This is a genomic window from Burkholderia sp. Bp9012, assembly GCF_003853825.1.
In the GTDB taxonomy this organism is placed as follows: domain Bacteria; phylum Pseudomonadota; class Gammaproteobacteria; order Burkholderiales; family Burkholderiaceae; genus Burkholderia; species Burkholderia diffusa.
The window spans coordinates 56,388-111,721 of sequence record NZ_QTQA01000021.1; the positions used below are offsets into that span (position 1 = coordinate 56,388).

Here is a 55,334-nt window from a genome sequence, read left to right on the forward strand (position 1 = left end):
ATGATCACGAACGAATAGTTGCCGAGAAAGTGGATCTGCTTGGTGACCAGCCGCGGCCGGCGCAGCAACGGGAAGAATTCCAGCACGAGGCGCACGAACAGCCGCGTGCCGTAGCCCGCGCGCTCGAGGCCGCCGATGACGTAACGTCCGATCGCGCTGATCATGCGCGCCCTCCGCCGAGCCCGAAATCCGCAGCCAGCGGCGGGCTCGTGTAATGAAATTTAAACGGGCCGTCCGGCGCGCCGTCGATGAACTGGCGCACGCTCGGGTCGGTCGACGCACGCAGCTCGTCGGGCGTCCCCTGCGCGAGCACGCCACCATTGGCCAGAAAATACACGTAGTCGGCGATCGCGAACGATTCCGGCACGTCGTGCGTGACGAGGATCGACGTCGCGCCGAGTGCCTCGTTCAGCGTGCGGATCAGGTTCGCCGTGATGCCGAGCGAGATCGGATCGAGGCCCGCGAACGGTTCGTCGTACATGATGAGCTGCGGGTCGAGCGCGATCGCGCGCGCGAGCGCGATGCGACGCGCCATCCCGCCGGACACCTCGGACGGCATCAGGTCACGCGCGCCGCGCAGACCGACCGCGTTGAGCTTCATCAGCACCAGGTCGCGGATCAGGTCTTCGGGCAGGTCGGTGTGTTCGCGCAACGCGAACGCGACGTTCTCGAACACCGACATGTCGGTGAACAGCGCGCCGAACTGGAACAGCATGCCCATCTTGCGGCGCAGCGCGTACAGGCCGTCGCGCGTCTGCGCGCCGACGTCGGCGCCGTCGAACAGCACCTGGCCGCGGCGTGCGCGCACCAGTCCGCCGATCAGGCGCAGCACGGTCGTCTTGCCGCAACCCGACCCGCCCATGACGGCGACGACCTGGCCGCGCCCGAAGCGCATGTTCAGGTTCGACAGGACGAGGCGGTCGCCATAGCCAAAGTCGACGTCGCGAAGTTCCAGCAGTGTCTCGGTAGGAGTGGGGCTCACGGAGCTGACAGTCCTTTTACGCAGAACGCCGAATTATAGGGCCTGCATTGGAATGATGTCGTGACGCCGTTCCGGGCCCTGCGGTCAATGATTGTCAAATTGTCGGGCAAAACATTGCTGCAACGCAACAATCGCCGCCCGATAATCGTCTGCGCCCGTGACCGCACTGACCACCGCGACGCTGCCGACGCCCGTCGCCAGCACGTCCGGCAACGCGTCGAGCCCCACGCCGCCGATCGCGACGAGCGGCGAGCGCGCGCCCGCGAAGCGCGCATAGCGGGCAATCCGCGCGAGGCCCTGTGGCGGCGCCGCGACGGCCTTGGTCGCGGTCGTGTACACGGGGCCGAGCGCCAGATAGCTCGGGCGCACGTGCAACGCGCGCAACATCTCGTAATAACCATGGCTCGACAGTCCGAGCCGCAGGCCCGCGCGCGCGATCGCGGCCAGATCGGCCGTTTCGAGGTCCTCCTGACCCAGATGTACGCCGTACGCGCCCTCTTCTATCGCGATCTGCCAGTGATCGTTGATGAACACGCGTGCATCGGGATAGCGGCGCCCTGCCGCGACCGCACGTGCGACTTCCCGGCGCAACGCGTCCGGGTTCGCGCCTTTCACGCGCAGCTGCACGGTTCGCGCGCCGCACTCGAGCACGCGTTCGACCCATTCGGCGTCGGGGACGACCGGATAGAGGCCGAGTTGCTTGGGGCACGGCGGGAATGCGGGCTCGGGTGCCGCGGCCAGGCCGGCGACGCGCGGGAACCGCGCGGCATCGATCGGCCACGCATCGGTCCCGCGCGTTTCGTCGCCGTCGCCCCACGCCAGCGCGAGCACGAGCGCGTCGATCGGCGCGAAACCGCAATCGAGGAACGCCGCGAGCGCCGCGATCCAGTCGTCGGCGAGCGGATGCGCGGCTTCCAGCGCGTAGCGCACACCTGCGGCGTGCAGCACCGCGCCGTGCTCGCCGAACTCGATCGCGACCGCGTCCGACGACGCGGGGCGCGATGCGGCCGATGCGCGCGCCTGCGCAGCACGATCGCCGGCCGACACGATCAGCACGTCGCCTTGGGCCGGCACGTCGGGCGCCGCGACGCACAGCCGCCACGCCGTCGTGCCGGTCGGCCAGTCGCCCAGGCGGGCGCGAATCCGCTCGGCCGCTTCGGCCAGCTCGTCGGCCGGCGGCCAGAAGGCATCGGCGAAGCGCGCACTCATGCGCCGCCCCCGTCCTGGTGCCAGAACGGCATGCCGACGACCGGCGTGCTCGCGTGCGCGGTCTCGCGCGCATCCATCGGCCCGGCGAGATAGGCCGCACGGCCGGCCTCGACGCCTTGCGCGAACGCACGCGCCATGATTTCCGGATGCGTGGCCTGCGACACGGCCGTGTTCAGCAGCACGCCGTCGAAACCCCACTCCATCACCTGGCACGCGTGCGACGGCACGCCGAGCCCGGCGTCGACGATCAGCGGCACGTCCGGCAGCCGCTCGCGCAGCACGCGCAGCCCGTACGGATTCACGACGCCCTTGCCGGTGCCGATCGGCGCGCCCCACGGCATCAGGGCCTCGCAGCCGACGTCAAGCAGACGCCGGCCGATCACGAGATCCTCGGTGCAGTACGGCAACACCTTGAAGCCGTCCTTGACCAGTTGCGCGGCCGCCTCGATCAGCCCGATCGGGTCGGGCTGCAGCGTGTAGTCGTCGCCGATCAGCTCGAGCTTGATCCAGTCGGTATCGAAAACCTCGCGCGCCATGTGCGCGGTCGTCACCGCCTCGGCGACGGTCTGGCAGCCGGCCGTGTTCGGCAGCAGCGGCACCGAGTGACGCTTGAGCAGATCGAAAAAGCCGGCCTCTGCGGTGCCGCCGGTCATCTGGCGGCGCAGCGCGACCGTCACCATCCCGGGGCGCGACGCGGCGATCGAATCGGACAGCGACTGCAGCGACGGGTAGCGCGACGTGCCGAGCAACACGCGGCTTGCGAAGGTTTCACCGTACAGCGTCAGCGCGTCGGCGGAAGTGAGGGACGTCATGTCGTTTTCCTGGAAGAGCAGAGGGCGAACCGGCGGCGCTCAGCCGCCCGCGACGGGGTGCACGACGTCGAGCTTGTCGCCCGTCGCGAGCGCGCGCGCCGCATGCTGCGTGCGCGCGACGAAATTGCCGTTCAGCGCAACCGCGTACGGCGGACGCGCGCCGTACGCGGCGAGCGCGTCGGCCACCGTTGCGCCGTCGGGCAGGGTCAGCGTCTGTTGGTTGATCTGGATATCCATGAGTCTTGGTCGAATTCGGTCGGCGGCGCGCATCAGGCCGGCTGGCGCGCGTCGTCGCGGTGATGGAGGAGCGTCGGCCAGCGCGCGGCATCGCGCCACGCGGCGAACGCGTCGGCATCGGCGAACGCGCCGCCGAGCGCGGCTTGCGCGAACGCGACCGCCGCATGCGCGACTTCCGGCGCGATCATGAAGCCGTGCCGGTACAGGCCGTTGACGGCCAGCGTCGTCGCGCAGTCCCAGATCACCGCCGGACGGTGATCGGGCAGCGTCGGGCGGCATTGCGCGTTCAGTTCGAGGATGCGCGCCTCGCCGAACGCCGGGTGCACGGAAAACGCCGCGCTCAGCAGTTCGAGCGCCGAACGCACGCTGACGGGCGACATGTCCTCGCCCTCCACTTCGGTCGCGCCGATCACGTACAGGTCGTCCTGTTTCGGCGCGATGTACAGCGGATAGCGCGGATGCAGCAGCCGCACGGGCCGCGTGAGCCCGATGCCTGGTGCGCACACGCGCGCGACTTCGCCGCGGATGCCCCGCAGCGCGGGAAGCGCGGATTTCGCGCCGAGCCCGCGGCAATCGATCGTGAAATGCGCGTCGGGCCGGTTCGCGTCGTCGATCGTCGCGTGCCAGTGCAACTCGACGCCGCGTTGCGCGAGGCCCGCCGCGAGTGCGCGCAGCGCCTGCCGGTTGTCGAGCTGCCCTTCGCGCGGCAGCATCAGGCCGCGCGCGAAGCGCCCCGCGAGCGCGGGCTCGGCCGCGTCGACCTGCGCGCCGGCCAGCGCGACGAAGCCACCGTCGAACAGTTCGGCCGGCGCGTTCGCGCGCACGCGCCGCTCGAACAGCGGCGCCTCGGCGCGATCCGCTTGATGCCAGACGACGAGCGTGCCGTGCTGCTGGAAGAACACCGGTTCGGGCAGTTCCGCGAGCCATTGCGGCCAGCGCGCGAGCGATGCCGCGCCGAGCTCGGTGATCAGCAGCTCGGCGCTGGCCGCCTCGGCGAGCGGCGCGAGCATCGCGGCCGCGATCCACGCGGCCGACTGCTCGCCGTCCGGGCCGCCGCGCTCGTACAGCGCGACGCGATGCCCGTCGCCCGCAAGCCGCCACGCGATCAGACGGCCGACAAGGCCGCCGCCGAGTACCGCGAAATCGGGCCGGGAAGCGTGGAGGTTCATCGCGCGCCCTCCCCGCGAACAGCGCTATCGCGTGCGACGAACGTCGACGCGCATGCACCGTCCCGTGCGGACGCACGCGACAGCGGATCGGGAACAGCACAAAAGACTGAAGATTGAGCGGTCATCATTCCTTCCGTAACGCGCGACGCGCGTACCCAAAAGGACGAAACCGGCAGCAAAGGCCGGCCGGGCGGGACTCGGGCGCTGACCATGTGGGATGGCAGCCAGCGCGGCCCGGCGGGATCAGAAACTTCCCTCGCCGGTATTACCCGGATCGGGTGCGAAGGGTCTTTCTCAGCCTCGCCGCGTCGCCCGGAACTGTCCGTCGGCCGCGCTCGAAGCACCCCTGTTTCGTCGTCGGCCATTAGACCATAAAAGCGGAAAGCGCCGCAAACTGTCCCCTTGCGGCAAATTCGCCGTCGCGCCGCGCCGCTCTGGCACAATGCCCGCAGGCCGGCCGCGCGAGCGGCCGGTTGCCGCGTCACCGCCGGCCTTAAGTGCCGTTTAAGACGCGCGGGCCACCATCCGGACGCCCGCCGTCAGTCGGCACCTCGTCCCGGCATGCCGTATCGCGGCGCGCGTCCGGCTCCGCCCGGCCCGCGCGCCGGCTACTCATCAGGAAGCACATGACCCAATCGATCGATCCCGTCCGCTCCGTCTCCGACGCGCCGCAGGACGAGCGCCCGGTATCCGCGTGGAGCCTCATCAAGCCCTACTGGGTGTCGTCCGAATGGAAAATCGCGTGGGGGCTGCTGGTCACGATCATCGTGATCAATCTTTGCAACGTGTGGATCACCGTGCAGTTGAACAAGTGGAACGCGCAGTTCTACAACGCACTGCAGACGAAGGACGTGCATCATTTCCCGCATCTGATGATGCAGTTCTCAATGCTCGCGTTCGGCTTCATCATCCTCGCCGTGTACGGACTGTACCTGCGCCAGATGCTCGGCTTCCGCTGGCGGCAATGGCTGACTGAGCGCTTCCTCGGCGAATGGCTCGGCGACCGCGCGTTCTACCGAATCGAGCGCGACCGCCTCGCCGACAACCCCGACCAGCGCGTCGCCGACGACTTGCAGTCGTTCGCGACAACCACGCTGTCGCTATCGCTCGACTTGCTGTCGACTGTCGTCACACTCGCATCGTTCATCACGATCCTCTGGACGCTCGGCGGTGCGCTGACGCTCTCGCTCGGCGCCACGCCAATCTCGATTCCCGGCTACATGGTGTGGGCGGCCGCGCTGTATGCGGTGGTCGGCTCGGTCGTGATCCAGAAGGTCGGTCATCCGCTCGTGTCGATCAACTACCAGCAGCAGCGCGTCGAGGCGGACTTTCGCTTCGGACTGATCCGCTTGCGTGAAAATGCAGAGCAGATCGCTTTCTACGACGGAGAGGACACAGAGAACCGCAACGTGCAGGGCCTCTTCCTGCGAATCCGCGGCAATTGGTGGCGCGTGATGAAATACACGAAGCGTCTGACGTTCGTGAACGCCTTCTATGGACAGATCGCGATCATCTTCCCGTTCGTCGTCGCGGCGCCACGCTACTTCGCGGGTGCATTCACGCTCGGCGTACTGATGCAGATCTCGTCGGCGTTCGGAACGGTCAGCGACTCCTTCTCTTGGTTTCTCAATAGCTATCGAACCCTGGTCGACTGGCGCGCCACCGTCAACCGTCTGCGTGAGTTCAAGCGCGTGATGGGCACGTCGCACCTGAAGGAAAGCATGTCGCCCGCGACCGAGCACGGCGGCATCAACCTGCACTACGTCGATGCCGCGAAGCTGTCGACGTCGTCGCTGAAGCTCGCGCTGCCGAACGGCAACGCGCTCGCGAACATCGGCAACGTGACGATCGAACCCGGCTCGCGCTGGCTCGTGGTCGGCAAGTCGGGTTCCGGCAAGAGCACGTTCATGCGCGCGCTCGCGGGCCTGTGGCCGTTCGGCGACGGTGCGATCGATGCGCCGGTCGGCGCGCGGATGATGTTCGTGCCGCAAACCAGCTACTTGCCGATCGGCACGCTGAAGGCCGCGCTCACCTATCCGGCCGCGCCCGACGCGTTCACCGACGACGCGTGCCGCGACGCGCTGCGTGCGTGCCACCTGGAAGACTACGTCGGGCGCCTCGACGAGACCGCCCACTGGACGCGCGTGCTGTCGCCGGGCGAACAGCAGCGTCTGGCCGGCGCGCGCGTGCTGCTGCACAAGCCGGACTTCCTGTTCCTCGACGAAGCGACGAGCGCGCTCGACGCCGACAATGAAGCGCGGCTCTATCACCTGTTCGCCGAACGGCTGCCGAAGGCCGCGATCGTCAGCATCGCGCACCGCGAGGCGCTGGCCGCGTTCCACGTCGGCACGATCAACGTCGAACGCGTGAACGAGAGCGACAAGGTCGCCGCTTAACCGCAAAAAAGGCCGGCGCATACCGCGCCGGCCTTCACTTCCTCGTTCTCCCCGCCTTCCAGCTTTCCCGCTACGCCGGCGCGACCGGCGCCGACACGATCGGCACATGCGACACGCCGTCGTGCGACAGCCTGCTTTCAAACAGCGTCAGCGCGACGAAACGCAGCGCGACCGGCCGCCCGGTCGCACCGCCGTGCGCAGGCTGCCCGTCCGCGTCGCGCGGCAACCGCGCGAGTGTGACGTGCGGCCTGAACGGCCGGCCGTCGGCCGGCACGCCCAGTTCGTGCAGCAGCGCGGACAGGTCGGCATTCAGCGCCGCACAGGCGGGATCGGGCGCCAGCTCCGCGACGATCAGCCTCGCGCGCGGCAGGCTCGGCCACCACGCGATCCGCTCGACCAGCTGTAACGGCAGCGCATGCCCGGCCGCGAGTGCCGGCAGGCGCGCAGCCAGCGCAATGCACCGCTCCCGTTCGATTGCACCGATGAACGCGAGCGTCACGTGCAATTGAGCCGGCATCGTGCGCCGCGCGCCGCGGGTGACCGGCAACGCGTGCAGTGCATCGCGCGATGCCGCATCGGGCACCAGCGCGACGAATGCACGGAGCCGGTCGCCGTTCATGACTCGCGCACCGCCACGCGCGCTTCGACCACCGCGCCCTCCGAAGCCGGACGCTGCGGCAGCGGACCGTGCTCGCCCCACACGTCGGCGGGCAGCACGCTTGCAAGCTCGGGAATCGTGTTGCGCGTGAACACCGGATCGGCGACGCCTTCCGCGCGCTGGCGGCGATAGTCGCGCCACGCGGCATGCGCATACTTGCCGAGCGCGAGGATCGCGACCAGGTTGATGATCGCCATCAGCCCCATGCTCGTATCGGCCATCGCCCACACGAGCGGCAGTTGCCCGACGCTGCCGAACATCACCATCCCGAGCACCGCGACGCGGAACAGCGGCAGCACGCCGCGCCGCTTCGTGATGAAGTCGACGTTGCCTTCCGCGTATGCGTAATTGCCGATCACCGACGAGTACGCGAAGAAGAAGATCGCGACGGCCATGTAGATGCCGCCCCAGTCGCCGACGTGGCTCGCGATCGCGCGCTGCGTGAGCGCCGCGCCCTCCATGCCGGTGCCGAGTTCGTACTGGCCCGACAGCAGGATCACGAACGCGGTCGCGCTGCAGATCACGATCGTGTCGACGAACACGCCGAGCATCTGGATCAACCCCTGCACGACCGGATGCCGCACGCTCGCGGTTGCGGCCGCGTTCGGTGCGCTGCCCATGCCGGCCTCATTCGAGAACAATCCGCGCTTCACACCCATCGCGACCGCCTGGCTGACTGCATAGCCGGTCAGGCCGCCCGCTGCCTGCTCGAGCCCGAACGCGCTCTTCACGATCAGCGCGATCACGCCCGGCACCAGCGCGACGTGCGTCGCGACCGCGTAGACCGCCAGAGCGAGGTAGCCGATCGCCATCACCGGCACGATCACCTGCGCGACCGACGCGATGCGGCGAATCCCGCCGAAGATGAGCGGCGCGGTGAGCAGCACGAGGCCGAGGCCGACCGTTTCGCGGCTCAAGCCGAACGACGTATGGAACGCGTCGGCGATCGCATTGGCCTGCACCGCGTTGAACACGAAGCCGAACGCGAGGATCAGCGACAGCGAGAACAGCACGCCGAAGCCGCGCGAGCGCAGGCCCGTCTGGATGTAGTACGCGGGGCCGCCGCGATAGCTGCCGTCCGCGTGCGACACCTTGAAGATCTGCGCGAGCGTCGCCTCGACGAACGCCGACGACATCCCGACGAGCGCCGTCATCCACATCCAGAAGATCGCGCCCGGCCCGCCGACCGTCAGCGCGACCGCCACACCGGCGATGTTGCCGGTGCCCACGCGGCTCGCGAGGCCGGTCGCGAACGCCTGGAATGACGAGATGCTGCCCGGCTCGCCCTTGCTGCCGACCAGTTTGATGCTGAGGAACAGCGCCTTCAGCTGGATCATCCGGAACCGCAGCGTGAACCACGCGCCCACGCCGAGCAGCAGCGCGATCAGCACGTAGTTCCACAGCACACCGTTGACGGCGTCGATCAGCCCTTGTACGAATGCTTCCATTCAGAGTCCTTGTAAATGGGGTCAGTCAAATGCGGCGGCCACGCGAACGCGGCCAGCGGGCGATGATATGACAGTTTCCAAGGAACATTACAAAATGAAAGTATTCGGGATCGCGGAAAATCAACGTCCGATGTGATCAGGTTAGGCGACGCTTCGGGGAGGTGCGGGGGGATGCGACGGGGCGGGCGGCGCGGTGAGTGCATGCCCGGGGCTTGCGTGATGCCCCGGATCCTTGCTCTTTGTCACACGGTGCGCCAGGCTCGGCGAGCTGCGATCCCGAGCGGAAATACCGTAGCGGGCGAGTCGCGATCTTTGACAACCGAAAACAGTCGCAATAGTGAATCGCCAAACAGAAATGGCGTTAAAAAACGAAACTATGCTTTAAGCAGTTTTCCCTACCCATTAATCACGACTACCCCTCTAGAAACGCCCAATCCCGAAAAATAGAAATAACCCGGGTGAATCCGATGCAGTTTATTGCGATACCGGTTGATTGCCGTTAAAGAATTCACCCATCGACGACGCGCATGCGTCTGAGTCGGTCGGCGCGGGTCGCCGCGGGGATCCTCTGCCCGCGGCGCCCGCAAACAATTCTTATGCTCGTAGCGATTGCGGCGCTCTTTCGGCGACTGCCTGGAAGGCATGAACCGGCGTCCATTGTTGTGCTTGGGTGCCGTTGTACGGGAATGCCCAGACGAGGTTGTTGGCCTGTCGACTATCGTAATGATCGTCGATCACGAGGCCGGTGTTGGCGAGTGATGTGATGTAACCAGGGCGAACGGAGATGCTCCACCGCTGCGAAGGCGCTCCCGTGAACGGGCGCAGGACCAGCGGCGTTTCGGCGGCGACCTTGCCATCCGCGAAATCGACCGCCAGCTTGCCTCCGCCGTTCAAATCGCTGAAATCCAGAATGATGAAACCAACGGTGGGATCATAGTCCCACAGGGTCTGCACATTCGGGTCGGTGAAGTAGCGAAGTTGCAACGGGGCATTAGGGCCGATCACGCTGCCGTCGGTATTGTTCTGGGCAACACCGAGGGCGCGCGTCGGATCATGCGTAAACTGAAACGACATCGATATATACGCCATGATTTTCTCCAAAGGGTGTGAAAACCAGACCGTTCAACATGCCCGAATTAATCGGACAAAAATCACTATAGGTGGCAGCAGACCCCGATTCAACGTCTATTTCGAGATAAATATCGATATTTTTGTTTTTATGAATGGTCGATTTAATTGATGCCGAATAAATTGATGGGTGCTCACGGAAAATCCCCGCCAACCCAGTCGTCTCAGGCTCGCGCCCCATAAAAAAACCGGGCGTCCTTTCGGACGCCCGGTTTTCTTCGAAACCCGCTCGCGCGCTTCAGCTTAGCGCGGCAGTTCCGAATGCCCCATCAGGTACGCGTCGACCGAGCGCGCGCACTGGCGGCCTTCGCGGATCGCCCAGACGACGAGCGACTGGCCGCGGCGCATGTCGCCAGCTGCGAACACCTTGTCGACCGACGTGTAGTACGAGCGATCGCCTTCGGTCGCCGCACGCGCGTTGCCGCGTGCGTCCTTCGCAACGCCGAACGCGTCGAGCACGGGCGCTGCCGGCTGCGTGAAGCCCATCGCGAGCAGCACCAGGTCGGCCTTCATCTCGAACTCGGAGCCCGGCACTTCCTGCATCTTGCCGTCCTTCCATTCGACGCGCACCGCGATCAGCTTCTCGACCTTGCCGTTCTTGCCTTCGAGACGCTTCGTCGCGACCGCCCAGTCACGCTCACAGCCTTCCTCGTGCGACGACGACGTGCGCAGCTTGATCGGCCAGTACGGCCACACGAGCGGCTTGTTTTCCTCTTCCGGCGGCTGCGGCAGCAGCTCGAACTGCGTGACCTGCTTCGCGCCGTGACGGTTCGACGTGCCGACGCAGTCCGAACCGGTATCGCCGCCGCCGATCACGATCACGTGCTTGCCCTTCGCGAGCAGCTGGTCGGTGAGCTTGTCGCCCGCGTTCACACGGTTCTGCTGCGGCAGGAAGTCCATCGCGAAATGCACGCCGGCCAGCTCGCGGCCCGGCACCGGCAGGTCACGCGGCGTTTCCGAACCGCCCGCGATCACGACCGCGTCGAACTCTTCCTTCAGCGTGTCCGGCGAGATGGTTTCCTTCGCGAGGCTGCCGATCGATTCGGGCAGCGGATCCTTGCCGATGAACACGCTGGTGCGGAACGTCACGCCTTCCGCTTCCATCTGGCGCATGCGGCGGTCGATCAGCCACTTCTCGAGCTTGAAGTCGGGAATCCCGTAACGCAGCAGGCCGCCGATCCGGTCGTTCTTCTCGAACACCGTCACGTCGTGGCCGGCGCGCGCGAGCTGCTGCGCGGCCGCGAGGCCCGCGGGGCCGGAACCGACGACCGCGACCTTCTTGCCCGTCTTGTGCTCGGCCGGCAGCGGCTTCACCCAACCTTCCGCCCAGGCCTTGTCGATGATCGCGTGCTCGATCGACTTGATGCCGACCGGGTCGTTGTTGATCCCGAGCGTGCACGCTGCCTCGCACGGCGCCGGGCAGATGCGGCCCGTGAATTCCGGGAAGTTGTTGGTCGAGTGCAGGACTTCGATCGCCTGCTGCCAGTCCTGGCGGTAAACGAGATCGTTGAAGTCCGGAATGATGTTGTTGACCGGGCAGCCGTTGTTGCAGAACGGGATGCCGCAATCCATGCAGCGCGCGCCCTGGACCTTCGCGTCCGCGTCGGTCAGTGCCGCGACGAATTCCTTGTAGTGCTTCACGCGCGTGAGCGGTGCTTCGTACGCCTCGTGGCGGCGTTCGAACTCCAGAAAACCGGTTGCCTTGCCCATAAGGTGCTCTTCTGTTCGGTGTATCGGGTGGGGGAGCCGCGCGCGGCAATCATGCGCGCGCGGCATTCGCTATGTCGTTCGTCGCTCAGGCGGCCAGCACTTCCTTCGCCGCCTTCTTCGCACCGATCTCGCCCAGCGCGCGCTTGTATTCGTGCGGGAACACCTTCACGAACTGGCGGCGCGCCGCGTCCCAGTTTTCCAGCAGCGACTTCGCGCGCGGCGAACCCGTGAACTGGAAATGACGCTCGACGAGCCCCTTGAGCAGCGCTTCGTCCGTCGTGCCCGCATGCCAGAGTGCGCGATCGACCGTGCGCTCCTGCTCGGCCTGCTGCAGCACCGGCTCGAGCGCGACCATCGACTTGTTGCACTTCGCCGCGAACGTGCCTTCCGGATCGTAGATGTACGCGAGGCCGCCCGACATGCCGGCCGCGAAGTTGCGCCCCGTCTCGCCGAGCACGACGACCGTGCCGCCCGTCATGTATTCGCAGCCGTGGTCGCCCGTGCCTTCGACGACCGCCGTCGCGCCCGAGTTGCGCACGCAGAAGCGCTCGCCCGCCACGCCGCGGAAGAAGGCTTCGCCTTCGATCGCGCCGTACATCACCGTATTGCCGCAGATGATGTTTTCCTCGGACTTGCCGCGGAAGTCGTTGGTCGGTCGGATGATGATCCGGCCGCCCGACAGGCCCTTGCCGACGTAGTCGTTGCCGTCGCCGACGAGGTCGAGCGTCACGCCCTTCGCGAGGAACGCGCCGAAGCTCTGGCCGGCCGTGCCCTTCAGCTGGATGTGCACCGCGTCGTCGGCCAGGCCGTCATGGCCGTGCTTCTTCGCGATCACGCCCGACAGCATCGCGCCGACCGTGCGGTTCACGTTGCGCACCGGCTGGATGAACGACACATGCTCGCCGTTCTCGATCGCGGCCTTCGCCTTCTCGATCAGCACGTGGTCGAGCGCGCGCTCGAGGCCGTGGTCCTGCACGTCGACGTGACGCGGCGCGACGTCCTCGCACTCTTCCGGCTGGTAGAACACGCGCGAGAAGTCGAGGCCCTTCGCCTTCCAGTGCTCGATGCCCTTGCGCGTATCGAGCAGGTCGGCGCGGCCGATCAGGTCGTCGAACTTCGCGATGCCGAGCTGCGCCATGATCTCGCGCACTTCCTCGGCGACGAAGAAGAAGTAGTTCACGACGTGCTCGGGCTGGCCCTTGAACTTCGCACGCAGCACCGGATCCTGCGTCGCGACGCCGACCGGGCACGTGTTCAGGTGGCACTTGCGCATCATGATGCAGCCTTCGACGACGAGCGGCGCCGTCGCGAAACCGAATTCGTCCGCGCCGAGCAGCGCGCCGATCACGACGTCGCGACCCGTCTTCATCTGGCCGTCGGCCTGCACGCGGATGCGGCCGCGCAGGCGGTTCAGCACCAGCGTCTGCTGCGTTTCGGCGAGGCCGAGTTCCCACGGCGTGCCCGCATGCTTGACCGACGACAGCGGCGATGCGCCCGTGCCGCCGTCATGGCCGGCGATCACGACGTGATCGGCCTTCGCCTTCGCGACACCGGCCGCGACCGTGCCGACGCCCACTTCCGACACCAGCTTCACCGAGATGCTCGAGCTCGGGTTCACGTTCTTCAGGTCGTGGATCAGCTGCGCCAGATCCTCGATCGAGTAGATGTCGTGGTGCGGCGGCGGCGAGATCAGGCCGACACCCGGCACCGAGTAACGCAGCTTGCCGATGTATTCGGACACCTTGTGGCCCGGCAACTGGCCGCCTTCGCCCGGCTTCGCGCCCTGCGCCATCTTGATCTGGATCTGGTCGGCCGACGCGAGGTACTCGGCGGTGACGCCGAAGCGGCCCGACGCGACCTGCTTGATCTTCGAGCGCAGCGAATCGCCGTCCTTCAGCGGAATGTCGCTGACGATCTCGTCGCCGATCACCGACTTCAGCGTCTCGCCCGACTTGATCGGAATGCCGCGCAGTTCGTTGCGGTAGCGCTTCTCGTCCTCGCCGCCTTCGCCGGTGTTCGACTTGCCGCCGATCCGGTTCATCGCGATCGCGAGCGTCGCGTGCGCTTCGGTGCTGATCGAACCGAGCGACATCGCGCCGGTCGCGAAGCGCTTGACGATGTCCTTCGCCGGCTCGACGTTTTCGATCGGGATCGCCTTGGTCGGCTCGACCTTGAACTCGAACAGGCCGCGGAACGTCATGTGCCGCTTGGTCTGGTCGTTGATCAGGTGCGCGTATTCCTTGTACGTCTGGTACGAGTTGCTGCGCGTCGCGTGCTGGAGCTTCGCGATCGAATCCGGCGTCCACATGTGGTCTTCGCCGCGCACGCGGTATGCGTACTCGCCGCCCGCGTCGAGCATGTCGCGCAGGACCGGGCTGTCGCCGAACGCGTCGCGGTGCAGGCGGATCGCTTCTTCCGCGACTTCGAACAGGCCGATGCCGCCGACCTTCGATGCCGTGCCCTTGAAGTACTTCTCGACGAGGTCGCTCGACAGGCCGAGCGCTTCGAAGATCTGCGCACCCGTGTACGACATGTACGTCGAGATGCCCATCTTCGACATCACCTTCTGCAGGCCCTTGCCGACCGCCTTCGTGAAGTTGTAGACGGCCTTCTCCGGCGACAGGTCGCCCGGGAGGCCTTCGGCCATCTTCGCGAGCGTTTCCATCGCGAGGTACGGGTGCACGGCTTCCGCGCCGTAGCCCGCGAGCAGCGCGAAGTGGTGCGTCTCACGTGCCGAGCCCGTCTCGACGACGAGGCCCGTGCTCGTGCGCAGCCCTTGCTGGACGAGGTGCGTGTGGATCGCCGACGTGGCGAGCAGCGCCGGAATCGCAACATGCTCGGCGTCCGTCTTGCGGTCCGACACGATCAGCATGTTGTAGCCCGACTTCACCGCGTCGACGGCTTCCGCGCACAGCGACGCGAGGCGCGCCTCGATGCCTTCCTTGCCCCAGGCCACCGGATAGCAGATGTTCAGCTCGTATGCGCTGAACTTGCCGCCCGTGTACTGGTCGATCGCGCGGATCTTCGCGATGTCCTTGAAGTCGAGCACCGGCTGCGACACTTCGAGACGCATCGGCGGGTTGATGTTGTTCGTGTCGAGCAGGTTCGGCTTCGGGCCGATGAACGACACGAGCGACATGACCATGTTCTCGCGGATCGGGTCGATCGGCGGGTTCGTGACCTGTGCGAAGAGCTGCTTGAAGTAGTGATAGAGCGTCTTGTTCTTGTTCGACATCACCGCGAGCGGCGAGTCGTTGCCCATCGAGCCGACGGCCTCTTCACCCTGCTGCGCCATCGGCGCCATCAGGAACTTGAGGTCTTCCTGCGTATAGCCGAACGCCTGCTGGCGGTCGAGCAGCGCGGCGCCCTGCGTGCGGCCGGCCGCGACGTCCTCGGCCTTCGGCTCGATCTCGTCGAGCTTGATGCGCACGGCGTCGATCCAGCTCTTGTACGGCTTAGCGTTCGCGAGGTTGTCCTTCAGTTCCTTGTCGTCGATGATGCGGCCGTGTTCCATGTCGATCAGGAACATCTTGCCCGGCTGCAGGCGCCACTTCTTGACGATCTTCGATTCGGGGATCTGCAGCGTGCCGGCTTCCGACGCCATGATGACGAGGTCGTCGTCCGTGACGATGTAACGCGCCGGGCGCAGGCCGTTGCGGTCGAGCGTCGCGCCGATCTGGCGGCCGTCCGTGAACGCGATCGCGGCGGGACCGTCCCACGGCTCCATCATCGCGGCGTGGTATTCGTAGAACGCGCGGCGGTTCTCGTCCATCAGCGTGTGCTGTTCCCACGCTTCCGGGATCATCATCATTACCGCGTGCACGAGCGGATAGCCCGCCATCACGAGCAGTTCGAGACAGTTGTCGAACGAAGCCGTATCCGACTGGCCCGGATAGATCAGCGGCCAGAGCTTCGGCAGGTCGTCGCCGAGCACGTGCGACGCGATCGCGCCGGTACGCGCGTTCAGCCAGTTCACGTTGCCCTTCACGGTGTTGATCTCGCCGTTGTGCGCGATCATCCGGTACGGGTGAGCCAGCTCCCACGCCGGGAACGTGTTGGTCGAGAAGCGCTGGTGCACGAGCGCGAGCGCCGACACGACGCGCGAGTCCTGCAGGTCGCGGTAGTACACGCCGACCTGGCCCGCCAGCAGCAGCCCCTTGTAGACGACCGTGCGCGCCGACATCGACGGCACGAAGTATTCCTTGCCGTGCTTGAGCTTCAGCGCCTGGATACGGTGGCTGGCGGTCTTGCGGATCACGTAGAGCTTCCGCTCGAGCGCGTCCGTCACCATGATGTCCTTGCCGCGGCCGATGAAGATCTGGCGGATCAGCGGCTCGCTCGCCTTGACCGTCGGCGAGATCGGCATCGCGTGGTCGACCGGCACGTCGCGCCATCCGAGCACGACCTGACCCTCAGCCCGCACCGTCCGCTCGAGCTCCTGCTCGCATGCGAGACGCGACGCGTTCTCCTTCGGCAGGAAGATCATCCCGACCCCATATTCACCGGCCGGCGGCAGCGTCACGCCCTGCTTCGACATTTCCTCGCGATAGAACGCGTCCGGAATCTGGATCAGGATGCCGGCGCCGTCGCCCATCAGCGGATCGGCACCGACCGCGCCGCGGTGATCGAGGTTCTCGAGGATCTTCAGACCCTGCTGAATGATCTCGTGGCTCTTCTTGCCCTTGATGTGAGCGACGAAGCCGACGCCGCAGGCGTCGTGTTCGTTTTGCGGGTCGTACAGACCTTGTGCGGCGGGCACCGCGGCGAGCGGCTGCTGGTGGTCGTTCATGGGGACACCGTCGTAAAGGGGCCTCGAGGGCCGTTGAACCATTTTGTGTTGCCGTCGATCCCGCTCCCGACGGGAGACGGCACGGCCGACAGTGGTTGGGCGAGCTTCACCCGGGCCACCGGAATTCGGAATATACGCGACGAATCAAAGGAATAGCAACAAAAACCGCTTGATCGAACCCCAATTAAACGCATGTTCAGATCTGGTGCAGTTTTATTGGGGCCGTATCGTATTGGTGCAAAAAGAAGCGGCGCCCGCGGCGCCGCCTCGTGATCCGCCTTTCCCGCGTTACTGCTGGATCGGCGGGGTGTTTTCACGCACCTTTCTGGGGCGTCCGCGCGGCAGCGGCGATACGCGGCGGTTCGCGGTACGCGCCGCCCATTCGCGGTAGTTCTCGCCGCCGAGCACCCAGCCCTTCAGCGTCGCCTGCTGCAGCTGATCGGCCTGCCGCTCGTCGAGCGGCTGCTCGCACAGCTCCTTGTACGCGCGCTGACGGTCGAACGGCGTGTTGCCGAGCGCCCAGTAGAGCGGATGGTCGGTGATCAGGCTGTCGACGGTGAGCCCGACGTGATGCCGGTAGCTCGACCACCGATAGGCCTCGGGCGTCGCGACCAGCTGCGAGCGCACCGGGCTCATCTCGACCACGCGGCTCGCGAGGAGGAAATAGCGTTCGCCTTCGATCACCGTCGCGCGATAGCGGCCTTCCCACAAGGTGCCGCGACGCGAATAACGTCGGTTGAAATGCGCGACGTAGCGGCGGCCGACCGCCTGCATCGCCTTCGGCAGGCTCGCCTCGTCGCTGGGCGTCACGAGGAGCTGCACCTGGCGCGGAAGCAGCACGTAGGCATGCACCGAGAGGTGATGATCGCGTGCCGCGGCCTTCAGGCAATCGATGAAGAGTTCGTAGTCCTGGTCGTCGACGAACGCAGGTTGCTGATCCAGGCCGCGCAGTATCACGTGCTGCGGCTGGTCGGGAACGTAGAGTCGTGCTAACCGTGCCATGCTGAATGTCCGTTTGAACGCGTTAGGAAATACCCGGAGGTCCGAAATTGCGCACCTGCGTAGAATGCCTGTCCCGGCGGGCGCGGAAACGTACGGTCGTACTAATCTTAGGGTGAAAACTCTAACTTACGAGCTTGTTTGGTTTTAAACGCAGTCGTCATAATGAGCACGCCTTAGATCGGAGGAGACACAATGAAACGAAAACTGGCCATTACGGGGGCTGCAGCGCTCGCATTCACGTTTGCGGGCGGTACGGCACAAGCACAATCCGCAGGTGATTTCTACGTCAGCACCGGTTGGTTCCACCTTGCGCCGCAGGACAGCAGCGACCCGCTGTTCGTCTACGGCGTTGGCGGCACGCCCATCAACCAATCGATTCCCAACACCGGCGCCGGCATCAGCGACGCCGATACGCTTGGGCTCGCAACGGGGTACTTCGTCACCGACCATATCTCCACCGAGCTCGTTATGGGGATACCGCCGAAGTTCGACATCACCGGCAAGGGTCAGTTCGAAAGATTCGGCGTACTCGGCCGTGCGTACCAGTGGAGCCCCGCCGTATTGCTTCGCTACCACTTCAACGACGCCAACGCGAAGTTCCGCCCGTATGTCGGCATCGGCGCAACGTACATCTGGTTCACCGGCGCGAAGATCACGAACAGCAGCTTCGAGAACGGCGTGCTCGGCGGCCCGACCAGCGCCACGACCAGCAACCAGTGGGCGCCCGTCTTCAACGCCGGCTTCACGTACAACTTCACGAAACACTGGTTCGCGGGCCTGTCGCTCTCGTACATCCCCGTCAGCGTGACCGCGACCTTCACAACGGCTCGCCGGACGCCGGTCGGCACCCTGACGGAAACGTCGAAGGCCCACATCTCGCTGAACCCGATCGTCACGTACCTGAACGTCGGCTACCGTTTCTAAGCGTAGTCGAATATTTGGGGAATGGTTAATCCTGCTGCAATTTGTAGCGGATTTTTCGTGACGTAACGTCTCCTCGATGCAAAACGCCCCGGCGGAAATCCCGCCGGGGCGTCGTTTTTTTGTCTCAGGGTCTTCCCGCATCCACCATTGCGCGGGACGGGTCGCTACGCAATGTCGTCCAGTGCATCGGGGCCGATCAGGTCGATGCGGTCCGTGCAGACCGCATCGACGCCCCAGCGCACGAGTTCGCGCGCCCGGGCGAGGTCGTTGACCGTGTAGACCAGGATGCGCAGCCCGGCCGCCTTGATCGCGCGCACGAGCGGTTCGTCGAGTTCCTTGTGGCTTGCATGCAACGATACGCAGCCGAGCGCGCCGACGACCTGCGCGTGCCAGTCGTCCGGCACCGCCTCGTACAGCATCCCGCGCGGCAGCGCCGGGGCGCTCGCGCGCGCCTGTTGCAGCGCGTCGAACGAGAACGACGACAGCAGCGGCGGCACGGCCGCGCCGTGCCAGTACGCGGCCGCATCGACGGCCACCCGCTGCCCCGTGTCGCGCTCGCGGCCCGGGCACGGCTTGATCTCGACGTTCGCCGCCATCCCGTGCGCGATGCAGCGCGCCGCCGCCGCCTCGAGCGTCGGCATCCGCTCGCCCGCGAACCGCGCGTCGAACCAGGCGCCGGCATCGAGCGCGGCCAGCGCCGCATAGCGCATGCCCGCCGCCGGCCCGCTGCCGTTCGACGTGCGGTCGACCGTGTCGTCGTGCAGCAGGAAGCTCACGTCGTCGGCGGACAGCTTCGCGTCGAACTCGACCATCCGGTGACCGCGCCGCGCGCCTTCGTCGAACGCGGCGAGCGTGTTCTCCGGCGCGAGCGTGCCGCCGCCGCGATGGGCGACGACGCGTGGATAGGGCCAGTCGGTACGGGAAGTCATCGTGCGCCTCGCAGCAGGTCCGTCAGGGTCAGCCGGCGCGCTGGCCGGTCTCGGGATCGAAGAAATGCAGCCGGTGCGCGGGCAGCGCGGCGCCCAGCGCCGTGCCGCGCGCGGGACGATCCGCGTGCGGCAGCCGCACCGCGACGTCGTGGTTGCCCCAGCGGCCGTGCGCGAGGTTGTCCGCGCCGAGCAGCTCGCACGAGTCGACCGGCAGCGAGGCCTGCGCGACGCCCGGCTGCGGCGTCATGTGCTCCGGCCGCACGCCGAGCACCCAGTCGCGCCCGGTGGCGATCGTGGTGCCGATGCCGGGCGCGCCGGCGACCGGCAGCGCCGGACCGCCGCCCGCGACCGTAAACGTCGCGCCATCCTCCGACAGCCGGCCGTGCATCAGGTTCATTGCCGGCGAGCCGATGAAGCCCGCGACGAACACCGTCGCCGGCTTCTCGTACACGTCGACCGGCGCGCCGATCTGCTCCGCATAGCCACGGTTCATCACGATCACGCGCTGCGCGAGCGTCATCGCCTCGATCTGGTCGTGCGTCACGTACACGCTCGTCGTCGCGAGCCGCGCATGCAGCCGCTGGATCTCGAGCCGCATCTGCACGCGCAGCTTCGCGTCGAGGTTCGACAGCGGCTCGTCGAACAGGAACACCGACGGCTCGCGCACGATCGCACGCCCCATCGCGACGCGCTGCCGCTGGCCGCCCGACAGTTCGCGCGGCCGCCGCGCGAGCAGCGGCTCGAGTTCGAGGATCTTCGCGGCCGCGGCCACCCGCGAATCGATCGTCGCGCGCTCGATGCCGCGGATCTTCAGCCCGTAGCCCATGTTCTGCGCGACCGTCATGTGCGGATACAGCGCATAGTTCTGGAACACCATCGCGATGTCGCGATCCTTCGGCTCCAGCGCGTTGACGACGCGATCGCCGATCGCGATCTCGCCGTCCGTCACCGTCTCGAGCCCCGCGATCATCCGCAGCAGCGTCGACTTGCCGCAGCCCGACGGGCCGACCAGCACGATGAATTCGCCGTCGGCGATCTCCACGTCGATGCCGTGCAGCACGTGCTGCTTGCCGTCGTAGGATTTCCTGACGCCCTTCAAGCTCAGCGCAGCCATACTTGGTCCTTCTCCCGGTTGCCGTCCGTGGTTCATTTCTCGGAATCGACGAGGCCGCGCACGAACCAGCGCTGCATCGCCAGCACGACGACGAGCGGCGGAATCATCGCCAGCAGCGTCGCCGCCATTACGTATTGCCATTCAGTCGCGGCGTCACCGCTCGCGATCATCGTCTTGATGCCCACCACCGCCGTCGACAGCGACGCCTCGGTCGTGATCAGGATCGGCCACAGATACTGGTTCCAGCCGTAGATGAACGTGATCACGAACAGCGCTGCGATGCTCGTCTTCGACAGCGGCAGCACGACGTCCCGGAAAAAGCGCAGCGGCCCCGCACCGTCGATGCGCGCGGCGTCCATCAGCTCGTCGGGCAGCGTCATGAAAAACTGGCGGAACAGGAACGTCGCGGTCGCCGATGCGATCAGCGGCAGCGAGAGCCCGGCGTAGGTGTTCGTCAGGTTCAGCGTCGACACGACCTGCACGGTCGGGAATATCCGCACCTCGACCGGCAGCATCAGCGTGATGAAGATCAGCCAGAACGCCGTGTTGCGGAAGGGGAAGCGGAAATAGACGATCGCATACGCGGACAGGATCGACACCGCGATCTTGCCGACCGCGATGCCGAGCGCCATCACGAAGCTGTTGATGAGCAGCCGGCCGAACGGCGCCGTCGTGCCGCCGCTACCGTGCCCCCAGATGTAGGCGATGTTCTCCAGCAGGTGCGTGCTCGGCACCAGCGACAGCGGGATCGTGAACACTTCCTGCGCGTTCATGGTCGCCGCGCAGAACGCGACGTACACCGGGAACACGATCAGCACGACGCCCGCGATCAGCACCGCGTGGCAGAACAGGTCGAAGCCCTTGCGATTTTCGATCATGCGTATTGCACCCTGCGTTCGACGAAACGGAACTGGATCACCGTCAGGCCGACGACGATGATCATCAGCACGACCGACTGCGCGCCCGAGCTGCCGATGTCGAGGCCCTGGAAGCCCTCCGTGAAGATCTTGTAGATCAGCGTCTTGGTGCTTTGCGCGGGGCCGCCCGCGGTGGCCGCATCGATCACCGGGAACGTGTCGAAGAACGCATAGACGAGGTTCACGACCAGCAGGAAGAAGCTCGTGGGCGACAGCAGCGGCAGCACGATGTGGAAGAAGCGCCGCACCGGCCCGGCACCGTCGATCGCCGCCGCCTCGATCAGCGAGCGCGGGATCGCCTGCAACCCCGCGTAGAAGAACAGGAAGTTGTAGCTCACCTGCTTCCACACCGACGCGAGCACGACGAGGAACATCGCCTGGCCGCCGTTCAGCGCGTGATTCCACACGATGCCGCCCTTCGCGAGCGCATAGGTGACGAGCCCGATGCTCGGGTTGAACAGGAACGCCCACAGCACGGCCGCGATCGTCGGCGCGACCGCGTACGGCCAGATCAGCAGCGTGCGGTACACGCGCGCGCCGCGGATCACGCGGTCGGCGCAGGCGGCGAGCAACAGCGACACGACGAGCCCGCTGACCGTGACGAGCGAGCTGAACACCAGCGTCGTGCGGAACGAGTCGAGGTACAGCGGATCGGCGAACAGGCGCGCGAAGTTCGCGAAGCCGACGAATTCGCTCGACGTGCCGAACGCGTCCTGCATCTGCGTGGACTGCCACAGCGCGACGCCGGCCGGCCACAGAAAGAATACGGCGGTGATCGCGAGTTGCGGCGCGATCAGCAGGTACGGCAGCAGGCTCGCGCCGAAACGGGAACGGGATTGCATCGCGGGCATCCGGTCAGGCGAAACGGGAAAGGAACCGCGCCGCCGGCCGCGCGTGTCGCATATGCGACGCGGCGACCGGCGACACGCACGCGATGCGGGATCAGCCGCCCGACTTCTCGAAGCGGCGCAGCAGTTCGTCGCCGCGCGAGGCCGCCGAATCGAGCGCGTCCTTCGGCGACTTCTTCTGCGCCCAGACCTGCTCCAGTTCCTCGTCGACGACCGTGCGGATCTGCGGCATGTTGCCGAGGCGCAGCCCCTTCGTGTAAGGCAGCGGCGGCTTGTTCATCATCTGCTTGATCGCGGTTTCCGCGCTCGGGTTCTTCGCATAGAAGCCCTGCTGGCGCGTGAGGTCGTACGCAGCCGTCGTGACCGGCAGGTAGCCCGTTTCCTGGTGCCACTTGGCGGCGATCGGCGGCGAGGCCAGGAACGCGAGGAATTTCGCGACGCCCTTGTAGGTCGCCGGATCCTTGCCGGCCAGCACCCACAGGCTCGCGCCGCCGATGATCGCGTTCTGCGGCGCACCCTTCACGTTCGCGTCGTACGGCATCATGCCGGTGCCGTAGCTGAACTTCGCGAACTTCTGCACGTTCGCGAGCGCGCCCGACGACGTCGTCAGGATCCCGCAGTCGCCGCTGTAGAACTTCGCGGACGCTTCGTCCTTGCGGCCCGCATACGTGAACGTGCCTTCCTTCTGCATCTGCTGCAGGAACGCGATGTGCGCGATCTGCTGCGGCTTGTTGAATTCGAGCGCCGCGTCGGTGCCGTCGAAGCCGTTGTTGCGGCTCGCGAACGGCAGCGCATGCCACGCGCTGTAGTTTTCGAGCTGGATCCAGCCTTGCCAGCCGGTCGTGAAGCCGCACGCCATCCCGGACTTGCGCAGCTTCTCCGCGTCGGCCTGCACGTCGGCCCACGTCTTCGGCGGCTGGTTCGGATCGAGCCCGGCCTTCTTGAACGCGTCCTTGTTGTAGTACAGCACCGGCGTCGAGCTGTTGAACGGCATCGACACGAGATGGCCCGTCTTCGCGTCGCTGTAGTAGCTCGCGATGGTCGGCACGAACGCCTTTTCGTCGAGCGGCACGCCGGCCTGCTTGAACACGTCGTAGACGGGCACGACGGCCTTCTTCGCCTGCATCATCGTCGCGGTGCCGACTTCATAGACCTGGAGGATCGCCGGCGCGTTGCCGCTGCGATAGGCGGCGATGCCCGCCGCGAGCGCCTGGTCGTAGGTGCCCTTGAAGACCGGCACGATCTTGTAGTCGCCCTGCGATGCATTGAACTGCGCGGCGAGCTCGTTCACGCGCTCGCCGAGCGCCGACTCCATCGCATGCCAGAACTGGATCTCCGTCACGGCGAACGCCGCATGCTGCATACCGAACATGAGCGCGCCGCCCAGCGCGATCGAGCGAACCACGGTCCCCGCAGGCTTCTTCTTCATCGACCTCTCTCCTATGAAAACGTTACCAACAGCGTGTGCAACATTCCCGTCGCCATTGAACCGGCGAAGTCTAGTGATCGTTTGTGACAGTCAGTTGTCGTTGATGACGAACAGGCGCTGATATTCCTTCAGCGCGAAGCGGTCGGTCATGCCGGCGATGTAGTGCGCGACGAGGCGCGGCTGCTGCGCTTCGTCGTCCGACTGGTACGGCGGCGGCAGCAGGCGCGGATCGTCGATGAACGCGTCGAACAGCCCCGTGACGACGCGCTGCGCCTTGTTCGCCATGCGCATCACCTTGTAGTGGCGATACAGGTTCTTGAACAGGAAGCGCTTGAGGGCCGCCGCCTGCGCGGCGATCGCCTCGCTGTGCGCGACGAGCTGCGGCGCGGCGCGCACGTCGTCGAGCGACGCGGGCGCGACACGCGCGAGATTGCGCGTGGTCTCGTCGATCAGGTCGACGATCAGCGTGTTGATGATGCGGCGCACCGTCTCGTGGACGAGGCGGCGGCCTTCCAGATGCGGGAATTCGGCGAGCGCGGCGTCGTAGTGGCGCTGCCACAGCTCGACTTCGGCGAGCTGCTCGATCGTGATCAGGCCGGAGCGCAGGCCGTCGTCGACGTCGTGGTTGTTGTACGCGATTTCGTCCGCGATGTTCGCGAGCTGCGCTTCCAGCGACGGCTGGCGCCCTTGCAGGAAGCGCTCGCCGAGCGCGCCGAGCTTGCGCGCGTTCTCGCGCGAGCAGTGCTTGAGGATGCCTTCGCGCGTCTCGAAGCACAGGTTCAGGCCGTTGAACGCGCCGTAATGCTCCTCGAGTTCATCGACCACGGCCAGGCTCTGCAGGTTGTGCTCGAAGCCGCCGTGCTCGCGCATGCACGCGTTCAGCGCGTCCTGGCCGGCGTGGCCGAACGGCGTATGACCGAGATCGTGCGCGAGCGAGATCGCTTCGACGAGATCCTCGTTGAGCCGCAGGTTGCGCGCGACCGAACGCGCGATCTGCGCGACTTCGAGGCTGTGCGTGAGGCGGGTGCGGAACAGGTCGCCTTCGTGATTGACGAAGACCTGCGTCTTGTATTCGAGCCGGCGGAACGCGGTCGAATGAACGATACGGTCGCGGTCGCGCTGGAATTCGGTGCGCGCCGCCGGCGGTGTTTCCTGATGGCGGCGGCCGCGCGACTGCGACGCGTGGGCGGCATACGGAGCGAGATGGGCTTCCAGCGCCGCCAGCGTCGGCGGCTCGGCTGGCGCCGCGACGGATGCGCGGCCGGCTTTGGACGGTTTGCTGCTGGATGTCTCGCTCACGTCTCCTCCATGTCAGGGGCGCCGGGGCATCCGGGGCGCCGTTACCGGGTCGTCTGCGCCAGGGTGGAGAATACGGCTTCGTCGGGCGCCTGGGTGATCAGCGTATCGCCGAATCGCTTCAGCAGGATGAACTTGATCGCGCCGGCTTCGGCTTTTTTGTCGACGCGCATCAGCTCCATGTAGCGCGCATCGCCGAGTGCCGGCCCGCGGACCGGCAGGTGCGCGGCGGCGATCACCGCATCGAGCCGCTGCCGCGACGCTTCGTCGAGGAGGCCGAGCCGCACCGACAGGTCGCCCGCCATCACCATCCCGCAGCCGACCGCTTCGCCGTGCAGCCACTCGCCGTAGCCGAGCCCGGCCTCGATCGCATGGCCGAACGTATGGCCGAAATTCAGGATCGCGCGCAGCCCGCCTTCGCGTTCATCGGCCGCGACCACGCTCGCCTTGATCTCGCACGAGCGCTTCACCGCATGCGCGAGCGCGGCCGGCTCGCGGCGGTTAAGCGCATCGACGTTCGCCTCGATCCAGTCGAAGAATGCCGCATCGGCGATCGCGCCCGTCTTGATGACCTCGGCCACGCCGGCCGCCAGCTCGCGATCGGGCAGCGTGGTCAGCGCGCCGATATCGGCGATCACGGCCTGCGGCTGGTAGAACGCGCCGATCATGTTCTTGCCGAGCGGGTGGTTGATGCCCGTCTTGCCGCCGACCGACGAATCGACCTGCGACAGCAGCGTCGTCGGCACCTGGATGAACGGCACGCCGCGCATGTAGCACGCGGCGGCGAAACCGGTCATGTCGCCGATCACGCCGCCGCCGAGTGCGACGAGTGTCGTCTTGCGGTCGGCGCGCTCGGTCAGCAGGCCGTCGAAGATCAGGTTCAGCGTTTCCCAGTTCTTGTAGGCCTCGCCGTCCGGCAGCACGACCGTCGAGACACGCTTGCCGAGCGGCGCGAGCGCCGCGCGCAGCGCATCGCCGTAGAGCGGATCGACCGTCGTGTTCGTGACGATCGTGATCGACGAACCGGTGATGTGAGGAGCGAACAGCTCGGTGCGGCCGATCAGGCCGGCACCAATGTGAATCGGGTAGGCGCGGTCGCCCAGATCGACGTTGACGGTAATCATGCTTGTAGCGGCTTGGCGACGACGCCTGCCAGTTCGAGTTGCATCAGCACCATGTTGACGAGGCCGTTGACCGACGGACGGCCGGTCTCGATGATGAAGTCCGCGCATTCGCGGTAAAGCGGGTCGCGTACTTCGTAGAGCGCTTCGAGACGCGCCTTCGGATCGTCGGTCTGCAACAGCGGGCGGTTCTTGTCCTTGCGCGTGCGCAGCCACAGATCGTGCGGATTGGCGCGCAAATAGATGACGATGCCGCTGCCTTTCAGGCAATCGCGATTTTCAGGGCGCAGCACCGCGCCGCCGCCCGTCGCGAGCACGATGTTCTCGCGCTGCGTCAGATCGGCGATCACCTGCGATTCGCGGTCGCGAAACCCGGCCTCGCCCTCCATCTCGAAGATCACCGGAATGCGCGCACCCGTGCGGGCCTCGATTTCGTGGTCGGAGTCGAAGAACGTCCTGTCGAGCCGGCGCGCGACCGCACGGCCCACGGTGGTCTTACCCGCTCCCATAAGGCCGACGAAAAATACGTTTGCGTGTGGGTCCCGCGCTTGCAACGGCTTCCTCTGCTTGAATCTTGCTGGTGTGTGGCGCAGCTTACTGGCAAAGCGGCTGCCTTGTCGAGCCTGCACCGCCGGCTTCCGGCCCCGCTTTTCCCGCATCCGCGTCGCCCGCGCCGGCCGTTTCGCAACGCGCGCCGACGACCGTCGGCGTGATGAAGACGACCAATTCGTTACGCTGGTCGCGCCGCGCGCGGTGCCGGAAAAGCGCGCCCAGAACCGGTATTTTGCCCAAGAGCGGCACCCGCGTCACATCGTCCCGGTTCAACTGCTCGTAAATCCCGCCGATGGCGACCGTTCCGCCGTCCTCGACCTCGACACGCGTCTGGACGTGCTTCGTATGAATCGCCGGGCCGGCGGCCGTCGGCTCGCCGATGCTGTCCTTCGTCACGTCCAGATCGAGCACGACGCGCCCGTCGGGCGTGATTTGCGGCTCGACCTCGAGCTTCAGCGTCGCTCGGCGGAACTGCACGCCGCTCACGCCGTTACCGACTTTCGCCTGGTACGGCAGCTCCGAGCCCTGTTCGACGATCGCCTTCACGCGATCGGCCGTCACCACGCGCGGGCTGGAAACGATCTGGCCCCGGCCCTGCGCCTCGAGCGCGCTCAATTCGACGTCGAGCACGCGGCTGAGCGGCGCTGCGAACAACGTGAAGCCGGCCGTCGCCGCCTCGAAGCCGCCGAGCGGTCGCGCGGCCAGGTCGAGCGCGTTGCGCGTGTCCGTCGCGGACGCCGCCCCCTCGGCTACGGGGGCCCGCCCTTGGGCGCGCAGCGCGATGCGAGCCCCGAGGTTGCGCGAGAACCCCTGTTCGCCCTCGACGATGCGCGCCTCGATCCGGACCTGCCGGGACGGCCGGTCGATCGCGTCGATCAGGCCCGCGATCTGCTCGATGCGCGGCGCCAGGTCGGTGACGAACAACAAGTTCATGCGCGGATCGGCCGCCGCGGCGCCGCGTTTCGACAGCAGGCGCTGGCCGGTCGCCCCCGCCAGCAGCCGCTGCACGTCCTGCGCACGTGGGTAATGCAGCGCGAAGGTTCGGCTCGCGAGCGGCTCCAGCTCGGCCGCACGTGCGTGCGTTTCGAAGCGCTCGCGCTCCCGCGCGGCGAGTTCGGCCGCCGGAGTGACCCAGATCACGTTGCCGCGCCGGGACATCGCCAGCCCGTGCGTGTCGAGCAACGTATCGAACGCATCGCGCCAGCGGACATTGTTCAGACGTAATGTCACGGTACCGCGCACCTGCTCGCCGACGATGATGTTCAGCCCGGTGAATCGCGCGAGCGCGTCGAATGCGGCCGCGAGCCCGGCGCCCTGCAGATTCAGCGAGATTCGACGCGCGTCGTCCGCATCGCCGGGGTGCCGCGCCGCGGCGTCGCTCATGCGCACCGGCGGAGGCAATGGAATCGGCGGCCCTTCCAGCTGGGACACCGGTGCCGCAGTGTCCGCCTGAAGTACCGCGCGCGCCGCTTGGTCGAACGGCTGCGGACCATCGTGCGCGGGCGCGTCACCGCCCACGCCGTCCGCGCCATCAGGCGCGCCCTGCGGCAGCGGCGTCTCCTCGGCGTACGCCCGTATCGATCCGATCGGCCAGCCGGCCGGCGGCAAAGGCGGTAGCGCCGCGTCCACGGTGGCCGCGCTCGATCCAGCCCAGAATGCGATCACCCACCATCCGTACTTCGTCATGAGTGGTCTCCGTCGTCCACGACGAACCGGCGTGCGCCATCGGCCGTCGCGACCGTCACGGCACCGGCATCGACGCTCACCACACGCGACACCCCGAACGCCTCGCCCGGCGCGACGGTCGCGAATGCGCCATCGCCGGCGTCGAACAGCGCGAGCCCGGTGCGTCCGTCGCGAATGGTGCCGGCCAAGCGTGGCGTCGTATCGTCGGCTACCGTCGGCGAACCGGCGTCGCCGAATGGATCGTCGCTCGGCGCACCGGCAAGCACCGCCTCCGCGCCGTCCGGAACGCGGGCCCCCGACAGCGCCGGAAACACGTCGATCGTCATGTCCACCCGCGACGCGGGCGGGTTCCTCTCGATATGCAGCCCCGACGGCACCACCAGCGCGGGGAAACTCGCCAACCCGCCCATCAGGCGCAGCAGTGCCGGAAAACCGCCGTCCGCGACGATCCGTACCGTGCGCCGGCCATCCGGCGCTGCATCGTCAGTGCGCCGCGGTTCGATCGACACAACCCGCAGTCCGCTTCCTCGGACCAGGTCAGCCAGCTCCAGCATCAGCGCGGGCCACCCTGGCGCAGGCGGCGAGTTGGCGGCGCGCCCGGCAGGCGTGCCCATATCGCGCCGCGGCGCGGCGGCCGCGAGCAGCCGTTGTGCGTCGGCGGCCCGGATCTGCGCCGTTGCCAGCAACGCGCGACTGCGTGCGAGTCCGCTTCCATCGACGGCACTCATCAGATGAATGCCACCCACCATCACGACCGCGAATGCCAGCGCGCAACCAACGGCGTGCACTGCAGCAGGCGACATCCGCCTCACGCGGCCGAACCACTCGACACCGTCAGTCATGGACCGATGCACGATGGCCGTCATGCGCCGCCTCCCGTTGCCTTCTGTCGCGGCGGCGCGTCGTGCCAGCGCACCTGGACGGAAAAACGGAACGGCGCGGCCGAACCCGCGACCGGCGTGGTCGAAGCCGGTGTCAGCGCACCGATGTCGAATCGCCAGTCGCGCTGCTCGGCCGCGATCCGTGCGAGCCACCGCGCGGCCGTCCGGTAACTCGTCGCGCGCGCGTCGAGCTCGGCACCGGACGATGTCGTACGCAATGCGTCGAGCCGAACGGTGTCGTCGCGCACCAGCGCCAGCGTCGCGAGCAGTCCGGCAACGCGCCGGTAAGGCCCGGCAAGGACGACTGCCCGCGCATCGCGTTGCGCGAGATCGGCTGCCGCGCCGGCGGTGCGCCGTGCGGCATCGACCTGCGGCTGCAATTGCCGCAACCGCGCCTCCACTCGCGTGCGCTCGGCATCCACGCGCCATCGCCATGCTGTCGCCGCCCCTGTCCAGACACAGGCCCCGAGTGCGCCGAGCACGATCGCTGCCCCGCATTGCGTGGCGCGGCGCCGCCGCAGCGCCTGCGCCAGCCGCTCACGGTACGGCAGCAAATTGAAGCCGCCGAGCGCGGCGTGGCTGGCGGCAGCCCGCCCGAACCCCATATCGACCATCATTCCCACACCCCGCGCAGCGCCAGCCCGATCGCGAGGGCAAACGCCGGACCGCCCGGCGCGCCGGCGGGCTCGCGCGGCAGCCCGTCCCATCCGGAGCAGTCGAACGGCACCACGGCCACCCCGAGCGCATCGCCGATATCGGCGGCCGACGTGCCGCAGCGGCCGATGCAGCGCTCGTCGCCGGCCACGAGCACGCAGCGCACGGGCTCGAATACGCACTGGCGCAATGCATCAGGCAACGCAGCCTGCGCGTCGCCGGACAGCGCGAGCACCGGCGCGGCGATCGCACCGTCAATCCGCCAGCCGCGCACGCCCGTATCGCCGAACCAGAATGCGGCATACGGGCCGTGTGCGTCAGGCTCGAACTGCGCGGCATAGCGCAACGCGCGCAGTGCGGCAGCTGACTCGCCGTCGACGGCCGTCAGATCGATGCCAGCCTGCGCGGCCACGTCGATCCGCCGCTCGAGCAACGCCTGCGGCGCCACGGCGACCGCAATCTCGCCCGGGCACGCATCGTCGTCCTGCCGCCAGTCGAACGCGAGGTTGTCCGGTGCCAGCCCCGAGATCCGTTCGGCCGCCTGCCGGGCGGCGTCCGCGATGTCGTCGCGTCCGGCCAGATCAAGCGTCGCGGTCTGCATCTCGTCATCGCGCAGCGCCATCACGCCGCGTGCGTCGCAGCACACGCCCGCCGCCGACAGCCGCGACACGGCCGCCGCCAACGCACGTGCCACCGCAGCCCAGCGCGCGTCCTCCGGCCCACCCGCCAGTCCGACCGGCTCCCGCTCGAGTCCTTCGACCCGAACATCCGCAGCCCGGCCGCGCCGGCTCAGCACGGCCACCCTCACCTCGTCCGCCCCGACGTCGATGCCCGTCGAACGGTGCCTGCCCGGCGCGAACCGCGCCGCCCATCGTCCTGCCATTCCAGCCTCCCGCGATCGTTGCGGCCCACGCCGCGTTTCCGATGCCTGATTCTGCAAAGCGCCGCGCGCGCCCGACAGTCGGCCGGACGGCCAGTCGTGACACAAGCGGCCGCGCGGACGCCATACTGGCGGCACCGCGATCCGCCGCGTTCCGGCCGACGCCCCCCGCGCCAGGACCGTCTTACCGGGCAGCTATAATCGCGGGACTGTTTTCCGGTATGCCTATGCAATCCACGTCTCCTACGTCCCCGCCTCCCGCGCCCGAGCCGAAGAAGCGATCCTGGTGGCTGAAAGTCCTGATCGGCGTCGCCGCGATGTGTGTGGCCCTCGTCGTGGCCGGCGGCCTCGTGCTCGGCTACGCGCTCGTCGTCGCGTGGCCGAACATGCCGTCGCTCGAAGCGCTGACCGACTATCGTCCGAAGGTACCGTTGCGGATCTACACGTCGGATCACGTGCTGATCGGCGAATTCGGCGAGGAACGCCGCGACATCGTCCATTTCAAGGACGTGCCCGACTCGCTCAAGAAGGCGATCCTCGCGATCGAGGACGCGCGCTTCTACGATCACGGCGGCGTCGACCTCACCGGCATCGCCCGCGCCGGCTTCGTCGCGCTGACGAACGGCCATGCGTCGCAGGGCGCGAGCACGATCACGATGCAGGTCGCGCGCAACTTCTTCCTGTCGAGCGAAAAGACCTACACGCGCAAGATCTACGAGATGCTGCTCGCGTACCGGATCGAGCGCGCGCTGACGAAGGATCAGATTCTCGAGGTCTACATGAATCAGATCTATCTCGGTCAGCGTGCGTATGGCTTCGCGAGCGCGGCGCGGGTCTACTTCGGCAAGGACCTGAAGGACATCACGCTCGCGGAAGCGGCGATGCTCGCGGGGCTGCCGAAGGCGCCTTCCGCGTATAACCCGGTCGTCAATCCGAAGCGCGCGAAGGTGCGCCAGGAATACATCCTGCAGCGGATGCTCGAGCTGAACTTCATCACGCGCGAGCAGTACGACGAAGCCGTCGCGCAGCCACTCGTCGTCAAGGGCGCGGGCCGCGAGTTCAGCGTGCACGCCGAGTACGTCGCGGAAATGGTCCGGCAGATGATGTACGCGCAGTACCGCGAGGAAACCTATACGCGCGGCTTCAACGTCGTCACGACGATCGACTCCGCCGACCAGCAGGTCGCGTACACGGCGCTGCGCAAGGGCATCATGGATTACGAGCGCCGCCACGGCTATCGCGGGCCGGAAGGCTTCATCGAGCTGCCGGCCGGCGCCGATGACCGCGAGCAGGCGATCGACGACGCGCTGCTCGAGCACCCCGACAACGGCGAACTGGTCGCGGCGGTCGTCACCGCCGCAACCACGCGGCAGATCACCGTCGCCTTCATCGACGGCAGCAGCGCGACGATCGAAGGCGACAACCTGCGCTTCGCGTCGGGCGCGCTGTCAGCCAGCGCGCAGCCGAACCGCCGCATTCGTCCGGGCGCGATCGTCCGGGTCTCGAGGAACGACGCAGGCAAGTGGGCGATCACGCAGTTGCCGCAGGTCGAAGGCGCGTTCATTTCGATCGTCCCGCAGGACGGCGCGATCCGCTCGCTCGTCGGCGGCTTCGACTACAACAAGAACAAGTTCAACCACGTCACGCAAGCGTGGCGGCAACCGGGTTCGTCGTTCAAGCCGTTCATCTACTCGGCGTCGCTCGACAAGGGCCTCGGACCGGCCACGGTGATCAACGACGGCCCGCTGTATTTCAGCGCCGCGGAAACCGGCGGCCAGCCGTGGGAGCCGAAGAACTACGGCGGCGGCTTCGAAGGCCCGATGTCGATGCGCACTGCGCTGCAGCGCTCACGCAACCTCGTGTCGATCCGGATCCTGAACCACATCGGCACGAAGTACGCGCAGCAGTACATCACGCGCTTCGGCTTCGACGCCGACCGCCATCCGGCCTATCTGCCGATGGCGCTCGGCGCGGGCCAGGTCACGCCGCTGCAGATGGCCGGCGCGTACTCGGTGTTCGCGAACGGCGGCTTCCGCGTGAATCCGTACCTGATCGCCGAAGTGACCGATCCGAATGGCGCGATCGTCGCTCGCGCGCAGCCGCTCATCGCCGAGCAGAACGCGCCGCGCGCAATCGACGCGCGCAACGCGTACGTGATGAACAGTCTGCTGCAGAGCGTCGCGCAGCGCGGCACCGGCGCGCGCACCAATGTGCTGAAGCGCACCGACCTCGCCGGCAAGACCGGTACGACGAACGATTCGCACGACGCATGGTTCGCCGGCTACCAGCACACGCTCGCGGCGATCGCGTGGATCGGCTACGACAACCCGCGCAGCCTCGGCGATCGCGAAACCGGCGGCGGCCTGTCGCTGCCGGTCTGGATCGACTACATGGGCGCGGCGCTGAAGGGCGTGCCGGAGTTCAAGCCGACGATGCCGGACGACGTCCAGGCGCTCGGCAGCGAGCTGTACTTCACCGAGTTCACGCCGGGGCACGGCTTCGTATCGACGGTCGGCGTGCCGCAGGCGCCGGCGGTGCAGAACACCGACGAACCCGTACCGCACGTCGACGAGCAGGAGAAGCAGGACATCATGAACCTGTTCCGCGGCCATTGACACGCATGGCCCGAGCAAGAAAAAAGCGCCCCGCAGGGCGCTTTTTTCTTGTGCTTCGATCCGGCGTATCGGGTGCCGGACGTTACGCGCCGAACGTGATCGGCAGGCCGGCTTGCTGCGTCGCGTAGTCGGTGAGCGCCGCGAAGAACTCGGCGCCCGTGCGCGTGTCGCGCCATTCGCCGTCCACGAAACGGTAATGGAATCCGCCCGCCTTCGCGGCGATCCACAGTTCCTTCATCGGCGGCTGGAGATTGATGATGATCTTTGAGCCGTTCTCGAACGTCAGCGTCAGCACGCTGCCGTTGCGCTCCAGATCGATGTCGTGATCGCCATCGTTCGCGGCATCCACGGTACGCTCGACGGCCGCCAGCACGGCCTCGGCACGGGCCAGGTATTCAGTATCGGACATGCTAAACTCTATCGGTTAAATTGTTCAGGGACGATCATGCGAGTCGTTTTCCGGATGAGCGCGATTGTAGCGGCTTTGGCGATACTTGCCGGCTGCGGTCAACGCGGCCCGCTCTATCTGCCCACCGTGCCGCCGTTGCCGGCGAAGCCCATCCAGCAGCAGGACACGCCGCCGTCGGACGTCATGCCGACCGATGAAAACGCGTCGTCCGAGAGCATTCCCGATTCTTCCGGCACGCCGCTCACGCTGTCGCCGGAACTGTCGAGCGATGCGTCGAGGGCCGCGACGCCCGCATCCGGTCCGGCTGTCGCGCAGTAATCGCACACCGCCACTCGCGCGGCTCCGTTCGCAACAAAGGCGATGACATCCCGTCATCGCCTTTTGTTTTTTTCAGGCGCTCACGTCATGCACGGATGCGCCGCCAGCCCCATTCAAGCAGCCGCCAGCCGAGCAGCACCGCTACGATCGTCGCGTAGAGCTTCGGCTGTGCGAGATTGTGCTTGCCGGCCCTCATCCACCAGAAATGCAGCACACCGAACAGCGCAATCGCATAGATTGCGCGATGCAGCGTCGCCCAGTGACGGCCGAGCCGGCGCACCATCGCGCGCGGCGACGTCGCGGCCAGCGGAATCAGCAGCACGAACGCGGCGAAGCCGACCGTGATGAACGGACGCTTGCCGACGTCCTTCAGGATCGCGAGCACGTCGAACCACTTGTCGAACCACAGATACGTCGTGAAATGCAGCGTCGCGTAAAAGAACGCGAACAGGCCGATCATCCGACGAAAGCGCAGCAACGCGGGAACACCTGTCACGCGCCGAAGCGGCGTGACGGCGAGCGTGACGCAGAGCATCACCAGCGTCCAGAGGCCCGTCGAACGCGTGATGAACTCGATCGGGTTCGCGCCGAGCCGGTCGGTCAGCCCGAACAGCACCACGCGCGCGAGCGGATAGAGCCCGGCCGCGAAAACCAGCACCTTGGCGGGCGCAAGCCAGCGCGGCGAGGCGTTCCGAACCGTGCCGGCCCCTGCACCACCGGCGGCAGCCGTGCGCATGCCGGACGCGCGCGCGGGCGTCAGCGTCGAAGGAGGGATGTCGTTTCTCACCGGCGCGCTCAGAAGTTCTTTTTCAGATCCATGCCCTGATACATCGACGCGACGAGATCGCCGTAGCCGTTGAACATCAGGGTCTTGCGCTTCGGCGTGAAGAAGCCGTCCTCGCCGATCCGGCGCTCGGTCGCCTGGCTCCAGCGCGGGTGATCGACGTTCGGGTTCACGTTCGAATAGAAACCGTATTCATTCGACGCATACGTGTTCCAGCTCGTCTTCGGCTGCTTGTCGACGAAGCGGATCTTCACCAGCGACTTCGCGCTCTTGAAGCCGTACTTCCACGGCACGACGATCCGCACCGGCGCGCCGTTCTGGTTCGGCAGCACCTGGCCGTACACGCCCATCGTCAGCAGCGTCAGCGGATTCATCGCCTCATCCATCCGCAGCCCTTCCGAGTACGGCCAATCGAGCACCGGCGTCGACAGCCCCGGCATCTGCGACGGATCGGCCAGCGTGATGAACTGCACATATTTCGCGTTGCCGGTCGGCTGCACGCGCTTGATCAGTTCGGACAGCGGCACGCCGATCCACGGAATCACCATCGACCATCCTTCGACGCAACGCAGCCGGTACACGCGCTCCTCGAGCGGCGCGAGCTTCAGCAGCTCATCGAGATCGAACACCTTAGGGTGCAGCACCTCGCCCTCGACGCTCACGCGCCACGGGCGCGGCCGCAGCGTGCCCGCGTTCTGGGCCGGGTCGCTCTTGTCGGTGCCGAATTCGTAGAAGTTGTTGTAGGACGTGATGTCCTTGAACGGCGTCACCTTGTCGGCCGCGACGAACCTCGGATTGGTTTTCGCCGCGAGCTTCGCGGCCCGCGCATCCGGCGACGCATAGGCCGCGAACGCCGCGCCGCTGCCGCCGAGCAATCCGCCCGCCGCCGCCAGGCCGGCGGCCTGCAAGACACGCCGCCGGTTCTCGAACACCGCGCGCGGCGTAATCTCGCTCGGCGCGATATCACCGCCGGTCAGTACGGTGCGCAAAGGGTGTTTGATCCACATCGTGCTGCTCCTCCTGCATGCGCGGCGCGCACGCTTCATGGGTGTTCGACCCGAGCCGTCCTGCGCCGTTCGAAGCCCGGACCGTCCGCCCGTTACAAAAGAAAACCGCCGGGCACACAGTGCGCCGGCGGTCTTTTGTCGGACCAACGTCGGAAATCTTACAGCTTGCCGTAGCTATGCAGCCCGGACAGGAACATGTTGACGCCGAGGAACGCGAACGTCGTCACGAGCAGGCCCGTGAGCGCCCACCAGGCGGCGACCGCGCCGCGCAGGCCCTTCATCAGGCGCATGTGCAGCCAGGCCGCGTAGTTGAGCCATACGATCAGCGCCCAGGTTTCCTTCGGGTCCCAGCTCCAGTAGCCGCCCCATGCTTCGGCGGCCCACAGCGCGCCGAGGATCGTCGCGATCGTGAAGAACGCGAAACCGACCGCGATCGACTTGTACATCACGTCGTCGAGCACCTCGAGCGTCGGCAGACGATCGGCGAGCACGCCGCGCTCCTTCATCAGATACGCGACCGACACCATCGCCGACAGCGCGAAGCTGCCGTAGCCGATGAAGTTCGCCGGGACGTGAATCTTCATCCACCAGCTCTGCAGCGCCGGCACGAGCGGCTGGATCTGCTGCGCGTCGCGCGCGACCGAGTACCACATCAGGAAGCCGACGGCCGCGCTGATGACCAGCAGCACGAACGCGCCGAGCGAGCGCGTGCCGTAGTGGCCTTCGTAATACAGGTAGAGCAGTGCGGTGATCAGGCTGAACAGCACGAAGACTTCATACAGATTCGACACCGGGATATGCCCGACGTCGGCACCGATCAGGTAGGACTCATACCAGCGCACCATCAGGCCGGTGAAACCCATCAGCACCGCGACCCACGTCAGTTTCTGGCCGATCGCGGAGCCCGACTCCGAGCGCGCGAGCAGGCCGATCCAGTAGAAGATCGTCGCGAGCACGAACAGCGCGCTCATCCACAGGATCGCGGACTGGCTCGACAGGAAGTACTTGAGGAAGAACGCCGAATCGGCACGCGCGAGATCGCCCTGGTAGATCTGGATCGACAGCAGCGACAGCACCGCGATCGACGCCATCATCAGCCGCGCGGGCTTCCAGCGCCAGCCGAGCACGACAAGCGCCGGCACCGTGCCGATCATCACCGCCTTGTCGTAGTAATTCATGTGTTCGTTGTAATGCACGAACGCATAGCCTGCGCCGACCACGAGAGCCAGGGCGAACAGCCAGTCGATGATCGACAGGCGGGCGAGGAACGGACGGTCGTCGAACAACGGCGCCGGATTCGAGGCCTGAACCGGCCCCGAACGGGAAGAGGAGACTTGAGTGAGATCCATGATGTTACCGGGTGGAATTCTCGGAATCGGAACCGCCGCCGGCAGGCGGACGGACAGTCGCTGCCGCACCGGCGGGTGCGGCGTCGCGTGGCGTGGCGCGCAAGGCGGCGCCGGCCGCGTCGCGCGTCTGCACGAATTCTTTCTCGAAATCGAAGGTCTTGCGGGCCGTGGACATCGCCATCACCACATCGACGCCCGAACCGGCATCCTTGAGCCAGAACCAGAGGCGCCGCTCGCGCACGTAGAACATCGAGAAGATGCCGGCGACCAACAGCAGGCTGCCAAGATACACCAGATTCTTGCCGGGTGCGCGCGTCAGCTGAAATACCGAAGCTTGCACCTGCTTGAAGGAGTCGAGCTGCAAATAGACCGGCGATCCGTACAAGAAGCTGTCGGATAGCGCATTGATCGCGTTCTGCACGAAGCGGATCGTGTCGGCGCCCTGCTGGGCGGCCGGCTCGCCGGCATGCTCGCGCGCGATCTGCCAGACCTCCCACATCGAACCCTCGAGCATGCGCAGCAGCAGGCTGGCCGCCTTTTCCTGCTCGGCCTTCGGCACCGAGCGGTCGATGAACGTCGCCACCGCCTGGAAGCCGCCGACCGGCTGGCCGTCGGCGCCGCGGCCGACGCTATCGTCGCTCGCGGCAAAGAGGGTCAGCACCTTGAACGCACTGTCCTGCAGGCGGCCGCGCAGCGACGCTTCGGTCGTCGGCAGCGAACGCTGCGCGAAACGTGCGGCGGCGTCGGCACGCACGGCCGGATCCTCGAGCGCGGCGCGCAGGCGCATCCATTCGCCGATCGAATCCTGGCTATCGGCCGGAATCCGCATGTACCGGAACGGATCGTTCGGGCTCGCGCGCACGCCGGCGAGGAACACGCGCGTGCCGCCCATGTCGACGGGCAGCATGTAGTTGTTGAATTCGCGCGCCTGACCGTCCTTGCCGCGAATCTTGTACTGGACCGACGGGCCGATGTTGTGGAGCTGCATCGGCTTCGAGGTCTTCGCGCCCGAACCGAGCCGCTCGTCGAACGCTTCCTTGAGCGACTCCGTCTTCGCGACGCCGCGCACGTCCGGCTTGCCGTTCGCGTCCGCCATGTTCTCGACGTTGATCGCGCGGAAGTCGGAGAATTCGATCGTGTCGCCGTCGCTGCCCGGCATCTGCAGCGGCGCCGTACTGCCGATCGTGCCCTTCACCGCGAAGGTCTTCGCGTTGCCGCCCGTCATCGGGTAGGCCGTCATCTCCATCTGCGAGCCGCCGTCCTGGAAGCTCGACTGGTAGATCGACACGCCCTTGTACGTGAACGGCTTGTTGACCTCGACGCGCGCCGGGATCTTCTGGCCCGTCTCGCGATCGATCACGACGATGTCGCTCGCGAACAGCTTCGGCATCCCGGTCGTGTAGTAGTCGACGATGAACTTGTTGAGCTGGATCGAGAACGGCAGGTCCTGGATCAGCGAGCCGCTCGGCTGGTTCAGGATCGCGGTCGACACGAACTGGCCTTCCGGCACCCACGCGTAGCCGCGGAACGTCGGGTTCGACGCGGACAGCCTGTGGTCGGGCGAAATTTCGCTGATCGTCGCGCTCGTGTTGACCGGGCTCTTGCCGAACATCCACATCTGGAATTTGATCGGCAGGTTGCTGTCCAGCAGGCCGCCGATACAGATCACGACGATCGCAAGGTGCGCGGAGATGTAGCCCCACTTCGTCAGCGCGCCGCGTTTCGCGGAGATCAGCGTCGCGCCTTCGGTTTCACGCACGACGTGCTTGTAGCCGGCCTTGGTGACGAACGTGGCGAGCGTGGCCGCGACGGTCGCGCGCGTACCGGACGCCGAGTATTCGGCCTTGTGGTGGAAGGCGCGCAGGCTGCCTTCGCGGACCTTGTCCTTCCAGCTCTTCGCGTCGGCGAGCATCTTCGGCGCGTTGCGGATCACGCACAGCGAGATCGACACGACGAGGAAGATCAGGATCAGCATGAACCACCACGCGCTGTACACGTTGTACAGGCCCAGCGAGCGGAAGATGTCCGCCCAGAATGGCCCGAACTGGTTCACGTAGTTCGGATATGGGTCATCCTGGGTCAGGACCGTGCCGACGATGCTCGCGATCGACAACACCACCAACAGTGCGATCGCGAAGCGCATCGAGCTCAGCAGCTCGACTGCGCGCCTGGACGCACTTTGACCCGACTTCGACTGCAACCCCGACGTGGTAACGCTCATTCAAACTCCGACTAAGGGGAAACAGCCCCCACGCTCACTATGTTCGCTGCCCACCCAAGGGGGGGCGGTCAGCACTCTTGGGACGGCCCGGCGAGTGCCGACAAAAAAGGGCGAGGCAACCGCAACGGTGCGGCGCCCCACCCTTTTCTTGTTCTGACGCCGGCCGCCCTTCGGGCGCCCGGTCATTCCATTCGCGACCGTCCGTTCAACGCAGGCCCGCGATGTAATCCGCGACGGCCTTGATCTCGTTGTCCGACAGACGCGATGCGATCTGATGCATCGCCTCGTTGTTGTTGCGCGCGCCGACACCCTGCTGGAATGCGGTCAACTGCGCAACCGTGTAATCGGCCCACTGCCCCGACAGACGCGGGTACTGGACCGGAATCCCCTGTCCCGTCGGCCCGTGGCAGCTCGCGCAGGCGGGCACACCCTTTTCCGCGATGCCGCCGCGATAGATCTTCTGGCCGATCGGCACGGTCGCCGCGTCGCGTGCGGTGCCGAGCTTCGTCGTCTGCGATCCGTAATACGCGGCGACGTTGCGCATGTCGTCCGCGCTCAACGCGCTCGCGAACCCGACCATCACCGGATTGGTCCGCGCCGGCCCCTTCGCGCCCGGCTGGGCCTTGAAGTCGTTCAACTGCTTGACCAGATATTCGGGATGCTGGCCGGCGAGCTTCGGGAAACTGCCCGATGCGCTGTTGCCGTCGGCGCCGTGACACGACGCGCAGACTTGCCCGGCAATCGCCTTGCCGCGGTCCAGATCCGGCTTTGCCGCATCCGCCGCGTTTGCCTCCGCTACGAAACCTACGAACCCTGCTGCAACCTGAAGCACCATCAGAGACTTGCACAGTCGATTCATTCGCACACCCTGTTTCGTCTTGTGGGAATTTGAGGTTCTGCAAAAAACGACGTCGACCAGTCTACCGCAGAAGCTGCATAAAAGCGCGAGGCAGGCGCCCGCAACCCTTCGGCAAAACCGGCGTATTGTACAATATCGCGCTGAAAGCTCCCGCGCCTATCGGGGCTACCCCGCCTCCACCAAGCGGCTCGCGCCGCCCCGTCCCTCCGGTTTCCCCCATGGCCTTTTTGCTCCACCAAGCCCGCTTCTACACGACCGTCAACCATCTGCGCGACCTGCCGCCGACGGTACAGCCGGAAATCGCGTTCGCCGGCCGCTCGAATGCCGGCAAATCGACGGCGATCAACGTGCTGTGCAACCAGAAGCGGCTCGCGTTCGCGTCGAAGACGCCAGGCCGCACCCAGCACATCAACTACTTCTCCGTCGGCCCGGCCGCCGAGCCCGTCGCGAACCTCGTCGACCTGCCCGGCTACGGTTACGCGGAAGTGCCGGGGGCCGCGAAGGCCCACTGGGAAATGCTTCTGTCGTCCTATCTCGCAACGCGTTCGCAGCTGTGCGGCCTGATCCTGATGATGGATTCGCGGCGCCCGCTGACCGACCTCGATCGCCGGATGCTCGAGTGGTTTGCGCCGACCGGCAAGCCGATCCACACGCTGCTGACGAAGTGCGACAAATTGACGCGCCAGGAAAGCATCAACGCGCTGCGTAACACGCAGAAGGGACTCGACGCGTATCGCGACCAGGGCGTGAAGGGCAAGCTGACCGTCCAGCTGTTCTCGGCGCTGAAGCGCACGGGGCTCGACGAGGCTCATGAACTGATCGAGAGCTGGGTGCGGCCGTCCGTCGCCGACGAAAAAAGCGAGCCTGTAGGACAATGAGCGGGCAATGCGCGGCCGGGATCGGCCGGGCGCACCTGACGGCACCTGCGGATTCGGCCGGCTCATAAAAAAACCCGCCGTTGAACGGCGGGTCAAACAGCCTAATCGAATAACGACAGGCACCCGCTCAGGGAGGAGAAGCGGGGAGTTGCACGCGACGCGTGCCACTCGATCGCTATCATATACCAACGATCTCGAAAATGACCTAAGGGTTCCGTAAGGTCCTTCTTGCCCTGATTTCTGCCAAATCGCCATGAGCTTCCATCCGCTTCATCGTCCGCGCCGGATGCGCCGCGACGACTTCTCCCGGCGCCTGATGCGCGAAAACCGCCTGACCACCGACGACCTGATCTACCCGGTGTTCGTCGTCGAAGGCACCAACGAACGCCAGGCCGTCCCGTCGATGCCCGGCGTCGAGCGCGTATCGGTCGATCTGCTGATGCAGGTCGCCGAGCAGTGCGTCGAACTTGGCGTGCCCGTGCTGTCGCTGTTCCCGGCCATCGAGCCGTCGCTGAAAACGCCCGACGGACGCGAAGCGGCCAATCCGGAAGGCCTGATCCCGCGCGCTGTGCGCGAGCTGAAGAAGCGTTTCCCCGAACTCGGCGTGCTGACCGACGTCGCGCTCGATCCGTACACGAGCCACGGCCAGGACGGCGTGCTCGACGAGAACGGCTACGTGATCAACGACGACACGATCGAGATCCTGGTCGACCAGGCACGCGCGCAGGCAGAAGCCGGCGTCGACATCGTCGCGCCGTCGGACATGATGGACGGCCGCATCGGCGCGGTCCGCGAGATGCTTGAAAGCGACGGCCATATCCATACGCGCATCATGGCCTATTCGGCCAAGTTCGCGTCGGCGTTCTACGGCCCGTTCCGTGATGCGGTAGGCTCGGCGTCCAATCTGGGCAAGGGCAACAAGATGACCTACCAGATGGATCCGGCGAACAGCGACGAAGCGCTGCGCGAAGTGCGCCTCGACATCGACGAAGGCGCCGACATGGTGATGGTCAAGCCCGGGATGCCGTATCTCGACATCGTGCGCCGCGTGAAGGACGAGTTCCGCTTCCCGACCTACGTGTACCAGGTGAGCGGCGAATACGCGATGCTGAAGGCCGCCGCGATGAATGGCTGGCTCGACCACGACAAGGTCGTGCTCGAATCGCTGCTCGCATTCAAGCGCGCGGGCGCCGACGGTGTCCTCACGTACTTCGCGCTCGATGCTGCCCGTCTGCTGAAAGCGCAGCGCTGAGCCGCACGACGGCGAGTATCAAGAAAAACGGCGGGACACTTCATCGGTGTCCCGCCGTTCTGCATTTGCGGTCCGGTGGGCGCAACGGGCGCCCATGTGCGGCGGACGCGCGCGCCTTACACCGTCGGCACCGCTGCGCGATCGAGGCTGCGCAGGAACGTCTCGGCCGCCTGATAGCCGACCACGCGGCCGATTTCGTTGCCGTTGCGATCGAAGAAGATGATGCCCGGCGGCCCGAACAGGTTGAAGCGCTTGAGGAGCGCCTGGTCGTCCGGATTGTTCGCGGTGACATCCGCGCGCGCCAGGTGAAGCTGCGCGAGCCGCGCCTGCACGCGCGAATCGGTGAACGTCAGATGCTCCATTTCCTTGCAGCTCACGCACCAGTCGGCGTAGAAGTCGAGCATCACGGGCCGGCCCGACGTCTTCAGCAGCGCGTCGAGTTCGCCGCTGGAGCGCACCGACGCGAACGCGGGGCCCACCTGCCCGGCTGCCGACGCATCGCCCGATGCAACCGTGCGCGTCGCGAGTACGGCCAGCGGCTTCACGGGGTCGTTGGAGCCCGCCGCGAGCCCGACGAGCAGCGTCGCGGCCCAGATCGCGAGCGCCGCACCGAGGCCACGACCGAGTCGGCGCCAGATCGACGCGGCGCCGGCATGCGGCGTGAACAGGCCGAGCGCCGCAGCCGCGACGAGCAGCCACAACGCAGCGAGCACCATCTTCAGCCCGCCCGCGAGCACTGGCCACACGATCCACAGCGCGGCCGCGAGCAGCACGATGCCGAAGAACACCTTCACGCCATCCATCCATGCGCCCGCGCGCGGCAGCACCGTGCCGGCACCGACGCCAACGACGAGCAGCGGCACGCCGAGCCCCAGTCCCATTGCGAACAGCGCAGCACCGCCGAGCCACGCATTGCCGGTGTGCGCGATGAACGCGAGCACCGCGAACAGCGGCGCCGTCATGCATGCGCCGACGACCAGCGCCGACAACGCGCCCATCGCCGCGACCGCGACGAAGTGACCGCCCTGCCGCGCGCGCGAAGCTTCGGCCGCGCCGTTCTGCCAGCGCTCGGGCAACGCGATGTCCTTGCCGGAAATCAGCGACACTGCGAATGCCGTGAGCAGCACGCCGAACGCGCCGAGCACCCACGGGTTCTGCAACCACGCGCCAAGGCTCTGGCCGACCAGCGCCGCAGCGATGCCCAGCACCGTATAGACGAGCGCCATGCCGACCACGTACGTCAGCGACAGCGCAAAGCCGCGCGCATGCGTCGCCCGCGTGCCTTGGCCGATGATGATCGCGGACACGATCGGAATCATCGGATACGAACAGGGCAGGAGACTCAGCACCACGCCCGCGACGAAATACAGCGCGACGATCGTGAAGAAGCCGTGCCCCTCGAGCAGCGACTGCGCGAAATCCGCGCTCGTGACCTTGTCGAACCAGTTGCCCGAGGCCGGTGCGCCGTCGGCCGGCGCGGCCGCGCCGAGCGCCGCACCGTCGACCTTCACGACGTGCTCCGCGGGCGGATAGCAGATCCCTTCGTCGGCGCATCCCTGCGACGTCACCGCGAGTTCGAACGGTCCCGCCGCCTGCTTGACCGGCACGTGAATCACGACCTCGTCGCGATAGGTCTCGACTTCTTTTTGGAACGTCTGGTCGAACTTCACGTGACCGGCCGGGAATTGCGGATCGCCGAGCGTCACCTGCCCGCCCTTCACAGCGAACGCGAACCGCTCGCGGTACAGGTAATAGCCATGGGCGACCTTGAAGCGGACGTCCACCTGCCCCGGCGACTCGCTCGCGCTGAACTTGAACGCGACCGACGGATCGAGAAAATCGTCGGCCGCGCGCGCGACCGACACGCCGGCCAGCACGAACATGAACGACAACAGGACTGCGAGGACCCGCAGCGCGCGCACGCGCACGGAAAGCGCCATACCGTTAAACATGAAATAGACGTTGAGTTTCGCTGGTCACCCACTGGCCGTACGCGGCCGAAGCCGTCGCCTGCCACGAGACGACTTCTGGCGTCTCGTAAGGATGATGCGCGAGAATAAATCGCTCCAGTTCGAGCGAGCGCATGGGGCTCGTCTTGAACAGCAACTGGATCTCGTCGGCCGTCTCGACCTTGCCCTGCCAGTGGTAGCGCGACTTGATCGCACCGAGTTCCGACACGCACGCGGCAAGCCGCGCATCGAGCGCGCCGTCGGCGAGCGCTGCAGCCGTCGCCGCATCCGGCACCGTCGTGAGCATCAACACCACCACCATACGCGCCCTCCTGGCTGGTTTTTACCGGCTTCCGCCGCCACGATTCGCCCATCGAGGGCCCGTGCCGACAGTTCCGTATCGTAGCGCAGCCCGCGCGACGCTGCCGGCCGCGGGCTGCGACAATCTTTCGCAGCCCGCGGCACTACAAAAAACAAAAAGGGCCAAGCAATCGCTCGGCCCTTTTCAGATACTGCTGCGTACTGGAAGCTTACTCGGCTTCTTGCACGTTTTCCGTTTCGTCGACTTCCGGACGATCGAGCAGCTCGACCAGTGCCATCGGTGCGTTGTCGCCGACGCGGAAGCCGAACTTCAGCACGCGCAGGTAGCCGCCCGGACGGTTCGCAAAACGCGGACCGAGCACGTCGAACAGCTTCGCCACCGAGTCACGATCGCGCAGGCGGTTGAACGCCAGGCGACGGTTTGCCAGCGACGGCTTCTTGCCGAGCGTGATCAGCGGCTCGACGACTTTACGGAGTTCCTTCGCCTTCGGCAGCGTCGTCTTGATGACTTCGTGCTCGATCAGCGAGTTGGACATGTTACGGAGCATAGCCAGACGGTGGCTGCTCGTGCGGTTCAGTTTCCGCAGACCATGACGATGGCGCATTTCAGTTTCCTTGATTCAAAGTTTTGATCCAGCTCTTCTATCGCACCGCTGGGGTGCACGGGCCGGTAACGAAAAAAGCAAGATGCGGATTTTAAAGGAAAATCCGCATCTTTGCCAACTACAGCAACAACCGGGCTTACTTGTCGAGACCAGCCGGCGGCCAGTTTTCGAGCTTCATGCCCAGCGTGAGACCGCGCGAAGCGAGCACTTCCTTGATCTCGTTGAGCGACTTGCGACCGAGGTTCGGCGTCTTCAGCAGCTCGTTTTCCGTGCGCTGGATCAGGTCGCCGATGTAGTAGATGTTCTCGGCCTTCAGGCAGTTCGCCGAACGAACCGTCAGCTCGAGATCGTCCACCGGACGCAGCAGGATCGGATCGATCTGCGGTGCGCGCGACGGTGCCTCGGCGGCCGTTTCCGTGCCTTCCAGCGCCGCGAACACGGACAGCTGGTCGACCAGGATGCGGGCCGATTGACGGATCGCTTCTTCCGGCGTGATCACGCCGCTCGTCTCGATGTTCATGACGAGCTTGTCGAGGTCGGTACGCTGCTCGACACGTGCGCTTTCGACCGCGTAGCTCACGCGGCGAACCGGCGAGAACGATGCGTCGAGGACGATGCGGCCGATGATCTTGGCCGTGTCTTCGCCGTAGCGACGGACGTTGCCCGGCACATAACCGCGACCCTTCTCGATCTTGATCTGAACGTCGAGCTTGCCGCCCTTCGACAGATGCGCGATCACGTGATTCGGGTTGATGACTTCGCAATCGTGAGCCAGCTCGATATCGCCGGCCGTGACGACGCCTTCGCCTTCCTTGCGCAGCGTAACCGTCACTTCGTCACGGTTATGCAGCTTGAACACCACGCCCTTCAGGTTCAGCAGCAGGTTGACGACGTCTTCTTGCACGCCATCAAGCGTCGAGTACTCGTGCACCACGCCTGCGATCGTCACTTCGGTCGGCGCGTAGCCAACCATCGACGACAGCAGCACGCGGCGAAGCGCATTGCCCAAGGTGTGGCCGTAACCGCGTTCGAACGGTTCCATGACCACCCTCGCGTGGTTCTCGCCCAGCGATTCCACGGCGATGATCTTGGGTTTCAGCAAACTGGTTTGCATGGGCTTTCCTTTTCAATACCCTCGGCTCGTTACACCGATAAGGCTGACCGGTAACAACCAGAAAATAAACAGCCGAGGCCCCCCCTTGCATAACGCAATCGGGGTACCTCGGCCGTCAATCGGATTAACGCGAATACAATTCGACGATCAGGCTTTCGTTGATGTCGCCTGCGATGTCAGCGCGTTCCGGCATTTGCTTGAACGTGCCTTCGAACTTCTTCGCATCGACTGCAACCCAGCTCGGCATGCCGCCTTGCTCGGCCAGCGACAGCGCTTCGACGATACGCGCCTGCTTCTTCGCCTTTTCGCGGATCGCGACGACGTCACCCGCCTTCACTTGCTGCGACGGCACGTTCGCGACGACGCCGTTCACGGTGATCGACTTGTGGCTCACCAGCTGACGCGCCTCAGCGCGGGTCGAGCCGAAGCCCATGCGATACACGACGTTGTCGAGACGCGACTCGAGCAGCTGCAGCAGGTTTTCACCCGTGTTGCCCTTGCGACGGTCGGCTTCAGCGAAGTAACGTCGGAACTGACGCTCCAGGACGCCGTAAATGCGCTTGACCTTTTGCTTTTCACGCAGCTGCGTACCATAGTCGGACGTACGTGCGCCCGAGGTACGGCCGTGCTGACCCGGCTTGCTGTCGAGCTTGCACTTGTCGGCGAGCGAGCGGCGCGCGCTCTTCAGGAACAGGTCGGTGCCTTCACGGCGGGACAGCTTGGCCTTGGGGCCGATATAACGTGCCACTTTGCATTCCTTTATCAATCAGTCACGCGGATCGAAATCCGCGCTAGTTCGCGCCCTTTGGGGCGAACGGTGGGCTTAGTCAATCAAAAAAGCAACGCCCGTCGACGCTACGCGGCGACAGGCAAATGTGCCAGCACGAACGTGCCAGCACATTCTTAGATACGACGGCGCTTCGGCGGACGGCAGCCGTTGTGCGGAATCGGGGTGACGTCCGAAATCGCGGTGATCTTGATGCCGAGGCCATGCAGTGCACGCACTGCCGACTCACGACCCGGGCCCGGGCCCTTGATCCGCACTTCCAGATTCTTCACGCCATATTCCATCGCCACGCGACCGGCCGACTCAGCAGCAACCTGAGCAGCGAACGGCGTCGACTTGCGCGAGCCCTTGAAGCCCTGGCCGCCCGACGTCGCCCATGCCAGTGCATTGCCCTGGCGATCGGTGATCGTGATGATCGTGTTGTTGAACGACGCGTGAACGTGAACCACGCCTTCAGCGACGTTCTTCTTAACCTTCTTGCGAACGCGTTGCGCCGCGGTATTCGAAGCCTTAGCCATTACGTTTTCCTGTAACTGTCAGTTCCGCTTACTTCTTCAGCGCTTGCGCTGCACGACGCGGACCCTTGCGGGTACGTGCGTTCGTACGCGTACGCTGACCGCGCATCGGCAGGCCCTTGCGATGACGAACACCACGGTAGCAACCGAGGTCCATCAGGCGCTTGATGTTCATCGTCACTTCACGGCGCAGATCGCCTTCGACGATGAACTTGCCCACTTCTTCACGCAGCTTTTCGAGGTCTGCGTCGGTCAGGTCCTTGACCTTCTTCGAGAATTCCACGCCAGCTGCCGTGCAGATGCTACGCGAGCGCGTGCGGCCGATACCGAAGATTGCCGTCAGGCCGATCTCGGTATGCTGGTGATTCGGGATGTTAACCCCTGCGATACGAGCCATTGTTTTTCCTCAAACAAAAAGCGCAAACAAACGCGCGGTCAGCCTTGGCGCTGCTTGTGGCGCGGATCCGAGCTGCAGATCACGCGAACGACGCCTTTGCGCTTGATGATCTTGCAATTGCGGCAAATGCGCTTAACCGATGCCATCACTTTCATGATAATACCCTTTTTTCAAATCACTTCGCCCGGAACACGATCCGCGCACGAGACAGATCGTAAGGCGTCAATTCAACCGTCACCTTGTCGCCTGGCAGGATGCGGATGTAGTGCATCCGCATCTTCCCGGAGATATGCCCCAACACGACATGGCCGTTTTCCAGCTTCACACGGAAGGTCGCATTCGGGAGGTTTTCGATCACCTCACCTTGCATCTGGATTACATCGTCTTTGGCCATAGTCCTTAATTAACGCATTGGGATGTTGCCGCCCTTGAAGTTTGCCTTCTTGAGCAGCGACTCATACTGTTGCGACATAACGTACGACTGCACCTGCGCCATGAAGTCCATCGTGACGACGACAATGATCAGCAGCGACGTTCCACCAAAATAAAACGGCACGTTCCAGCGCAGCACCAGGAATTCCGGCAACAGACACACGAAGACGATGTAGATCGCACCCGCCAGCGTCAGACGCGTGAGAATACGGTCGATATATCGTGCGGTCTGATCGCCCGGACGAATGCCCGGAACAAACGCGCCGCTCTTCTTCAGGTTGTCCGCGGTTTCCCTGCTGTTGAACACCAGTGCGGTGTAGAAGAAGCAGAAAAACACGATCGCCAGCGTGTACAGCAGCACATAGACCGGCTGGCCCGGCTTCAGCGCCTCCGCGACGTTATGCAACGTGTTGGAGATCCAGCTTCCCGACGGCTGACCCGTGCTGAACCAGCCGAGAATCGTGGCCGGGAACAGGATGATCGACGATGCGAAGATCGGCGGAATCACGCCCGACATGTTCAGCTTCAGCGGCAAGTGCGACGACTGGCCACCGTAGATCTTGTTGCCGACCTGGCGCTTCGCATAGTTCACGAGGATCTTGCGCTGACCGCGTTCGATGAACACGACCAGGTAAGTCACCGCGGCGATCAGAACGACGATGATGATCGCCGAAATGATGCTCATCGAACCCGTGCGCACCAGCTCGAACAACCCACCGACGGCATTCGGGAACCCTGCTGCGATCCCGCCGAAGATGATGATCGAGATGCCGTTACCAAGACCACGCTCGGTGATCTGCTCACCCAGCCACATCAGGAACATCGTGCCGGTAACCAGCGTCACGACCGTCGTCAGTCGGAACAGCATGCCGGGGTCGATCACGAGGCCTGGCTGGTTTTCCAGCGCAGCCGCGATCCCGAACGCCTGGAAGGTCGCGAGCACCACGGTGAAATACCGCGTGTACTGCGTGATCTTCCGTTGCCCTGCCTGCCCTTCCTTCTTCAGCGCCTCGAGCTGCGGCGAGACGATCGCCAGCAACTGCATGATGATCGACGCCGAGATGTACGGCATGATCCCCAGCGCAAAGATCGTGAAGCGGGAAAGCGCGCCACCCGAGAACATGTTGAACATGCCCAGGATGCCGCCCGCCTGGCTCTGGAACAGCTTCGCCAGTTGATCCGGATCGATGCCCGGCACGGGGATGTGCGCGCCGATGCGATAGACGATCAGCGCCAGGAGCAGGAACATCGCTCGCCGACGCAGATCGCCGAATTTCGCCGTGCTTCGACCGGGTTTTGCAAGACTCGGGCTGTTAGCCAAGTACCTTCTCCGATGAATGCAAGTAACGACGCGCTACGCGTGTCACTCGGCGAACGAACCGCCAGCCGCTTCGATCGCAGCGCGCGCACCCTTGGTGGCACCGAGACCCTTCACGACGATCTTGCGCTTCAGTTCGCCCGTCGCGATGATCTTTGCGCTCTTCGTCAGCTCGCCGACCAGGCCGGCTTGCTTCAGTGCGAGCAGATCGATTTCATCGACCGGCAGCTTCTCGAGGTCGGAGAGGCGCACTTCACCGACGAATTCCTTCGTCAGCGAGGTGAAGCCGCGCTTCGGCAGACGACGTTGCAGCGGCATCTGACCGCCTTCGAAACCGACTTTGTGGAAGCCGCCCGAACGCGATTTCTGACCCTTGTGACCACGGCCAGCCGTCTTGCCGAGGCCCGAACCGATGCCGCGACCGACGCGACGCTTGGCGTGCTTGGCGCCAGCGGCCGGCTTCAGGTTATTCAATTCCATATCAACTCCTTGATCCGTAGGGCCGCTTACGCGATGACCTTAACGAGGTACGAGACCTTGTTGATCATGCCGCGGACCGCCGGCGTGTCCTGCAGCTCGCTAACCGAGTTGAGTCGGCGCAGGCCCAGGCCACGCACGGTCGCGCGGTGCGATTCGCGGGTCCCGATCAGGCTCTTAACGAGCTGAACCTTGACAGTTTTTTCAGACATGGTGACCACCCGGGCTTAGCCCAAAATATCTTCGACGGACTTGCCGCGCTTCGCCGCGATGTCTGCCGGGGTCGACTGCTTGCGCAGACCGTCCAGCGTGGCGCGAACGAGGTTGTACGGGTTCGTCGAACCGTGGCTCTTCGCCACGACGTTCTGAACGCCCATCACGTCGAACACTGCGCGCATCGGGCCGCCGGCGATCACGCCCGTACCTGCCTTCGCCGGAGCGAGGAGGACAGCGGATGCGCCATGCTTGCCGTGCACTTCGTGCTGCAGCGTGCCGTTCTTGAGCGGCACCTTGAACATGTTGCGGCGAGCTTGTTCCATTGCCTTCTGGACAGCGACCGGCACTTCCTTCGCCTTGCCCTTGCCCATACCGATACGGCCATCGCCGTCGCCAACCACGGTCAGTGCGGCGAAGCCGAGAATACGGCCACCCTTCACGACCTTGGTCACGCGGTTGACCGAAATCATCTTTTCGCGAAGGCCGTCGTCGCGCTCGTCAGCCTGAACTTTCGCTTGCATCTTTGCCATGACGAATTCCTTCCTTAGAACTTGAGCCCAGCTTCGCGAGCTGCCTCAGCCAGCGCCTTGACGCGGCCGTGGTAGCGGAAGCCCGAGCGGTCGAAGGCGACGGATTCGATGCCGGCGGCCTTTGCCTTCTCGGCAATACGCTTGCCGATCAGCGTCGCAGCATTAACGTTGCCACCCTTGCCCGACTTGTCGGCCAGTTCGGCGCGCACTTCTGCTTCGAGCGTCGACGCGCTGGCGAGCACCTTGGTGCCGCAGGGCGAGAACACTTGAGCGTAGATGTGCGTGTTCGTGCGATGCACGGCGAGACGCGCGACCTGCAGCTCAGCGATCTTGATACGCGTCTGGCGAGCGCGGCGCAGGCGAGATTGAGTCTTATCCATGATTGCGCACCCTTACTTCTTCTTCGTTTCTTTGAGGATCACAACCTCGTCGGAATAGCGCACGCCCTTGCCCTTGTAGGGCTCCGGCGGACGGTAACCGCGAACTTCCGCAGCCACTTGACCGACTTGTTGCTTGTTGATCCCCTTGATCACGATTTCGGTTTGCGTCGGGGTTTCAGCCTTGACGCCTTCCGGCATCTGGTGCACCACCGGGTGCGAGAAACCCAGCGACAGGTTCAGCTTGTCGCCTTGCGCCTGCGCACGATAACCGACGCCAACCAGCGTCAGCTTGCGCTCGAAACCCTTGGTCACGCCGTGCACGGCATTCGCGATGATCGCGCGCATCGTGCCCGACAGTGCATTTGCTTCGCGGCTTTCGTCGACCGGCGACAGATTCAGCGTGCCGTCGTTGTTCGCCACGTTCACGAGCGGATTGATCGCTTGCGTGATGGTGCCCAGCGGGCCCTTGACGGTGATTGCACCGTCGGCCAGCTTGACTTCCGCGCCTTGCAGCGCGATCGGGCTCTTACCTACTCGAGACATGTTTCTCTCTCCTCGGCTTTAAGCGACGTAGCAGATGACTTCGCCGCCGACGCCGGTAGCGCGCGCCTTGCGGTCGGTCATCACGCCCTTCGGCGTCGACACGATTGCCACGCCCAGGCCATTCATGACCTGCGGAATGTCGTTACGGCCGCGGTACACGCGCAGACCAGGCTTCGACACGCGCTCAAGGCGTTCGATGACCGGGCGACCTGCGTAGTACTTCAGCGCGATATTCAGTTCGGACTTCGCACCTTCCGCCTTGACGGCGAAATCGTCGATATAACCTTCGTCCTTCAGGACTTGCGCGATTGCAACCTTGACCTTCGACGAGGGCATCGCGACCGATACCTTCTCGACCATCTGCGCGTTGCGGATGCGAGTCAGCATATCGGCGATAGGATCACTCATGCTCATTTACGTTTCTCCTATTACCAGCTCGCCTTGGTCAGGCCAGGAATCTCGCCACGGAATGCGATTTCACGAATCTTGTTACGCGCGAGGCCGAATTTACGGAACGTGCCACGCGGACGGCCCGTGATCGCGCAGCGGTTACGCTGGCGGGTCGGGTTTGCGTTGCGGGGCAGTTGCTGCAGCTCAAGGCGTGCTTCGTAGCGCTCTTCTTCCGACTTGCTTTGGTCTTCGACGATCGCCTTCAGCGCTTCGCGCTTTGCTGCGAACTTCGCGACCAGGCGGGCGCGCTTCTTTTCACGTTCGATCAGTGCCAGTTTAGCCACGGTAACCTCAGTTTCTGAACGGGAACTTGAAGCTGGCGAGCAGAGCCTTTGCTTCGTCGTCGGTCTTCGCAGTCGTCGTGATGCTGATGTTCAGCCCACGCAGTGCGTCGATCTTGTCGTAGTCGATTTCGGGGAAAATGATCTGCTCTTTCACACCGATGTTGTAGTTGCCGCGGCCATCGAAAGCACGGCCCGACACACCGCGGAAGTCACGCACGCGGGGCAGGGCAACGGTCACGAAACGGTCGAGGAATTCGTACATCGCACGACCACGCAGCGTCACCATCGCGCCGATCGGGTAGCCCTGGCGGATCTTGAAGCCTGCGATTGCCTTGCGTGCCTTCGTGACGACCGGCTTCTGACCAGCGATCTTCGTGAGGTCGCCAACGGCGTTCTCGATGATCTTCTTGTCAGCGATCGCTTCGCCAAGACCCATGTTCAGCGTGATCTTGGTGATGCGCGGCACTTCCATGACCGACTTGTAACCGAACTTCTCGATCAGGCCGGGCACAACCTTTTCTTTGTAAAACTCTTGAAAACGAGCCATTTTTTACTCCGCTGCGTCAGGCGCTCAGTACGGCACCGGTCGTCTTCAGGAAGCGAACCTTCTTGCCTTCCTCGACCTTGATGCCAACACGCGACGCCTTGCCATTCGCGTCGACCAGTGCGACGTTCGAAATATGCAGGGGCATCGTCTTCGCTTCCACGCCACCCGTCGTACCCTTCATCGGGTTCGGCTTCACATGCTTCTTGACGAGGTTGATACCCTCAACCGTCACATGTTCTGCACCGACAGCCAGCACGACGCCGCGCTTGCCCTTGTCTTTGCCAGTGACGACGATAACTTCGTCACCTTTGCGAATCTTGTTCATCGCGACTCCTTACAGCACTTCCGGCGCCAGCGAAACGATCTTCATGAATCGTTCGCTACGCAGCTCACGCGTCACCGGCCCGAAGATACGGGTGCCGATCGGCTCAAGCTTGTTATTCAAAAGCACAGCGGCGTTGCCGTCGAACTTGATCAGCGAGCCGTCTTGACGGCGAACACCCTTGGCGGTGCGGACCACCACGGCGTTGTAGATTTCGCCTTTCTTCACGCGCCCGCGCGGCGTTGCTTCTTTGACGGTCACCTTGATGATGTCGCCAATGCCGGCATAACGACGCTTCGAGCCGCCGAGCACCTTGATGCACATGACTTCACGCGCACCCGTGTTGTCGGCTACTTCGAGCCGAGATTCGGTCTGGATCATGGTTTGTCTTTCCCAACTTAATCCGGATGCACCACCATGATGCATTCGGTCAGTCTTGGTCCCGTCAGCCAATCGGCTGCTTGGGTTGGAACAGCAGCGACGGCAAACGAAACCCGCCATCGCAATTCGGTGAATCTTTCGGACAGGCTGGCGCCAGTCCGCTTCCCCCACCAACTTCGCCCGCGACGGGGCTCCCATAAAGAGGGAAGACCGGGATTATAACAAATAATCCCGGTCACGCAAGCAAAAACTTTGCGATTTCAAGCACTTCTTGGCGAAGTGCCTGTTACTGCCAACTGCCCTGCCCGCTTAGATGACGCGAGCTGCTTCGACGAGGCGCGACACCGTCCAGGCCTTCGTCTTCGAAACAGGACGAGTTTCCTGGATTTCGACGAGATCGCCTTCGTTGCAGGTGTTCGCTTCATCATGCGCGTGGTACTTCTTCGAGCGCACGACGTACTTGCCGTAGATCGGGTGCTTGACGCGGTGCTCGATCAGCACGGTGACGGTCTTGTCCATCTTGTTGCTGACGACCCGACCGACCAGCGTCCGCTTCAGCGAGGTTTTCACGCTATCGTTCATTTCTGGTTCGCCTTCTGAGTCATGACGGTCCGCACACGTGCGATGTCGCGACGAACCTTCTTCAGCTGGCTCGTGTTCGTGAGCTGCTGGGTCGCGAGTTGCATGCGCAGGCCGAATTGCGCCTTCAGCAGGTCCGCCAGCTCCTTGTTGAGCGCGGCCTGGTCTTTCTGGAGAAGTTCGGAAGCCTTCATGTTTTCTCCTTAGGCGCCGAGCTGGCGCACGATGAACGTCGTCTTCAGCGGCAGCTTCGCTGCAGCCAGACGGAACGCTTCGCGTGCCAGTTCTTCGGTTACGCCGTCCATTTCATAGAGCATCTTGCCCGGCTGGATTTCGGCGACGTAGTACTCCGGGTTACCCTTACCGTTACCCATACGCACTTCTGCCGGCTTTTGCGAAATCGGCTTGTCCGGGAAGATCCGGATCCAGATGCGGCCGCCACGCTTGATGTGACGCGTCATTGCACGACGCGCCGCTTCAATTTGACGTGCGGTCAAACGACCGCGACCGATCGCCTTCAGGCCGAATTCACCGAACGACACTGCGTTGCCGCGCGTCGCCTTGCCAGTGTTACGACCCTTCTGCTCTTTACGATACTTTCTGCGTTTCGGTTGCAGCATCGTTATTCTCCAGTCTTGCCGTCTTCGGGCTTGCCGGCGCCACGGCGCGGTGCGCCACGACGAGCACCCGGAGCGCCGCCTTCGCCGTCACGGCGCGGACGACG

Annotated in this window: 60 protein-coding genes and 1 riboswitch (2 of these 61 cut by a window edge); of the genes, 6 read left to right on the forward strand and 54 right to left on the reverse strand. The window is 65.3% G+C overall.

Annotated features, from left to right (window positions below; translation table 11 throughout):
* The 6 genes from mlaE to DIE11_RS25915 form a co-directional block, all read right to left on the reverse strand.
* A protein-coding gene (gene mlaE, locus DIE11_RS25890) for a lipid asymmetry maintenance ABC transporter permease subunit MlaE (RefSeq protein ID WP_059599807.1) crosses the window boundary here: on the reverse strand, positions 1-164 show its beginning. 604 nt of this gene lie to the left of the window's left edge; 164 of the gene's 768 nt are visible here — the first part of the coding sequence; it begins with the start codon at positions 162-164; its stop codon lies off the left edge, out of view.
* Complete coding sequence (locus DIE11_RS25895; protein ID WP_059535623.1) at positions 161-982, reverse strand: ABC transporter ATP-binding protein; 822 nt, start codon at positions 980-982, stop codon at positions 161-163. The genes mlaE and DIE11_RS25895 overlap by 4 nt, the downstream gene beginning before the upstream one ends.
* 84 nt (positions 983-1,066) lie before the next feature.
* Complete coding sequence (gene thiE / locus DIE11_RS25900; RefSeq protein WP_124628030.1) at positions 1,067-2,191, reverse strand: thiamine phosphate synthase; 1,125 nt, start codon at positions 2,189-2,191, stop codon at positions 1,067-1,069.
* On the reverse strand, positions 2,188-3,003 hold the full coding sequence (locus DIE11_RS25905) for a thiazole synthase (RefSeq protein ID WP_059599805.1): 816 nt from the start codon (positions 3,001-3,003) through the stop codon (positions 2,188-2,190). The genes thiE and DIE11_RS25905 overlap by 4 nt, the downstream gene beginning before the upstream one ends.
* A gap of 39 nt (positions 3,004-3,042) precedes the next feature.
* On the reverse strand, positions 3,043-3,240 hold the full coding sequence (gene thiS / locus DIE11_RS25910; protein WP_014898319.1) for a sulfur carrier protein ThiS: 198 nt from the start codon (positions 3,238-3,240) through the stop codon (positions 3,043-3,045).
* 32 nt (positions 3,241-3,272) lie between these two features.
* Positions 3,273-4,409, reverse strand: a complete 1,137-nt coding sequence (locus tag DIE11_RS25915) for an FAD-dependent oxidoreductase (protein WP_124628032.1) — start codon at positions 4,407-4,409, stop codon at positions 3,273-3,275.
* 234 nt (positions 4,410-4,643) lie between these two features.
* Positions 4,644-4,767, reverse strand: a riboswitch (TPP riboswitch).
* Between the two features lie 268 nt (positions 4,768-5,035).
* Between DIE11_RS25915 and DIE11_RS25920 the strand changes: the two genes are divergently transcribed.
* Positions 5,036-6,805 (forward strand): ABC transporter ATP-binding protein/permease, encoded by a 1,770-nt coding sequence (locus DIE11_RS25920; RefSeq protein WP_124628034.1) that lies wholly within the window; start codon positions 5,036-5,038, stop codon positions 6,803-6,805.
* Positions 6,806-6,875: 70 nt separating this feature from the next.
* Here DIE11_RS25920 and thpR read toward each other — a convergent pair whose 3' ends face one another.
* The 6 genes from thpR to DIE11_RS25955 all read right to left on the reverse strand — a co-directional run bounded on the left by thpR (position 6,876) and on the right by DIE11_RS25955 (position 17,540).
* Complete coding sequence (thpR, locus tag DIE11_RS25925; RefSeq protein ID WP_124628037.1) at positions 6,876-7,424, reverse strand: RNA 2',3'-cyclic phosphodiesterase; 549 nt, start codon at positions 7,422-7,424, stop codon at positions 6,876-6,878.
* On the reverse strand, positions 7,421-8,911 hold the full coding sequence (locus DIE11_RS25930; RefSeq protein ID WP_124628039.1) for a sodium:alanine symporter family protein: 1,491 nt from the start codon (positions 8,909-8,911) through the stop codon (positions 7,421-7,423). Before DIE11_RS25930 ends, thpR begins: the two co-directional genes overlap by 4 nt.
* 594 nt (positions 8,912-9,505) lie before the next feature.
* Positions 9,506-10,000, reverse strand: a complete 495-nt coding sequence (locus DIE11_RS25935) for an RICIN domain-containing protein (RefSeq protein ID WP_124628041.1) — start codon at positions 9,998-10,000, stop codon at positions 9,506-9,508.
* A gap of 282 nt (positions 10,001-10,282) precedes the next feature.
* Positions 10,283-11,749, reverse strand: a complete 1,467-nt coding sequence (locus DIE11_RS25940; RefSeq protein WP_124628042.1) for a glutamate synthase subunit beta — start codon at positions 11,747-11,749, stop codon at positions 10,283-10,285.
* Positions 11,750-11,834: 85 nt separating this feature from the next.
* Entirely contained in the window at positions 11,835-16,538 is a 4,704-nt protein-coding gene (locus DIE11_RS25945; protein WP_124628045.1) for a glutamate synthase-related protein, read from the reverse strand.
* A gap of 288 nt (positions 16,539-16,826) precedes the next feature.
* Positions 16,827-17,540 carry a transposase gene (locus DIE11_RS25955; protein ID WP_027783329.1) on the reverse strand — a complete coding sequence of 238 codons (714 nt, stop codon included), beginning with the start codon at positions 17,538-17,540 and terminating at the stop codon, positions 16,827-16,829.
* 192 nt (positions 17,541-17,732) lie between these two features.
* On the opposite strand from DIE11_RS25955, the gene DIE11_RS25960 reads away from it, so the two are divergent.
* Positions 17,733-18,464: an OmpW family protein gene (locus DIE11_RS25960; RefSeq protein WP_124628047.1), complete on the forward strand. Its 732-nt coding sequence runs from the start codon at positions 17,733-17,735 to the stop codon at positions 18,462-18,464.
* A 164-nt stretch (positions 18,465-18,628) separates the two neighbouring features.
* Here DIE11_RS25960 and ugpQ read toward each other — a convergent pair whose 3' ends face one another.
* The 12 genes from ugpQ to DIE11_RS26020 form a co-directional block, all read right to left on the reverse strand.
* On the reverse strand, positions 18,629-19,393 hold the full coding sequence (ugpQ, locus tag DIE11_RS25965) for a glycerophosphodiester phosphodiesterase (protein ID WP_124628049.1): 765 nt from the start codon (positions 19,391-19,393) through the stop codon (positions 18,629-18,631).
* 28 nt (positions 19,394-19,421) lie between these two features.
* Positions 19,422-20,507 (reverse strand): sn-glycerol-3-phosphate import ATP-binding protein UgpC, encoded by a 1,086-nt coding sequence (locus tag DIE11_RS25970; RefSeq protein ID WP_124628051.1) that lies wholly within the window; start codon positions 20,505-20,507, stop codon positions 19,422-19,424.
* A 32-nt stretch (positions 20,508-20,539) separates the two neighbouring features.
* Positions 20,540-21,385, reverse strand: coding sequence for a sn-glycerol-3-phosphate ABC transporter permease UgpE (gene ugpE / locus DIE11_RS25975; RefSeq protein WP_124628054.1), 846 nt, complete (start codon positions 21,383-21,385; stop codon positions 20,540-20,542).
* Positions 21,382-22,266, reverse strand: a complete 885-nt coding sequence (gene ugpA / locus DIE11_RS25980; protein ID WP_124628056.1) for a sn-glycerol-3-phosphate ABC transporter permease UgpA — start codon at positions 22,264-22,266, stop codon at positions 21,382-21,384. Before ugpA ends, ugpE begins: the two co-directional genes overlap by 4 nt.
* 100 nt (positions 22,267-22,366) lie before the next feature.
* Positions 22,367-23,701, reverse strand: coding sequence for a sn-glycerol-3-phosphate ABC transporter substrate-binding protein UgpB (gene ugpB / locus DIE11_RS25985; protein WP_124628058.1), 1,335 nt, complete (start codon positions 23,699-23,701; stop codon positions 22,367-22,369).
* A 90-nt stretch (positions 23,702-23,791) separates the two neighbouring features.
* Positions 23,792-25,000 carry a deoxyguanosinetriphosphate triphosphohydrolase gene (locus DIE11_RS25990; protein WP_124628060.1) on the reverse strand — a complete coding sequence of 403 codons (1,209 nt, stop codon included), beginning with the start codon at positions 24,998-25,000 and terminating at the stop codon, positions 23,792-23,794.
* Between the two features lie 41 nt (positions 25,001-25,041).
* On the reverse strand, positions 25,042-26,121 hold the full coding sequence (gene aroB, locus DIE11_RS25995) for a 3-dehydroquinate synthase (RefSeq protein WP_124628062.1): 1,080 nt from the start codon (positions 26,119-26,121) through the stop codon (positions 25,042-25,044).
* Positions 26,118-26,672: a shikimate kinase gene (locus DIE11_RS26000; protein WP_082728862.1), complete on the reverse strand. Its 555-nt coding sequence runs from the start codon at positions 26,670-26,672 to the stop codon at positions 26,118-26,120. Before DIE11_RS26000 ends, aroB begins: the two co-directional genes overlap by 4 nt.
* A 40-nt stretch (positions 26,673-26,712) precedes the next feature.
* Positions 26,713-28,356: a type IV pilus secretin PilQ gene (locus DIE11_RS26005; protein WP_124628064.1), complete on the reverse strand. Its 1,644-nt coding sequence runs from the start codon at positions 28,354-28,356 to the stop codon at positions 26,713-26,715.
* Positions 28,353-29,222: a pilus assembly protein gene (locus DIE11_RS26010; RefSeq protein ID WP_124628066.1), complete on the reverse strand. Its 870-nt coding sequence runs from the start codon at positions 29,220-29,222 to the stop codon at positions 28,353-28,355. Before DIE11_RS26010 ends, DIE11_RS26005 begins: the two co-directional genes overlap by 4 nt.
* Positions 29,219-29,854 (reverse strand): fimbrial protein, encoded by a 636-nt coding sequence (locus DIE11_RS26015; protein WP_185633823.1) that lies wholly within the window; start codon positions 29,852-29,854, stop codon positions 29,219-29,221. Before DIE11_RS26015 ends, DIE11_RS26010 begins: the two co-directional genes overlap by 4 nt.
* Entirely contained in the window at positions 29,851-30,774 is a 924-nt protein-coding gene (locus DIE11_RS26020; protein ID WP_124628088.1) for a competence protein ComA, read from the reverse strand. The genes DIE11_RS26015 and DIE11_RS26020 overlap by 4 nt, the downstream gene beginning before the upstream one ends.
* A 224-nt stretch (positions 30,775-30,998) precedes the next feature.
* On the opposite strand from DIE11_RS26020, the gene DIE11_RS26025 reads away from it, so the two are divergent.
* Positions 30,999-33,386, forward strand: coding sequence for a penicillin-binding protein 1A (locus tag DIE11_RS26025; protein ID WP_124628068.1), 2,388 nt, complete (start codon positions 30,999-31,001; stop codon positions 33,384-33,386).
* An 82-nt stretch (positions 33,387-33,468) separates the two neighbouring features.
* Here DIE11_RS26025 and cyaY read toward each other — a convergent pair whose 3' ends face one another.
* On the reverse strand, positions 33,469-33,795 hold the full coding sequence (cyaY, locus tag DIE11_RS26030) for an iron donor protein CyaY (protein ID WP_059599785.1): 327 nt from the start codon (positions 33,793-33,795) through the stop codon (positions 33,469-33,471).
* Positions 33,796-33,831: 36 nt separating this feature from the next.
* Between cyaY and lptM the strand changes: the two genes are divergently transcribed.
* A complete protein-coding gene (lptM, locus tag DIE11_RS26035; RefSeq protein WP_124628070.1) occupies positions 33,832-34,113 on the forward strand; it encodes an LPS translocon maturation chaperone LptM in 282 nt (93 codons plus the stop codon).
* Positions 34,114-34,198: 85 nt separating this feature from the next.
* On the opposite strand, the gene msrQ is transcribed toward lptM, so the two are convergent.
* The 5 genes from msrQ to DIE11_RS26065 form a co-directional block, all read right to left on the reverse strand.
* Complete coding sequence (msrQ, locus tag DIE11_RS26040) at positions 34,199-34,888, reverse strand: protein-methionine-sulfoxide reductase heme-binding subunit MsrQ (RefSeq protein WP_059599890.1); 690 nt, start codon at positions 34,886-34,888, stop codon at positions 34,199-34,201.
* Positions 34,889-34,908: 20 nt separating this feature from the next.
* Positions 34,909-35,904: a protein-methionine-sulfoxide reductase catalytic subunit MsrP gene (gene msrP, locus DIE11_RS26045; RefSeq protein ID WP_124628072.1), complete on the reverse strand. Its 996-nt coding sequence runs from the start codon at positions 35,902-35,904 to the stop codon at positions 34,909-34,911.
* Positions 35,905-36,062: 158 nt separating this feature from the next.
* Complete coding sequence (gene ccsB, locus DIE11_RS26050; protein WP_124628074.1) at positions 36,063-37,253, reverse strand: c-type cytochrome biogenesis protein CcsB; 1,191 nt, start codon at positions 37,251-37,253, stop codon at positions 36,063-36,065.
* 4 nt (positions 37,254-37,257) lie between these two features.
* Positions 37,258-39,474 carry a cytochrome c biogenesis protein ResB gene (locus DIE11_RS26055; protein ID WP_124628076.1) on the reverse strand — a complete coding sequence of 739 codons (2,217 nt, stop codon included), beginning with the start codon at positions 39,472-39,474 and terminating at the stop codon, positions 37,258-37,260.
* A 205-nt stretch (positions 39,475-39,679) separates the two neighbouring features.
* Entirely contained in the window at positions 39,680-40,333 is a 654-nt protein-coding gene (locus DIE11_RS26065; protein WP_059468469.1) for a cytochrome c, read from the reverse strand.
* 218 nt (positions 40,334-40,551) lie between these two features.
* On the opposite strand from DIE11_RS26065, the gene yihA reads away from it, so the two are divergent.
* Both yihA and hemB read left to right on the forward strand, forming a co-directional pair.
* Complete coding sequence (gene yihA / locus DIE11_RS26070) at positions 40,552-41,211, forward strand: ribosome biogenesis GTP-binding protein YihA/YsxC (RefSeq protein WP_059599780.1); 660 nt, start codon at positions 40,552-40,554, stop codon at positions 41,209-41,211.
* Between the two features lie 253 nt (positions 41,212-41,464).
* Positions 41,465-42,463: a porphobilinogen synthase gene (gene hemB / locus DIE11_RS26075; protein ID WP_124628078.1), complete on the forward strand. Its 999-nt coding sequence runs from the start codon at positions 41,465-41,467 to the stop codon at positions 42,461-42,463.
* 116 nt (positions 42,464-42,579) lie between these two features.
* On the opposite strand, the gene dsbD is transcribed toward hemB, so the two are convergent.
* From dsbD to rpsC, 24 genes are all read right to left on the reverse strand, one after another.
* Positions 42,580-44,415 carry a protein-disulfide reductase DsbD gene (dsbD, locus tag DIE11_RS26080; RefSeq protein WP_124628080.1) on the reverse strand — a complete coding sequence of 612 codons (1,836 nt, stop codon included), beginning with the start codon at positions 44,413-44,415 and terminating at the stop codon, positions 42,580-42,582.
* The gene (gene cutA, locus DIE11_RS26085; RefSeq protein ID WP_059599777.1) at positions 44,408-44,734 is read right to left on the reverse strand and encodes a divalent-cation tolerance protein CutA; all 327 of its coding nucleotides are present in this window, start codon (positions 44,732-44,734) and stop codon (positions 44,408-44,410) included. The genes dsbD and cutA overlap by 8 nt, the downstream gene beginning before the upstream one ends.
* Positions 44,735-44,942: 208 nt before the next feature.
* Complete coding sequence (gene rplQ / locus DIE11_RS26090) at positions 44,943-45,338, reverse strand: 50S ribosomal protein L17 (protein WP_006477175.1); 396 nt, start codon at positions 45,336-45,338, stop codon at positions 44,943-44,945.
* Positions 45,339-45,474: 136 nt separating this feature from the next.
* Positions 45,475-46,452: a DNA-directed RNA polymerase subunit alpha gene (locus DIE11_RS26095; protein WP_006477176.1), complete on the reverse strand. Its 978-nt coding sequence runs from the start codon at positions 46,450-46,452 to the stop codon at positions 45,475-45,477.
* A 124-nt stretch (positions 46,453-46,576) separates the two neighbouring features.
* A complete protein-coding gene (gene rpsD / locus DIE11_RS26100) occupies positions 46,577-47,200 on the reverse strand; it encodes a 30S ribosomal protein S4 (RefSeq protein WP_012362893.1) in 624 nt (207 codons plus the stop codon).
* Positions 47,201-47,355: 155 nt separating this feature from the next.
* Complete coding sequence (gene rpsK, locus DIE11_RS26105) at positions 47,356-47,757, reverse strand: 30S ribosomal protein S11 (RefSeq protein WP_004197937.1); 402 nt, start codon at positions 47,755-47,757, stop codon at positions 47,356-47,358.
* 28 nt (positions 47,758-47,785) lie between these two features.
* Positions 47,786-48,151: a 30S ribosomal protein S13 gene (gene rpsM / locus DIE11_RS26110; protein WP_039323572.1), complete on the reverse strand. Its 366-nt coding sequence runs from the start codon at positions 48,149-48,151 to the stop codon at positions 47,786-47,788.
* A gap of 38 nt (positions 48,152-48,189) precedes the next feature.
* On the reverse strand, positions 48,190-48,306 hold the full coding sequence (gene rpmJ, locus DIE11_RS26115; protein WP_004199844.1) for a 50S ribosomal protein L36: 117 nt from the start codon (positions 48,304-48,306) through the stop codon (positions 48,190-48,192).
* 20 nt (positions 48,307-48,326) lie between these two features.
* Positions 48,327-48,545 carry a translation initiation factor IF-1 gene (gene infA / locus DIE11_RS26120; RefSeq protein ID WP_004521905.1) on the reverse strand — a complete coding sequence of 73 codons (219 nt, stop codon included), beginning with the start codon at positions 48,543-48,545 and terminating at the stop codon, positions 48,327-48,329.
* Positions 48,546-48,554: 9 nt separating this feature from the next.
* Positions 48,555-49,904: a preprotein translocase subunit SecY gene (gene secY / locus DIE11_RS26125; RefSeq protein ID WP_006400642.1), complete on the reverse strand. Its 1,350-nt coding sequence runs from the start codon at positions 49,902-49,904 to the stop codon at positions 48,555-48,557.
* A 42-nt stretch (positions 49,905-49,946) separates the two neighbouring features.
* A complete protein-coding gene (gene rplO / locus DIE11_RS26130) occupies positions 49,947-50,381 on the reverse strand; it encodes a 50S ribosomal protein L15 (RefSeq protein ID WP_006477180.1) in 435 nt (144 codons plus the stop codon).
* Positions 50,382-50,407: 26 nt separating this feature from the next.
* Positions 50,408-50,590 carry a 50S ribosomal protein L30 gene (rpmD, locus tag DIE11_RS26135; protein WP_006400644.1) on the reverse strand — a complete coding sequence of 61 codons (183 nt, stop codon included), beginning with the start codon at positions 50,588-50,590 and terminating at the stop codon, positions 50,408-50,410.
* Between the two features lie 15 nt (positions 50,591-50,605).
* Positions 50,606-51,124: a 30S ribosomal protein S5 gene (rpsE, locus tag DIE11_RS26140; RefSeq protein WP_006752931.1), complete on the reverse strand. Its 519-nt coding sequence runs from the start codon at positions 51,122-51,124 to the stop codon at positions 50,606-50,608.
* Positions 51,125-51,138: 14 nt separating this feature from the next.
* On the reverse strand, positions 51,139-51,504 hold the full coding sequence (gene rplR / locus DIE11_RS26145; RefSeq protein WP_006477183.1) for a 50S ribosomal protein L18: 366 nt from the start codon (positions 51,502-51,504) through the stop codon (positions 51,139-51,141).
* A 12-nt stretch (positions 51,505-51,516) separates the two neighbouring features.
* Positions 51,517-52,047 (reverse strand): 50S ribosomal protein L6, encoded by a 531-nt coding sequence (gene rplF, locus DIE11_RS26150; protein ID WP_006758786.1) that lies wholly within the window; start codon positions 52,045-52,047, stop codon positions 51,517-51,519.
* Positions 52,048-52,065: 18 nt separating this feature from the next.
* Complete coding sequence (rpsH, locus tag DIE11_RS26155) at positions 52,066-52,461, reverse strand: 30S ribosomal protein S8 (protein ID WP_006477185.1); 396 nt, start codon at positions 52,459-52,461, stop codon at positions 52,066-52,068.
* A 14-nt stretch (positions 52,462-52,475) separates the two neighbouring features.
* The gene (rpsN, locus tag DIE11_RS26160) at positions 52,476-52,781 is read right to left on the reverse strand and encodes a 30S ribosomal protein S14 (protein WP_006482884.1); all 306 of its coding nucleotides are present in this window, start codon (positions 52,779-52,781) and stop codon (positions 52,476-52,478) included.
* 7 nt (positions 52,782-52,788) lie between these two features.
* Complete coding sequence (gene rplE / locus DIE11_RS26165) at positions 52,789-53,328, reverse strand: 50S ribosomal protein L5 (protein WP_006482882.1); 540 nt, start codon at positions 53,326-53,328, stop codon at positions 52,789-52,791.
* A gap of 16 nt (positions 53,329-53,344) precedes the next feature.
* Positions 53,345-53,653, reverse strand: a complete 309-nt coding sequence (gene rplX, locus DIE11_RS26170; protein WP_006477187.1) for a 50S ribosomal protein L24 — start codon at positions 53,651-53,653, stop codon at positions 53,345-53,347.
* Positions 53,654-53,662: 9 nt separating this feature from the next.
* Positions 53,663-54,031: a 50S ribosomal protein L14 gene (rplN, locus tag DIE11_RS26175; RefSeq protein ID WP_006752929.1), complete on the reverse strand. Its 369-nt coding sequence runs from the start codon at positions 54,029-54,031 to the stop codon at positions 53,663-53,665.
* A gap of 309 nt (positions 54,032-54,340) precedes the next feature.
* Positions 54,341-54,613 (reverse strand): 30S ribosomal protein S17, encoded by a 273-nt coding sequence (rpsQ, locus tag DIE11_RS26180; RefSeq protein ID WP_006752928.1) that lies wholly within the window; start codon positions 54,611-54,613, stop codon positions 54,341-54,343.
* Positions 54,610-54,804: a 50S ribosomal protein L29 gene (gene rpmC / locus DIE11_RS26185; RefSeq protein ID WP_006400652.1), complete on the reverse strand. Its 195-nt coding sequence runs from the start codon at positions 54,802-54,804 to the stop codon at positions 54,610-54,612. The genes rpsQ and rpmC overlap by 4 nt, the downstream gene beginning before the upstream one ends.
* A 9-nt stretch (positions 54,805-54,813) precedes the next feature.
* Positions 54,814-55,230 (reverse strand): 50S ribosomal protein L16, encoded by a 417-nt coding sequence (gene rplP, locus DIE11_RS26190; protein WP_059468475.1) that lies wholly within the window; start codon positions 55,228-55,230, stop codon positions 54,814-54,816.
* A 2-nt stretch (positions 55,231-55,232) separates the two neighbouring features.
* Positions 55,233-55,334: the final stretch of a 30S ribosomal protein S3 gene (gene rpsC, locus DIE11_RS26195; RefSeq protein ID WP_006482899.1), read on the reverse strand. 699 nt of this gene lie beyond the right edge of the window; 102 of the gene's 801 nt are visible here — the last part of the coding sequence; its start codon lies off the right edge, out of view; its stop codon occupies positions 55,233-55,235.

Excerpts from the sequence above, each read along its gene's own strand:
- thiE (WP_124628030.1), bottom strand. The coding sequence starts at position 2,191 with ATGAGTGCGCGCTTCGCCGATGCCTTCTGGCCGCCGGCCGACGAGCTG.
- DIE11_RS25905 (WP_059599805.1), bottom strand. The coding sequence starts at position 3,003 with ATGACGTCCCTCACTTCCGCCGACGCGCTGACGCTGTACGGTGAAACC.
- thiS (WP_014898319.1), bottom strand. The coding sequence starts at position 3,240 with ATGGATATCCAGATCAACCAACAGACGCTGACCCTGCCCGACGGCGCA.
- DIE11_RS25915 (WP_124628032.1), bottom strand. The coding sequence starts at position 4,409 with ATGAACCTCCACGCTTCCCGGCCCGATTTCGCGGTACTCGGCGGCGGC.
- DIE11_RS25920 (WP_124628034.1), top strand. The coding sequence starts at position 5,036 with ATGACCCAATCGATCGATCCCGTCCGCTCCGTCTCCGACGCGCCGCAG.
- thpR (WP_124628037.1), bottom strand. The coding sequence starts at position 7,424 with ATGAACGGCGACCGGCTCCGTGCATTCGTCGCGCTGGTGCCCGATGCG.
- DIE11_RS25930 (WP_124628039.1), bottom strand. The coding sequence starts at position 8,911 with ATGGAAGCATTCGTACAAGGGCTGATCGACGCCGTCAACGGTGTGCTG.
- DIE11_RS25935 (WP_124628041.1), bottom strand. The coding sequence starts at position 10,000 with ATGGCGTATATATCGATGTCGTTTCAGTTTACGCATGATCCGACGCGC.
- DIE11_RS25940 (WP_124628042.1), bottom strand. The coding sequence starts at position 11,749 with ATGGGCAAGGCAACCGGTTTTCTGGAGTTCGAACGCCGCCACGAGGCG.
- DIE11_RS25945 (WP_124628045.1), bottom strand. The coding sequence starts at position 16,538 with ATGAACGACCACCAGCAGCCGCTCGCCGCGGTGCCCGCCGCACAAGGT.
- DIE11_RS25955 (WP_027783329.1), bottom strand. The coding sequence starts at position 17,540 with ATGGCACGGTTAGCACGACTCTACGTTCCCGACCAGCCGCAGCACGTG.
- DIE11_RS25960 (WP_124628047.1), top strand. The coding sequence starts at position 17,733 with ATGAAACGAAAACTGGCCATTACGGGGGCTGCAGCGCTCGCATTCACG.
- ugpQ (WP_124628049.1), bottom strand. The coding sequence starts at position 19,393 with ATGACTTCCCGTACCGACTGGCCCTATCCACGCGTCGTCGCCCATCGC.
- DIE11_RS25970 (WP_124628051.1), bottom strand. The coding sequence starts at position 20,507 with ATGGCTGCGCTGAGCTTGAAGGGCGTCAGGAAATCCTACGACGGCAAG.
- ugpE (WP_124628054.1), bottom strand. The coding sequence starts at position 21,385 with ATGATCGAAAATCGCAAGGGCTTCGACCTGTTCTGCCACGCGGTGCTG.
- ugpA (WP_124628056.1), bottom strand. The coding sequence starts at position 22,266 with ATGCAATCCCGTTCCCGTTTCGGCGCGAGCCTGCTGCCGTACCTGCTG.
- ugpB (WP_124628058.1), bottom strand. The coding sequence starts at position 23,701 with ATGAAGAAGAAGCCTGCGGGGACCGTGGTTCGCTCGATCGCGCTGGGC.
- aroB (WP_124628062.1), bottom strand. The coding sequence starts at position 26,121 with ATGATTACCGTCAACGTCGATCTGGGCGACCGCGCCTACCCGATTCAC.
- DIE11_RS26005 (WP_124628064.1), bottom strand. The coding sequence starts at position 28,356 with ATGACGAAGTACGGATGGTGGGTGATCGCATTCTGGGCTGGATCGAGC.
- DIE11_RS26010 (WP_124628066.1), bottom strand. The coding sequence starts at position 29,222 with ATGACGGCCATCGTGCATCGGTCCATGACTGACGGTGTCGAGTGGTTC.
- DIE11_RS26015 (WP_185633823.1), bottom strand. The coding sequence starts at position 29,854 with ATGATGGTCGATATGGGGTTCGGGCGGGCTGCCGCCAGCCACGCCGCG.
- DIE11_RS26020 (WP_124628088.1), bottom strand. The coding sequence starts at position 30,774 with ATGGCAGGACGATGGGCGGCGCGGTTCGCGCCGGGCAGGCACCGTTCG.
- DIE11_RS26025 (WP_124628068.1), top strand. The coding sequence starts at position 30,999 with ATGCAATCCACGTCTCCTACGTCCCCGCCTCCCGCGCCCGAGCCGAAG.
- cyaY (WP_059599785.1), bottom strand. The coding sequence starts at position 33,795 with ATGTCCGATACTGAATACCTGGCCCGTGCCGAGGCCGTGCTGGCGGCC.
- lptM (WP_124628070.1), top strand. The coding sequence starts at position 33,832 with ATGCGAGTCGTTTTCCGGATGAGCGCGATTGTAGCGGCTTTGGCGATA.
- msrP (WP_124628072.1), bottom strand. The coding sequence starts at position 35,904 with ATGTGGATCAAACACCCTTTGCGCACCGTACTGACCGGCGGTGATATC.
- ccsB (WP_124628074.1), bottom strand. The coding sequence starts at position 37,253 with ATGGATCTCACTCAAGTCTCCTCTTCCCGTTCGGGGCCGGTTCAGGCC.
- DIE11_RS26055 (WP_124628076.1), bottom strand. The coding sequence starts at position 39,474 with ATGAGCGTTACCACGTCGGGGTTGCAGTCGAAGTCGGGTCAAAGTGCG.
- DIE11_RS26065 (WP_059468469.1), bottom strand. The coding sequence starts at position 40,333 with ATGAATCGACTGTGCAAGTCTCTGATGGTGCTTCAGGTTGCAGCAGGG.
- yihA (WP_059599780.1), top strand. The coding sequence starts at position 40,552 with ATGGCCTTTTTGCTCCACCAAGCCCGCTTCTACACGACCGTCAACCAT.
- hemB (WP_124628078.1), top strand. The coding sequence starts at position 41,465 with ATGAGCTTCCATCCGCTTCATCGTCCGCGCCGGATGCGCCGCGACGAC.
- dsbD (WP_124628080.1), bottom strand. The coding sequence starts at position 44,415 with ATGTTTAACGGTATGGCGCTTTCCGTGCGCGTGCGCGCGCTGCGGGTC.
- cutA (WP_059599777.1), bottom strand. The coding sequence starts at position 44,734 with ATGGTGGTGGTGTTGATGCTCACGACGGTGCCGGATGCGGCGACGGCT.
- rplQ (WP_006477175.1), bottom strand. The coding sequence starts at position 45,338 with ATGCGCCATCGTCATGGTCTGCGGAAACTGAACCGCACGAGCAGCCAC.
- DIE11_RS26095 (WP_006477176.1), bottom strand. The coding sequence starts at position 46,452 with ATGCAAACCAGTTTGCTGAAACCCAAGATCATCGCCGTGGAATCGCTG.
- rpsK (WP_004197937.1), bottom strand. The coding sequence starts at position 47,757 with ATGGCTAAGGCTTCGAATACCGCGGCGCAACGCGTTCGCAAGAAGGTT.
- rpsM (WP_039323572.1), bottom strand. The coding sequence starts at position 48,151 with ATGGCTCGTATCGCAGGGGTTAACATCCCGAATCACCAGCATACCGAG.
- rpmJ (WP_004199844.1), bottom strand. The coding sequence starts at position 48,306 with ATGAAAGTGATGGCATCGGTTAAGCGCATTTGCCGCAATTGCAAGATC.
- infA (WP_004521905.1), bottom strand. The coding sequence starts at position 48,545 with ATGGCCAAAGACGATGTAATCCAGATGCAAGGTGAGGTGATCGAAAAC.
- rplO (WP_006477180.1), bottom strand. The coding sequence starts at position 50,381 with ATGGAATTGAATAACCTGAAGCCGGCCGCTGGCGCCAAGCACGCCAAG.
- rpmD (WP_006400644.1), bottom strand. The coding sequence starts at position 50,590 with ATGTCTGAAAAAACTGTCAAGGTTCAGCTCGTTAAGAGCCTGATCGGG.
- rpsE (WP_006752931.1), bottom strand. The coding sequence starts at position 51,124 with ATGGCAAAGATGCAAGCGAAAGTTCAGGCTGACGAGCGCGACGACGGC.
- rplR (WP_006477183.1), bottom strand. The coding sequence starts at position 51,504 with ATGGATAAGACTCAATCTCGCCTGCGCCGCGCTCGCCAGACGCGTATC.
- rplF (WP_006758786.1), bottom strand. The coding sequence starts at position 52,047 with ATGTCTCGAGTAGGTAAGAGCCCGATCGCGCTGCAAGGCGCGGAAGTC.
- rpsH (WP_006477185.1), bottom strand. The coding sequence starts at position 52,461 with ATGAGCATGAGTGATCCTATCGCCGATATGCTGACTCGCATCCGCAAC.
- rplE (WP_006482882.1), bottom strand. The coding sequence starts at position 53,328 with ATGGCTCGTTTTCAAGAGTTTTACAAAGAAAAGGTTGTGCCCGGCCTG.
- rplX (WP_006477187.1), bottom strand. The coding sequence starts at position 53,653 with ATGAACAAGATTCGCAAAGGTGACGAAGTTATCGTCGTCACTGGCAAA.
- rplN (WP_006752929.1), bottom strand. The coding sequence starts at position 54,031 with ATGATCCAGACCGAATCTCGGCTCGAAGTAGCCGACAACACGGGTGCG.
- rpsQ (WP_006752928.1), bottom strand. The coding sequence starts at position 54,613 with ATGAACGATAGCGTGAAAACCTCGCTGAAGCGGACGCTGGTCGGTCGG.
- rpmC (WP_006400652.1), bottom strand. The coding sequence starts at position 54,804 with ATGAAGGCTTCCGAACTTCTCCAGAAAGACCAGGCCGCGCTCAACAAG.
- rplP (WP_059468475.1), bottom strand. The coding sequence starts at position 55,230 with ATGCTGCAACCGAAACGCAGAAAGTATCGTAAAGAGCAGAAGGGTCGT.